This window comes from Mycolicibacterium komossense, from assembly GCF_025822605.1.
Classification (GTDB): Bacteria; Actinomycetota; Actinomycetes; order Mycobacteriales; family Mycobacteriaceae; genus Mycobacterium; species Mycobacterium komossense.
The window spans coordinates 114495-171127 of the sequence record NZ_JACKTY010000030.1; the positions used below are offsets into that span (position 1 = coordinate 114495).

Here is a 56633-nt window from a genome sequence, read left to right on the forward strand (position 1 = left end):
GCCGTCGCGGATCACAGCTGCATCGAGGTGTCGGCGCCGATGACCGCGATCTCCACCCCGCCGGGCGGTCCCCAGCTGAGCATCCCGCAGCCGCAGGGCTGGGAGCGCAGGACCGAGCTGGACTCGAAGATCATCCGCTTCGTGATGGTGAACAAGAGCCTGGTCGCCGACAACTTCGCGCCGAACGCCGTCGTGACGTTCGAGTCTGTCGCCAACAGCTCGCAGACTCCCAGGCAGATCCTCGACGGTCAGCGCATCAATCTGCGCAGGCAACTCATGGCCACCGACGTCAAATCAGAGGACGGCACTCAGTGCGGCTATCCCTCGACGATGATCAGTTACACCCCGCCCGCGATGGGTGCGGCCACCCCGCGTAAGGCGAAAGTGCTTGGTGTGGTGATCGAATCGGGTGATAAGACCTACCTGACTACCCTCACCATCGGTTCCGCGGACGACAAGAACACCACGTTCGCCACCGATTCCGACACGATCCTGAAGGGCTTCGCCATCACGCGTTAGAGCCTGATCGCCGACGCCGCCGACTCCGCGGTGCGCCACTGCCGTAGGTCGCTGCCTGGCGCCCACGTCGAATGCGTCCCGCTGGAGATCCGCTCTGGCAGCGACAGAGTGCACACCGGGCCGTCCGTCATGCGGGCGGCGTCGAAGATCAGACACGATGACGAGTCGTCGGTCATGTCCGTCACCAAAGTGATCAGGTAGCCGTCGTCTTCGGCCGTCGCACCGACCCGGGGCGCCATCGCGGTCTCGCTGCCGTACACCCCATCGGCGAACGAATAGCGTTCCTCAGCACCGGTTTTCACATCGTGTTTGACCAGCCCGTCGAACAGGAACCAGCCCGGTTTGCCGGTCGCGGCATAGGCGTAGCGGTAGTCGCGGCCGGCGTAACCGGCGTTGATCATGCCGAACTCGGTGATGCTGTCGGTGAGCGGCTCTTCGGTGCTGGTGCCGGTGATCAGGTTCAACCGCCAGCGGTGCAACCTGGTCTGCAGCCGGTCCAGCGCCAGATAGCGGAAGGCCCGCTCCCAGGTGTTTCCGGAGCCCGAGTCGACCGGAGTGGGGTCCCCTTCGAAGAACCCGTCCAGCACGATCTCGTCACCATCCTCGTAGGCGTTGGTGAAGTGCAGGACGAACGTTGGGTCGGCCTCGAACCAGCGGATGTCGGCGGTCCCGCCGCGTCGCGGCAGGACCGCGAACCGTGACGGCATATCCCGATGGAAACCCGGCAGGTGGATATCGTTCTTCAGTAACTCGGGATCCCAGAACAGCGGAAAGTCGTTGAGGATGACGTAGTTTCGGGTGAAGGCCATATCGTGCGGTAACCGCGGACCTGGCAGCGGGATGTCGACGCGGTGCACCAGATCGTTGTTGTCGTCCACCACGCCGTAGCTCATATACGGCGCCTGTTTGCTGTAGTTGAAGAACAACAGCTCACCCGTCGCATCGTCGACCTTGGGATGCGCCGAGACGCCCCACTGCGGGTAGCGGCCGTTCCAGCTCTCCTTGCCGAGGGTCTGTGCGGTGAACGGGTCGACGCGGTAGAGATCTCCACACTGATAGAAGCTGGTCAGCGCCACCCCCCGATGCACCGTCACATCGGTGCTGGAGGCGTCCTTCATCAGCGTGCGCGCACCCCAGCCGTGATCTCGTTTGGCCAGTTGTACCGGTTCGGCCAGCCCTGGCCACAGCGGGCCACCAGCCTCACCTTCGGCGCGAAGGCCATCGGTCTGGACGAACCTGTTGCGGTAGAACGCTTTTCCGTCCCGGAAGCCGACGACGTGCACCATTCCGTCGCCGTCGAACGGGTGGTAGAACTTCAGCGCCGGATGCAGCGGGTTCTCGGTGTTGCGGAGGTAGACACCGTCGAGGTCGGTCGGGATCTCACCGGTGGTCGGGGTCAGATCATCGGCATCCCACTCGGTGGTCTGCGGACGCCACGGACCCGTCCGGTACGGGTGATCGTCATCCTCGGGCAGCGTCGACAGGTACTTGCCGACGACATCTACGTCCATCAGTCCACCTCTATCAGTCCACTCGGTCAGTTCGGTTCTGCGGCCGCCACCACGAAGGTGACCGTCGTGGCGGTACTGCCGCCGAAGTTCAACGTGCCGAAGGTCTTTGCGCCCTCGACCTGGTAGTCGCCCGCGGTATCGCTGACCTGCTTGCCGGCGTCCACCAGCATCCGGATTCCCGAGGCGCCGACCGGATGGCCGCCGCCGATCAGCCCGCCGCTGGGGTTGATCGGTAATCGGCCACCGATCTCGATCTCGCCGTTCTCGATGGCCTTCCACGATTCACCGGGACCGGTCAGCCCGATGTGGTCGATCGCCACATATTCACTCGGCGTGAAACAGTCGTGAACTTCGAAACCGTCGAGGTCGTCCAGCGTCACCCGGGCGCGCTGTAGCGCGTCGAGAACGGCCGTGCGGACGTGGGGGAGGACGTAGGGTTCGTCGGCTTCCGCTTTCTGACTGCGGTCGAGTTTCTGCCGCAACCCCAAGCCCACCGTGCGATGGCCCCAGCCGTCGATGCGTGCGATGGGCCGGGCGTGCGGATGGTCGCGCAGGTAGCCGTCGGTGACCAGGACGATGCCGGCACCACCGTCGGTCATCTGGCTGCAGTCGGAACGCCGCAAGCGGCCCTCGACCACAGGGTTCGGCGCGCCGTCCAGGTCCCAGCCGCGGGTCTGCGCATTGGGGTTACGGCGGGCATTGGCGAAATTCAGCGTCGAGATCGCGTCCAGGTGGGTGTAGTCGAGCCCGTAGCGCCGGTCATACTCCTCGGCGACCTGGGCAAACATAGCGGGCCAGAGGAAAGTGGCCTCGGCGCCTTCGTGACCGGTCCAGGCGGCGGCACCAAGGTGTTGGGCGGCGATGTCGCCGGGCACCGTCTTCTCCAGTTCGACACCGACGACCAGGGCGGTCTGATAGTTGCCTGCCCGCAGATCCGCGATCGCGGCCAGGGTGGCGACACCGCCCGAAGCGCAGGCCGCCTCATGGCGGGTGGCCGGGATGTTCCACAGGTCGTCGCGGACGGTGGCCGGCATCGCGCCAAGGTGACCCTGCCGGGCGAACATCTCGCCGAAGGCGTTCGCGACGTGCACCACACCGATATCCGGGCCGGCCATCGTCGTCGCAGCCAAGGTGTGGTCGACAACCTCGCGAGTCAGGTCCGCGAAGTCGAGCCCCTCCCTGGTGAGGTTGCGTGCGAAGTCGCTCTGGTAGCCGCCGAGTATCCAGACACCCGTCATCAACGCGACGCTACTCCCGCAGCGGTCTCGCCGGCACGAGGTCTGAACCGACGAGACCTTACGCGCAGCAATACCCCACAAGAGCGGCAACAAACGTGACCGATTTGCAGCCATGTGCGACAGTGATGCCGTGAGGTCAGAGTCAAACGGGGGCCTGGCAGTTCAGATGGCTGAACTGGCCAGACAGCTTGCGATGCCGTTGAGTCTTCCCGACGTGCTCGCGGGGGTCACGAAGTCGGTTCTCGAGGTCATCCCCGGAGCGGATGTGTCCGGGTTTCTGCTGTTCACCAAGGGTGAGAAGTACGAGACTCATGCGGCGACGTCGGATGTGATGTTCGAGATCGACCGGTTGCAGGTGAAGCACGGCGAGGGGCCGTGTATCGAGGCGGCCATTGATGAGCTGATCGTGCGGACCGACGACTTTCAGCGTGAGCAGCGGTGGCCGAACTATTCCGCCGATGTCCTGAAACTCGGTCTGCGCAGCGCACTGTCTTTCAAGCTCTATACGACCAACCGCAACGCTGGGGCGCTGAACATCTTCGCGTTCGAGCCCAATGCCTTCGACGCGGAGGACGAGGCCGTTGGTTCCGTGCTGGCAGCGCATGCGGCGGCGGCGATCCTGGCCAGCCGTCAAGGTGACCAGCTGCAATCCGCCCTCACGAACCGCGACCTGATCGGTCAGGCAAAAGGCATCATCATGGAGCGCTACAACGTCGACGCGGTCCGGGCGTTCGAAATGCTGCGCGAGCTTTCGCAATCGTCCAACGAGAAACTGGTCGAGGTCGCTGTCCGGGTGATCGATACCCGCGGTAGCTGACGCGCGAACGGCTGGGCGTTGGGTGGTTTTCGAAGGTCCTGCCAGCGCCGTGGATGGCGCGTTCCTGATGAAACCCAGCCAAGTGAGATTTTTTCGAGAGGCGGCTACGAAGTTCGAGGAGGCGGTATGGGGCTCCGCTGCCGCCTGCGCTTGCGCACGGAGGTGGGTGCATCGGTGGCTGGATCTGGTTCTACGGCAGCGCGTGTCCGTGCGACCGCCGGCGACTGAGAGTGGACCTTCAACAGCTTCATTGCTTCATCGCCGTCGCCGAAGAGGGCACGTTCACCGGCGCCGCCAAGCGAATGCACCTAGCCCAGTCTGGGGTCAGCGCCCATGTCAAAGCCCTGGAGCGCGACGTCGGGCAGCAGTTGTTCGAGCGTCGTCCGCGCTCGGTGGCGCTGACCGCGGCCGGCGCGGCGCTTTTGCCTCACGTCCGTACCGTGATGGACGCGCTAGCGCAGGGGCGAGCGTCGGTCAGCGGCCTCACCGGGCTGCTCCACGGGCGGGTAGCTATCGGCACAATCACCTCGATATCGCCGCGCAGCATCGATTTACCCGAAGTACTGTCGTCCTTTCACGGCAGACACCCTGGGGTGGATCTCTCACTCGTTGAAGACACCGCAGCGATGTTGGCGCGCCGGATATCCGACGGTCTACTCGAAGTCGCGTTCACGAGCGTGACCGAAGAGACCGTCATCCCCGGCATGCAGGTCCGAGAGCTGGTCCGCGAGCCGGTGATCGCGGTATTTCTCGCATCAGACTCCCTTGCTGCGTGCCGCGAACTTCCGTTGAGCGCCCTAACGGAACGCCCGTTGATCGCCCTCTCGGAGGGCTCGGGCTTACGTTGGGAACTCAACCGCGCATTGCGTCAGGCGGAAGTCGGCGTCCGCATCGCCTTCGAAGCGAGCGACCCTGACGTCCTCGTCGCCCTCGTCGAAAAGGGTCTGGGCGTCGCTCTGGTGCCGGAATCTGCACTCACGCACAGTGATCGAATAGTCGGCGTCAAGGTGACCGACCTTCCACCGGGCCGACTTGGCATCATCTGGCGAGACGGCGCGGCAATCAGTCCGGCCGCACGAGCCTTCGTCGAACACGCCACTGAGATGACCACGAGTCCGCGCGGCAAACCTCGCAACGCGGGCGAATCAGCCCGCGGTGACTGAGGTTTCCCCGTCTTCGCAGGCGTCCGCTTGGTGGCGCGCGGCCTGCATTCCCTGCCAGCGGCGGGCCTGAGGGGCATCGAGACCGATCTGGTCGAGAATCCGAACTACCACGTGGTCGACGATGTCATCGATCGATTTAGGATGGTTGTAGAAGGCTGGCATCGGTGGGACGATCTTGACGCCCATCCGACTCAACGCGAGCATGTTCTCCAAATGAACCGTGTTCAACGGTGTTTCGCGGGGCGAGAGCACTAGCGGGCGTCCCTCCTTGAGCACGACGTCCGCCGCACGACACACGAGGTTGTCCCCGGTCCCGTGCCGGATGGCCGCGAGGGTGCGCATGCTGCAGGGTACGACGACCATCCCCAAGGTAGTGAAAGACCCCGACGAGATTGCTGCTCCCTGATCACCGAGTTTGTAGGTGACATCCGCCAGGGCGGCGACCTGGCGCACGGTATAGGAGGTTTCCATTTCGATGTTGGATCGGGCCCACGTGCTCAGCACGAGGTGCGTTTCCACCGCGGGCATCTCGCGCAGGGTCTCCAGCATCCGTACTGCGAACGGCGCGCCGCTGGCACCGGTAACTGCCACGATCAAGCGCTTGGGTTCGTTCATCACGTCTCCTGACCGCCTTCGAGCGAGGTCTGAAGCCGGGCAATCATTGCGGCACTGCGCGGCCAGTCTTCGAGCGCAGACAGTTCAGCTGAAGTGCGGAAGGACAATGGAGACAACGGTATTCCGATGTCATCGCGCTTGTGTTCAACGAGCGTAAACACACAACCCAGGATGTCGCCGTCGAGGACCGAAGCGTTCACTCGGAGCTTGATGTGGTGGCAGGCCGTCCCATTCACGACAATCAACCCAGCGGCGCCGCTGCGCCGCACGTTCTGGCGGGTCCGGCGCGAAGCGATCGCCGCCAACAGCGTGTTGCCATCCAGACCCGGCTCAATCTCGGAGCGCGACAGCAGCGCGGCATGCGGATATCCCCGATCGTCGACGGTCAGGAATGGGAATGCCTGCGCATTCACGTCGGACGAAGGGAACCCGCGCAAGACGGCGGCGACCTCATCAGGGATGGCGAGCATCATCGAGCAGTCCTTTCTTGGTATGCCTGGTCGCGGCTTCGATCACGCCTACATCGCCAGCGTCGCCTTCCAGCGCTCGCGGATCTCGGCTCGGTAAGGCTCCTCGAATCGGTTCGCCCGCGGAAAAGAGTCCTTCCACGCAAAGGGCTTGCACGCATCAATGAGCACGATTCCCATTGACATGTCGCCAGCCTCACGCTTCGCCGGAGACAACCGTGGGTCTATGGCGGTAGTCGGAGCGCGCAAGACCTGGATCGACTCGGATGGGTCGACACGGGTGAACATCGCCCACAGCACGTGGTTGATATCGGTTACGTCGATGTCCTCATCGACGACGACGAAGTAGCGGTCCATGCCACCTGTCCGCTTGCGCCCAGCCGCGGCGAGCAATGCGTGCATCGCGTCACCGGCACCGGTCTGCTCAATTGAGATGACCATCATCAGCTGCCGCGCATATGCCCATACACCACGAATATTCTGGACACCCGCAGCCTCAAGGTGGTCCCATGTCACGGACGCCGAGTAAAGCGGAACCGCCTGGTCTCCTGCCGGGACTGTCGGGATCATCGGCGGCGCACCAAGAATGATCGGTGAGTCACGATGCAAGATCCGCTTCACACGGGCCACGGTTTCATCTCCGGCATGTGTGAAGTAGCCCGTCCACTCGCCGAACGGGCCTTCGGGAACCGACTCCTCTTCGACGGGCGGCAACTCACCTTCGAAGACAATCTCAGCGTGAGCCGGGATTGGCAGGCTCGTCAGGGGCCCAGCGATCACCTCGACACCGACGCCGCGAAGCCCGCCAGCCACATCGTATTCGCAGACACCTGCGGGAGCGGCGACGGCGGCGGCGGTGGTCAGGATCGGATCCGACCCCACCACCACTGCGATCGGGCAGGCCTGGCCTCTGTCCCAGTACTTCTTCGCGATCGCGAGGGCGTGCCGGTTGCCCAGCATCCACAGGGAGAGTCGGTCCTTACCCTGCACGCATCCACGGTAGGTACCGACATTGACCCATCCGGTGTCCGGATCGCGGGTGATCACCATGCAGGCAGTCCCGATGTAGCGGCCACCATCTCCGTCATGCCAGCGCGGAGTCGGGAAGATGGTCAGGTCGACATCGTCGCCTTCGATGCTGTTCTCGAGCACCGCTCCTTCGCGAACCTCCACGGGCGCAATCGGTTCGATCCGCTTACTCAGGTCCTTCCAGGCCCGAATAATGTCGATTCCGGGAGTGTCGGCGGGCAATCCCAATGCCACCGCACACCGCGGGACTGTCCCCATGAAATTGGTGAAGACCCGATACCCCTTTGGGTATCCAGGGATACTGTCGAAGAGCAGCGCCGGCCCCTCTCTCTCGGCTGAAAGCTCAGTAATGCAGCCGATTTCGAGATCCCAGTTGGCTCCGTGCACGGTGCGCACCTCGTCTTCGCCCAACTTCTCAGTGAGCGTGTCGATGTAGTGCCGCAAATCGCGAAATACAGTCATATCGCACGTAGAGGTCGCGCCTCACGGGCCCGACCTATCCCCTTCCGTTCATTGACATTTCAGGATTCAGACTCAGCGGTGTGGCGGTCCGATGGCGCCGTCCCGATCGCTGAGTCAACTGTCGCCGAAGTCGAGACATATGTCTAATAGCTGGTTCTGATATCTGCGATCTGAATTGCAGATGTCAAATGGGCGGGGTGCCGGACTGATGCGTGTGGGGCCCGCGTCATGGAAGGTGACCGACCTACCCGGATATGACTGCCATCCCATGCCAACACTGGACCGGCATGTGTCGTCACGGATGGAATTGCAGGTTGACGTGCTACTCGGACTGGAGGCCAGCGCAATCGGCAAGGCGTTGAAGCGGGCTGGTGTCACGCTGCGAACGCCGGTGGCAGATCGCTGCCACGGAGAGCAGTCCGGCTGAGCGTGAGATCTCGGTCCGACTCGGAGCCGGTTCGACTCACAACCGGGTGGCTGTGTGTCTGGGCCAACCGCGAACGACTCGATTCATTGTCAGTGTTAGCCGTGCATGCTCCCGATATCCTTGTTGTCGACGATTGCCTGAGAGCCTTGACCGAAGTCAGGCAAGCGATTACAGAGACATGGTCGATAGCTAAACTCCCTCAAGGAAGGTGTTATGGCGAGACCACGGCGCCTCCTTTACCTCGATACGCGGGGCTTGCCCAACGAGCGGCAAGCGGAAATCCTCGCCGCCACCAATCATGGGGATACCGTAGTGATGGCTACCAGTAACCCACAGCAATATCGCGGTTACGACCTTGAACATGTGATCACTGCCCCCCTCAACGACCACCCCACTGCCGAACGCGTCATTCTCTCAGCGCTGCGCGAAGCTAGACTAAAAATTGATGGAGTCATAGCCTGGAAGGACGGCGAGGTCGAGCTCGCTGCCAGAATCGGTGCCGCACTAGGATTACCAGCAACACCGCTAAAGATGGTGCCCAACGTTCGAAATAAGTTCCGTACCCGGCAAGCCTTGGAGCAACTGGTCGGCGCCAATCCACGCTATCATCCCATACGCAGTAGCAGCGATCTCGTAAAAGCACTATCCGTCACCGGAGTCCCTTGCCTGATCAAGCCGGCAGGAAATTCCGGCGGCCGTGGGATCCGTCGAATAAACAGCGATTCCGACCCGGAGGAGGTCTACCGCGAATTCATTCATTACAACGCGGCACAATCCGAGCCAATGTATCAATACTACAATGACATTGCACTTGTCGAAGAAGTGCTCACTGGCAGCGAGCATTCGATTTCTGGTCTGGTAGCGGACGGTCGAGTGAGCATACTTGCCGTGGTGGACAAGGAATTTGATCGAAGTCTGTCGTTGCAGTATCAGAACGTTGTCCCGACACTGTTGGCGGAAAAAGAGATCGCCAGGCTACTGGTCCTCGCTCGTGCTGCGGTCACGGCAACCGGCATCGACAACTGCGGATTTCACATCGATGTGATGCTCACTGCCTCAGGGCCGAAGATTTTAGAAATCGGCGGCCGGCTCGGTGGAGAGCTCATCAACTCACACCTCATTCCGCTGGCACAGCCATCGCTGAATCCGTACAGAATGTTAATCGATATCGTGACAGGAACCACGATCTCGATTGAGGAAGACTATACCGGCAGCTACCGATCCCAAGCGGGGGCGCGAATGGTGATGCCCCCAAACTTTGGGACTATAGTCGCGATTTCGGGTGTCGAACGGGTACGCTGTGATTCTCGCTGCCGCGACTTTGTCCAGCTTTACGGACCTGGCTCTCAGATGGTCCCACCTCGCATTCAGTACAAGGCATTCGAAATTGGCTACATCGTTGCCCAGTCCACGACCGGCGACATAATGGACGCACTTAACGATCTCGCAGGACGCATCGACGTGACAATGGCCGACACATGCAATGGACGGAGCGATCAATGAGCACCTCCATATATTGGCGATGCCGTGCCGCCCCACCTGCCGCATGTAGGCGAACAACCCCAGCTTTTCCCAATAGCTTCTGCCGGGGACACTTCTGATGTGCACTCGTGGACGTTCGACTCAGATGCAGTAGTCCCCGGGCCATCCCGCGATCGGGTCTCGCCCGAATCCGACGAGAGATGACGTCCGTCCGTCTGCATCGCAATCCATGACGGTGTATCCGGTAGGGAGGATTGGGTATCTGCCTGTCGCAGGGGAAACGACGACCGACGGATGTAAACGGTGAAGTAGCTCGTCGAGGTCACATCGGTATTGATCATGCGTACCATCGGACTTAGTCACGACACCGCCTGGGGTGCTGGCTCCTCCTGTCCGGTCGATCACGACGGTATGTACGGTGCTGGTGCAGCTTGTGTTCAGTGCACGACGGTTGAGGGCTGCCGTGATTTGGGCAGCTTCGCAATCGTCGCCGGACAGCACTACCGCACATCCTCCTGTTGCACCGACGATCGTTGTGTGGGCGCCAAACGATCGCTTGAGACTTCTCCATGTCTGTGGCCTTCCGGTTACGTACACCGGGACGGACCGGTCGACAGCGAACCGCATCAGTTCGGCGGGGTCGTGGTCGTCGACCTGTCCGTAGTCTTCGAGCTGAAGGGCGCGAATCAGCGGTGTGATCACCGAGGTCGCTTGCCGGCGGCACTCGGGTGCGACTCCGACAAGGGTGTTGATGCCCAGCGCCATGAATGGCGCTGCGCGCCTGAGGGTGTGGACTGCGAACCCATAGCGCGGCAAGAGCGCTACGACGGTACTTGGGATTGAGCGTGGCGGCATGGAGGAGTGAAGGGTGGTCGCGATCGTCCGTCGAGCCAGCCAATTGAGGAATGCTGCCATCTCGAACCGCAGGCAGTGCGCCCAGTCGGAGACGGACATTCGATCGTCTTGAGTCTGTGCTGCAAGGCTTTTGAACTCTTGTGACCAGATGAGAGATTCGAGACGCCCGAGGTCAACGTGGGGTACAGCAGTGGTCGGAATGACCATGCCGACTTGGCTTATGCCCGCCATGACATGCGTTGCCGTAGCGCGCCGGTGCCTGAGCTGTAGTGCCGTTCGATACCGTCGAGGAAAGACCACGCGAGGCTGGCTGCTACGGCGGCATGAGTGCGGCTGCATGTGCTGATTGGCGCCGACTTGAGTGTTTCTTCAAGTCTTAGTGTGGGTTTGGCGTCGTGGCCGAGTACTTGGTCGATGGCATCGTGGTCGCGCAGTGCGGTGAGCAGTGCCCCGTTATTTGGATTGGCTGTATCGATTGTCCGGTAAAAGTCCTCGCCTCGGTTGTTCTGACGTGTCTCAGAGAGGCTTCTCTGTAAGAAGGTTGACACGAGGACATACGCTGTCCAGTCTTGGTGAGCGATGTTTTGCAGGAATCCGACGAAGGCGACTGTGGTGGGTAGTGGTCGCATTGATGCCGGTTCTTGGATTCCGGCGTGACGGGCTAACGCGCGCCCGAGCATGTCGCAATGGGTGAGTTCGTCGTCGAGATGCTCGATGAGTTGTGCGCGGATCTTTGGGCATGTGGTGGAGGCAATCGCGGCACCGACGTGGCCAGCTGCGGAGGCTAGATAATGGTAGTTCTCCAGAACATATCCGGCGATGAGTTCCGGTTCGGCCGCCGCATCGGTCATGGCGTCCCATAGATCGTGACCGTCGATGGCTCGCAGCCATCCGGTTACGAAACCGTCGAGTTCGTTGGTAGTGCCCATCATGGTTGTCGGCGGTGGCGCGATGCGGGCAGCGTACTCATCGATGACGGTGGCGAGTTCGCTGTTGCGTAGCGACGTAAGTTCGTTGCCGAAAGCGTAATTCAATCCGCAGACGATATCGGCAGCAGTGGAAAACTCGGAATCGCCCCACGTGGCAGTTTTGAGTAGTGGCGCCGGCCATACCGGCAGGCAGTCATAGATTCTAACCTCCAGATCCGAGTCGTGTAGCGCGTTGTTCGGTAGTAGGTTGTCGGCGACTTCTGCGGTTTCGAGGAGCTGCATTCCGGCGACGATCGATGCGCCCGCCCCGTCGATAAGCGAACTGAGCCAGCGGTATATGGATTCGGCAATAGTCGCGACCGCGTTGAGTGCGCGTGCCGCCGCCGCCGCCGGTAACGTGCCGGCGACGTTGATTGCGTTCTGCCAGTTTTGCGCATGTCCAAAGTGAACATCGATGTCGACATGCCCTCTGATGGCGTCGTTTGCATCCTGGGAGAGCAGCCCGGTGTTTACCAGCATGTCGTGCCAGCTCAGAACGGTGTCAAGCTCGGTGGACGAGAACTCCATGAAGCCAGAACACAGTGCCGCGCTGAGTGGATCGCAATACCCGATGTGGCGGGTGGCATGGATCCATTCCAGAGTGGTTGGCAGTGGTCTCGCCCGGGCGATGAGATCTCGCTGGCATCCAAGCTGCTCAAGGGCGGCGGCGTAGTACTTGGCGTGGTCCCATTCTTCGAGAAGGTGCTTCGATAGCAGCAGCGTCAGTGGACACAGTCCGATGCCCCTCGCCAGGGCAGGTGACATACGCGCAGACGCAGCGGCGAGGTAGTGGCGGGTTTCGAGCAGGTACGCGTGCAGTGGTGCACTCGCACCTGCTCGAATTTCAGCCCAAATTGGATGGCCGTAGACGAATTCGCTTGCGGCGGCGAACTGTTCGGAGGCCAGCACGGTCAACGTATCAGGGTCAATCGTTGCGGCCAGCTCACGGAGGTCGATGGCGCGAGCCATCTTCCCCCACACCGAGGTAGGAATGTTGACTCCCGGCACCTCGTATTGGTCGATCAGGACAATCGGCGTTTTGCTGGATGCCGAATGAGCAATAAACGGCACGGTGCGGTGAAGTTGGCTGCGGGGCTTGACGATCCGTTGACTGTGAGTGGTTGTCACTCGTTCACTCGACGATAGCCGCTCGCAACTGGCTAGTCGCGGCTTCGGTACGTTCGACGAGGTGTTCGAGGACCTTAAGGTCTTTGGCATCCAGCTTGCCGGCCTTCAGATTTTCCCGGACTTTCGACAGGTTTTCAGTCGCCTGCTCTCCCATGATGTTCCCCTCCTGGTTGATGATGGAAGTGCGTCCTTTGGAATGGGCGCGGAATAAACACTAGCTCTGGTCGTCGGCATTCGGAGCACCTTCGCAGCCGCCGAATGCATCCATTGTCAATGCAAGCAGTCCTGGGAAAGAGCGTTAATCATAGCAACCGCAGAAACTTTGGGGCAGCCCGCTTATCCGCGGAAAATGGCTTTCCCGGGTGGATTCAGCTACCGGTGACGCCGCGGCCGCTGACGAGAAAAAACTTGACGTCTTCACGGCTTCGCCATGACGCGGGTAGCGCGCGCAACCTAGCCCGTGGACAACATCCGGGTTGTCGGAATGATCCCACGTGAGCATCACGGCCGTATCGTATGCGCCGCAAACTTAATCCAGCCGAGCAAGCTGAGCTGGTCACACGCTACCAAGCCGGTGCCTCGATGCTTGAACTGGCCAATAATATTGAATGCCAACGCAATAACGTCGTTCGACACCTTCAGAAAGCGGGGAGCGAAGCGCGCCCGCAGAAGAAGATGACGCCCGAGCTTGTCGCCCTGACACCCGCCTTCTAAAGCCAAGATCACTCATTGGCGGAGGTTGGCCGGTTGCTTGGTCTGGAAGCCGGCACGGTCGGGAAGGCGCTGAAGCGGGCTGGTGTCAGGCTGCGTCCACAGGTCGCAGATCGCTGGCACGGAGCGCCATCCGACTGAGTGCTGAAGGCTAGGTACTTGAGTACCGATACCCAGGGGCACAACAAGATTCAAACTCTTCTACGGAGGTCACCGTGGGTGAAGTCGGCTTTCCAACGTTCGCCTGCGTTGTTCAGCGGCGAAGCGGATGTAGGACGATTTGGGGCGTTTGTAGGGCTGGGTTCGATGAGGCCGGCGGCGTGGAGGTGGCGGTGGCTCCCCGACGGCGCCGACGTCGAAATCGTCTGTTGGATCGACGACCACTCCCGCTACGCCCTATCGGCCACCGCGCACCGCCGCGTCACCGGAACCATCGTTCTCGACGACTACCGTAAAACCGTTGAAACACATGGCATCCCATAGTCAGCACTGATCCGACCCGGTGTGTCCGGAGGCTCTGTTACTTGAGTGCCTCCTCGGTTTGAGGGTGCTGGAGGCGATGGTAGTAGAGCGCTTCGACCCGGTCTGGTGTCAGGTCCTGGCAATAGCCATTGGGTCGCTGACGGTTGTAGAAAGCGACCCATTCGGCCGTTGCCAGGGACAGCTCGGTAGCGCCGGGTCGCTGACGGTTGTAGAAAGCGACCCATTCGGCCGTTGCCAGGGACAGCTCGGTAGCGCCGGGATAGAGCGGTTGATGGTCGATGAGTTCAGTCTTGTAGCTGCTGTTCACCGAATCGGCCAGAGCATTATCGAAACTATCCCCGACGGTGCCGATTGACGGCAGTATGCCTTCGAGGGCCAGGTGCCCGGTGAACGCCACCGCGGTCTATTGCGAACCCGCATCAGAATGATGAACAAGATAAGCCAAAGTCATTGCACCGGAACGTTTCCTGGTATCAATCGGGTGATTGATCGCATCGGTGACCAGCTTCTGAGTCATCTCGGTGGCCACCTTCCAGCCCACGATCTTGCGGGCATAAACATCAGTGACGAACGCCGTTTAGGCCCAGCCGGCACGGGTGCGGCAATACGTGAAATCGGCGACCCACAACCGGTCTGGTGCGCCGGCGACGAAACACCGCCGGAACCGATCCGGAGCCCGAGTCGCTGCCGGGTCAGCGACGGTGGTACGCACCCAGCGCCGCTTGCATGCACCACGCCAACCCATTTCCCGCATGACCCGCTGCACCACGCACCGAGAAACATCGAGTCCATTGGTGCGCAACACAATCCATGTCTTCCGGGCACCGAGAACCTTGAACAGTGCCGAAGATCGCCGCAGCCGCCAGATAGCGTCAATAATCTGCGCATCAGCCCGATCGGCTTTCGGCGGGCCACCACGGGCCCGATGCGCGTAATACGTCGACGGGGTGATCGTGACGCCGTACTCATCCAGCGCCGCGCACATCGACTCGACACCCCACTTGAGACCATCAGCGCCCACCCGGTGTCCCTGGTGGGCGCTGATGAACTCCACGACTACTGAGAGGGCCGGTCCAGTTCGGCCGCGAAGAAAGCTGACGCCGCCTTCAAGATCGCGTTGGCCCGTTTGAGTTCGGCGTTCTCCCGACGCGGCTTGCGCAGGACTTCGGATTCCTCACTGGTCTGCCCTGCCCGCACACCACCGTCGATCTCGGCCTGGCGAACCCACTTACGAACCGTCTGAGCAGTACCGACACCCAGCAGATCAGCGACTCGACCCATCGCCTCCCACTCCGACGTCGAATCGCCACGCAGATCCACCACCATCTGCACAGCCCGCTGCTTCAACTCCTCCGGATACCGCCTCGACGACTTCGCTCCCACGTGCCCATCCTTCCCAAAAGAAGAACTCTCTAGACACACCGGGGCGGATCAAGCAGGTCCAGGGCCATCGCCCGGAAATAGCGCTGACCTGCAAAAACTAGTGGTGCCCCCGGCATGATTCGAACATGCGACACCGGCTTTAGGAGAGCCGTGCTCTATCCCCTGAGCTACGGGGGCGGACCGCTGGGAAGTGTACCCGGGGATGTAACAGCGGCTGTAGCGAGATTGTTTGGGCAGGCCAGGAGGGGAAACTCTGTGCAGCATGAGCGCACTGGACAAAGCCAAGCACAAGCTCGACAAGTACAAGGGCCGGGTCAAGGAGAACGTGGGCCGGACGACCGGGAACCGACGCATGACCAACGAGGGCAGGGTCGATCAGGTCAAGGCGAACGTGAAAACCCAGGGCGAGAAGGTCAAGGACGCCTTCAGACGCTAACGACGGTTATCGCTACGAGGCGGGCAGGAAGACAACTGCTGCCGGCGCCCACCCTCTAGCGCAGTTCGGCGATTACTTTCGCGAAGTAGTCGACGTGGTTATCCTGCACCGTGAAATAGGTCAGGCCGTACTTCTCCCGTAGGTGGCGCAATTTGTCAGCGCCATCGCGAGGCGTTCCCGACAGCACGCTGGGCAACGCCAGCATCTGGTCGTCGGATAGCTGCGTCGCATGCCGGCGGGTCAACCTCAGATCGGGGATGCCTGAGCCGTCGTCGGAGGGTGCTGCGGTGATGGCAATGTTGAGTTCGAGTGCGTCGAAGCGTTCGCCGGCGGCGGCGCGGACAAAGTCGATCCGCTCGGCCAGCGGGTCAGCCACCGCCTTCCCCGACCCCGTCAGCCCGATGATCGCCGCGTAGCGCGCCGCGATCGTCAACACCCGGTCGCCGTTACCGGCGATCAGGATGGGCAGCGAGCTGTGCCGCTCGCTGAAGTAGCGAGTGACATGTTCGAGGTGATCGACGCGCTCGCCGGCGCTCGGGAACGGCAGTTCGGCCGCCTCGAACTCCTCCTGGACATAACCCGCCCCCAATCCGAGGTCGAAACGGCCGTCGCTGACCAGGTCGAGGTCGACGGCGTCGCGGGCCAGCAGAGCCGGTTTGTAGAAGCCCGCGTTGAGGACGAAAGTGCCCAGCCGCATCGTCGAGGTCACCTGCGCGGCAGCCGCCAACACCGGAAACGGTGCGGGTGCGCCCAGATGGTCGGGAACGTGGAGCACGTCGAAGCCGAGATCTTCGAAATGCCGTGCAGTGTCCTGAAGCCAGGTGCGGGACTTGACTGATCTGATCCCGACTCCGAAGCGGAGATTGTTGCTCATTGACCCCGATGCTACGACTGCCGATGTTTGGGTGACAGCGGATCGGTCAACACAACTTTCCATGAGCGCATTAGACAAGGCAAAGAACGCAATCGACGACGTCTCAGGCAAGGCCAAGGAGGCTGTTGGCAAGGCCACCGGCGATCACAAGACCGAAAACGAAGGCAAGGGTGATCAGGCGAAGTCTGATCTCAAGAACGCTGGCGAGAAGGTGAAAGACGCCTTCAAGCACTGAACCGGACCAACCTCCCACAGTGGGGGTCGACGAGGAGTATCTCCTCGTCGACCCCCACTCTGGCGCTCCGGTACAGAAGAAACCCCGAGGCCGCCGCGGCGACGATCAGGTGATGGGCAGCTTGGCGAAGACCGCACCGGTCGGCTGCGGTGAGCCATTGCCCGGTTCGACGGTGAACGCCAGCGCGGTGGAATCGCCGAGATCCGGCAGCACCGCCGTGGTCGACGGCGCAACCGCCTTCGCGTCCATCACGCCGGCCGAGGTCACACCCTTGTCGTTGACCAGCCACATCTGGTACACCGTGCCCGCCGTCGGTGGCGCGACATTGTTCATCACCAGCACGCCGGCATTGCGGTCGTGGGAGAACACCAGCGTGGCCTGGCCCCCGGTTGGGATGTCGCCGGTAATGGTGCGCACGTCGGGGGCGGAGAAGATCTCCTGCGCGGTCGACGCGGTCGGTGCCGACGGCCGGACCGCGACACCCACACCGACCGCACCCAAACCGATGACCAGGGCCGCGGCCACCGCGATCAGTCCGCGTTGGCGGCCAGCGCCAGCGGTGCGGCCCGCAGGCAGCACAGTGACGTTGTCGGCCGCGACTGCCGCGAGGACGCGCTCACGCAGCTGTACCGGGGGTTCCAGTGCCGTCACGGCGGCGACGGCGGCCATGGCCTCCCGAATCGCCCTGACCTCGTCGAAGAAGGTGTCGGCGGTGAACGGACGGGCGGCGGCGACGCGAGCCTCGATATCGTCGCGTTCGTCATCGGACACGGCGTGCAGCGCGTAAGGAGTGGCGAGATCGATCAGGTCGTTATCGATGGGGCCGGTGGGGTCCACAGCAGAAGTCATGGCATCCCCAGACAGTTGCGTAGGCCGCGGAGGGCATCACGCATCCGCGATTTGATGGTCGCCAGATTGGCCGTGAGCCGCTCGGATACCTGGACATAGGTCAGACCGTCGTAATAGGCCAGCTGAACGCACTCCCGCTGCAGGTCGGTGAGGCTGTCCAGGCAGTCGACCACCTGTCGGCTTTCGTCGAGTCGGATCACCGAATCGCTGACCTGGTCGGTCGGCGTCTCGACTGTCGAGGCGCCGTAGCGGGATTCCCGGTTGCTGGCCGCCTGCTCACTGCGCACCCGATCGACGGCACGACGGTGAGCCAGTGTCATCAGCCAGGCCAGAGCGGACCCCGACGCTGGGTCGAACGTCCCGGCGGAACGCCAAACCTGCAGGTAGACCTCCTGCGTGGTCTCCTCGCTGTACCCCTGATCGCGCAGCACCCTGGTCACCAGTCCAAAGACCCGAGCCCGGGTGCTGTCGTAGAAAGTGGCGAACGCATCGGCGTCGCGCCGAGCCACCCGGCGCAACAGTGCGTCGAGGTCCGCGCTCAACGTCGTGAGCCAGTCTGTGAGCCTTCCATCGAGCGGTAGCCTAACCGTCGATACGGCGTTCACGGTCACGCTATCCACTATCTGCGTGTGCTTTGGGTGGCCGCGGTATGAAAAATGATGTGCGGGAACAGTATTCGCGGAACCCGGGTCGATCGGTCATGATCTTCTCGGTCGGCCTGGCGCCGGTCGCGTATACCAGGAAGTACGTCATCAGCGCAGGTGAGAGAACCGTCGCCAGCGAGGGCCAGCCGTAGAGCGCAACCAGCCAGATGCCCCACCACACGCACGCGTCGCCGAAGTAGTTGGGGTGTCGTGTCCAGGACCACAATCCGCGGTCCATGATGACGCCTTTGTGCGCCGGATCGGCTTTGAACACCTTCAGTTGGTGGTCCCCGATGGCCTCGAAGGCGACGCCGAGCACCCAGATCGCGACACCGATTCCGAGCACGGGCAGCAGCGCGGCCGGGGTCGGGCCCCCGGCAGCGGACACCTGCAACGGCAGCGAGACGAACCACATGGCGACGGCTTGCGTGCCGAAGATCTTCTTCGCCACGTTCGCGACCGAGAAATCGTCGTGCAGCAAGTTGGCGTACCGAGGGTCCTCGCCCTTGCCCGCCGACTTGCCGTGCATGTGCCAGGCCAGTCGTAGACCCCACACAGCCACCAGGGCGAAGAGCACCAGCCGGCGCAGCACGTCGCCGGTCCCCACGGCGGCAGCCACCGCGGCCACCACGACCAAACCCAGGCCCCACGTCACGTCGACGACGTTGTAACGCCCGATGTGGCGGCCGATCGCGAATGTCACCGCGAAGACCACCACAATGGCGGCCAGCGAGGCGGCGGAAACCACGAGCAGATTCACCAGCGACCTCCCGTCGGGGCGAAGGTCCACTGGTACACGTCGAGATACCCGGAGCGGAAGCCGGCTTCCGAATACGCCAGATAGAGTTCCCACATCCGGTGGAAGACGTCGTCAAAACCCAACGCCGACAAGCTGTTTCGGCGCTCGACGAAGCGTTCGCGCCACAATCTCAAGGTCTCGGCGTAGTGCCCGCCAAGGGCGAACATGTCGACGGTCCGCAACGAGGTGTGCCGTTCGGTGAGGCCGAGAATGGCTTCGGTGGACGGCAACAGACCACCGGGGAAAATGTACTTCTGAATCCAGGTATGGGTGTTGCGACTGGCCAGCATCCGCGAATGCGGCATCGTGATGGCCTGGATCGCCACCCGGCCACCCGGGGTGACCAGGGTGTCGAGGGTCTTGAAATATGTTGGCCAGAAGGCATATCCGACCGCCTCGATCATCTCGATGGAGATGACGGCGTCGTAGCGACCTTCCACGTCGCGGTAGTCGCACAGGTCGATGTCGACGCGGTCGGATAGTCCCGCCGCCACCACCCGTTCGGTCGCGAGCCGCTGCTGCTCGGTCGAGAGGGTCACCGACCGGATGTGCGCACCGCGCTCGGCGGCCCGCAGACACAGCTCACCCCAGCCGGTGCCGATCTCCAGTACCCGGCTGCCCGGGCCGACGTTCGCACAGTCCAGCAGCCGGTCGATCTTGCGGCGCTGGGCATCGCCGAGCTGCTGGGCAGTGGCGGGCAGCTGGTCGAACAGCGCGCTGGAGTAGGTCATCGTCTCGTCGAGGAACTCGGCGAACAGCTCATTGGACAGGTCGTAGTGCTCGGCGATGTTGCGGCGGGCCTGATCGCGGCTGTTGTGCTGGGTCCGGGGCTGGCGCGCCAGCGCGATCGGGCGCATCCGCTGCAGCGTGCGGGGGACCAGATCGGCGACGGAGGTGGCGAATGCCGTTAGGACGCCCGCGAGATCGTCGGACGTCCACTCGCCGGCCATGTAGGACTCGCCGAAACCGATCAGACCGGTGTGGCCGATCCGGCGGGCCAGGCGAGCGGGGTCGTGCAACACCAAGGTGGGCAGGGTCGGGTCGGCAGCGCCGATAACCGACCCGTCCGGGTAGGCCAGCCGCAGCGGCAGCCGCTCGGCGGCGCGATGCAGCAGGCTGGTCGCCACTTTCGCGGACAAGGCCGCAATGGGTCCGGCGGGCACCTTGGCGACACCCGGCCAGCGGGTGGCATCGATGGTGCCGGCCTGGGTTGCGGTGGTGTCGAGGCTCACGTGAGGTTCACTTTCTCGTGCTCGGCCGGCAGCTGCGCTATGGCTGGCTCGGAGGCCAATGGGCATGAAGCTTCGCGCGGCACCAACGGCACGCGACGCAGCCAGAGCGTGATTCCCTGAACGCGGATTCCCAACGCGCCCATCAGGGGAGCGACCGGGGCGACGAATTGCATCCGGGCGACCGAAGCGGAACCGGCTTTGAGTCGTTTACCGCGCAGTGTCGCCACGAACGCGGGCTGATTCTCGCGGTGCAGTGAGATCGTCACGTCGAGGTCCGCCGCCGGTCGCGGGGCCCGCACCAGGTAGTAGCCGTCCACCTCGTTGAACGGTGACACATAGAGCTTTTTCGTGACCATCACCGCGCGGCTCTCGTCCGGCGGTAACAGGTAGGCATGCCGGCCCCCGTAGGTGTTGTGCACCTCGGCGACCACGGCCCGCAACGTGCCCTCGGCATCGTGGCACCAGAAGATGCTCAACGGGTTGAACACGTAGCCAAGCACTCTGGCCTGCATCAGCGCCGTGATCTGGCCACCGGGTAGCTCGATGCCGTGGCCGGCCAGGAAGGCGTCCACCCGGCTGCGCAGCGTGTCCGGGCCGCCGGAGTCGCACGGGTGCAGGTGATCGCGTGCCTCGAATCTGGCGAACGGCCGCAGCCATGCAGGCAGCTCGGGCAGATGGTCGATGTCGACGTACCAGCTGTAGCTCTTGTGCTCGAAGTAGTGATGCACCGGCGCGCGACGAAGATGGGTGATCCGGGTGCGGTAGATCGCGGGTGCGTTCATGCGGTCACCGTCTCCCGGCCGTGTTGCGTGACCGGCCAGTCCGCCCCGAGATGCTGCGCCGCCCGCAGACCCGACGCGGCGCCGTCTTCATGGAATCCCCACCCGTGATAGGCGCCCGCATAGACAATGCGGTCGTCGTTCAGGGTTGGCAGAAGTCGCTGCGCGGCAACAGATTCCGGCGTGTACAGCGGATGGTGGTAGGTCATTTCGGCCAGTACCGCCCCCGGGTCGACCCGGTCGTGTCCACCCAGCGTGACCAGGAATCGGAACGGACCCGTCAGGCGCATGAGGCGGGTGACGTCGTAGGTCACCAGCACGTCGTTGCTGTGGTCGTGACCGGGCGGGATCAGATAGTTCCACGACGCCCGTGCCCGTTGATGCCGGGGCAGGACCGACTCGTCGGTGTGCAACTGGGCGCGGTTGGTCGAGTACGGCAACGCGGAAAGCACGGACCGTTCGGCGTCGGTGGGGTGGGTCAGCATGGTCAGTGCCTGATCGGGGTGGGTGGCGATCACGGCGGCATCGAACTCCTGTGTGCCGCCGTCGAGGGTGGTGATCTGCACACCGTCGGATACCCGCTGCACAGCTCCGACACCCGACCCGGCCCGAACTTCGTGGAGCTGCTCGGCGATGGCGTTGACGTAGGTGGCCGAGCCGCCGACGACGGTGCGCCAGGTCGGTGAGCCGAACACCGAGAGCATGCCGTGGTGCTCGAGGAAGACGAACAGGTAGCGGGCGGGGTAGTTCAGGGCGGCATCGGCGGCGCAGGACCACACCGCGGCGACCAGTGGGGTCAGGAAGTTCTCGACGAAATACGGCGAGAAGCCTTGCCGGGCAACGAATGCGCCGATCGTCTCGAGGTCGTCGTCGGCTTCGTCGGTGGAGTGCAGCAGCCGGGTCGCAGCCCGGTGGAACCTGGTGACTTCGCCCAGCATCCGTAGATACCGGGGGCGGGCGAGGTTGGCCGGTGACGGGAACAGGCCGCCGATGCCGCGGGCCCCGGCGTACTCGAGGTCTCCGTACTTGTGACCCCTGGCCGATACCGACATCGACATGTCGGTATCTCGGGTGGCCACCCCCAGCTCCGCGAACAGTCGGCACAGTGTGGGGTAGGTGCGGTCGTTGTGAACCAGAAATGCGGAGTCGACGCCAACGGTGTTGCCGGTCCCGTCGTCGAGGAAGTGGGTGTGGGCGTGGCCGCCAAGTCGGTGGTCTGCCTCGTAGAGCGTGACCCGGTCGTGGTTGGACAGCAGGTGCGCGGCGGTCAGACCCGCCACCCCGCTGCCGACGACGGCGATCGACCGTCCGCTCATCTGTGTTCCTTGCACACTCTGAATTCGGAGCCGGTGATCCGCCGGATGGGTGACCTCCGGCGCGAGAGTCGATGGCCTTCTCGTTAACGTTGGCCCATGACAACGACGATATTCGACGGCGGCACGATCTGGACCGGAACGGGCACGACCAGCGACGCGCTCCTGGTGGTGGACGGCCTGATCGCTGCGCTCGGAGCAGAGGCACGCCGGGCCGCCGACGATGCGACGCAGCGGGTTGACCTGGCCGGCGGATTCCTGCTCCCGTCCTTCGGTGATGGCCACGCCCATCCGCTGCCGGGCGGGTTGGAGGCGGTGGGCCCCCTGGTGCGGCCGTGCACGTCGGTCGCGGAGATCGTCGAAACGGTGCGCGCCTACGCGGAGAGCCACCCCGACGAGGAGTGGATCACCGGCGCGTCCTACGACGGCAGCCTCGCACCGGGCGGCCTGTTCGATGCGCGGTGGCTGGACGAGGCAGTGCCGGATCGCCCGGTAGTTCTGCGGGCCTGGGATTACCACACCGTGTGGTGCAACTCGGAAGCCTTGCGCCGCTGCGGTATTGACGCCGATACCCCGGATCCCGTGCTGGGCGAGATCGTGCACCGCGAGGATGGCTCTGTGCTGGGCACCCTGCGGGAATGGGGTGCGGTCGATCTCGCGCTGAACGCGGCCGGACCACGACCTCTGGACGTCCGGGTCGGCGCCCTGCGCACGGCGGCGCAGTACTACCTGGCGCGCGGGGTGACCTGGGTGCAGGACGCCTGGGTCAACGCCGAGGACGTCGAGGTCTACCTCGAGGCGGCCCGCCAAGATGCGCTCGATATCCGCTTCAACCTGGCGTTCTACGCTGACCCCCGCTATTTCGACGAGCAGGTCGCGACGTTCGCCGATGCCCGGCAGCGGGTGCTCGACGCCGCATCGCCACTGCTGACCGCGAACACCGTGAAGTTTTTCGCCGACGGGGTGGTGGAGAACGAGACGGGCGCACTGCTGGCGCCGTACTGTTCGGGTCTGCACAGCCACGGCATGCAGGTGTGGGAAGGCGACAGCCTGGCCCAGGCCGCGCGCCGGGTCGACGAACTCGGCTTCCAGATCCACATCCACGCGATCGGTGATGCCGCCGCCCGGCAGGCCCTGGACGCCATCGAGTACGCGATCACGTCGAACGGGCCGCGAGATCGCCGCCCGGTGATCGCCCACGCACAGCTGGTCGACGACGCCGACCTCGACCGGTTCGCCGCGCTCGGTGTCACCGCCAACATGCAGCCGCTGTGGGCGCAACTGGATGCGCTGATGAACGTGCTGACCGTGCCGCGTCTCGGGCCCGAACGCTCGGCCAAGCAGTACCGGATGAACACCATCGATGCTGCCGGCGCACTGTCGTTCGGCTCGGACTGGCCGGTGTCCTCCGGCGCGCCGCTCGACGGTATCGCTGTCGCGGTGTCCCGGCGCACGTCAGAGGGGGAACCCGAGGGCGGCTGGACGCCCGAGGAGATCCTGACGATGGAACGAGCGCTGACGGCCTATACGAACGGAGTGGCCAGACAGGCATTCGCGGGACAGGCGGGCCCGTCGTGGGGCACGATCGTCCCCGGCGCCAGCGCGGATCTGGTCTGGCTCAGTGCTGATCCGCGTGAAACGCCTGCACTTGACGTGCCCAGAATCGAGGTTCGAGGAACCTTCCTTCAGGGGGCACGGGTGCACCCCGCTAGTTGAGAGGAACGAGATGTCTACCGCCCCCGCAGAGCCGTCCTCGGCTGCGACGCAATCGCACGGCAACGAAGGCCATCTGAAACGCGCACTCGGTGTGCCGTCGCTGGTGCTGTTCGGCCTCGTCTACATGGTGCCGCTCACCGTGTTCACCACGTACGGCATCGTCACCCAGACCTCCGGCGGCCGATTGCCGGTCTCTTATGTCGTCACGCTGGCGGCGATGATCTTCACTGCGCGGTCCTATGCGCGGATGGCCGCCGCCTTCCCGGTGGCCGGCTCCGCCTACGCGTACACGCAGAAAACGTTCGGTGCGCCGGTCGGGTTCCTGGCCGGGTGGTCACTGCTGCTCGACTACCTGTTCCTGCCGATGCTCAACTATCTCGTCATCGGGATCTACCTCAACGCCGCAATTCCTGCGATCCCGCAGTGGCTCATCGTCGTGGTCACCATCGGCATCGTGACGGTGCTCAACATCGTCGGCATCGTGTCGGTGGCCCGTGCGAACTTCCTGATCATCGCCATCCAGGCGGTCTTCATCGTGGTGTTCATCGTCATGGCGGTCTCCGCGACGTCGGGCATGGGCAGCGTCGACCTGATGGCGCCGTTCCGCGGCGACGGCACCGCCAACGGGTTCGCTCCGATCCTGGCCGGAGCGGCCATCCTGTGCCTGTCCTTCCTCGGGTTCGACGCGGTGTCAACGCTTTCCGAGGAGGCGAAGAACCCGGTGCGCGACGTCCCGAGGGCGATCATGCTGGCCACGCTGATCTGCGGCGTGTTGTTCATCATCTTGTCCTTCGTCTCGCAGCTGGTGTTCCCGTCGAACAACTTCGCCGATGTCGACTCGGGTTCCCTCGACGTGATGAAAGCCGCAGGCGGTGCGTTCCTGGCCGCGTTCTTCACCGCGGCCTACGTTGCGGGTGCGTTGGGGTCGGCGATCACCTCTCAGGCGTCGGTCGCCCGCATCCTCTACGCGATGGGGCGCGACGGCATCCTGCCGCGCAAGGTGTTCGGACATGTGTCGGTGAAGTTCAGCACCCCGACGTGGGCCATCGCGATCGTCTCGGTGATCTCGCTGCTGGCAGTCGTCATTCCGCTGGACATCCTCGCGTCGGTGGTGAGCTTCGGCGCGCTGGTGGCCTTCTCGGTGGTGAACCTGTCGGTGATCAAGCACTACTTCGTCGACCTGAGCGAGAAGAACGTGCTGAGCAACGTCGTGCTGCCCGTGGTCGGCTTTCTGCTGACCCTGTGGCTGTGGACCAGCCTCTCCGGTACCGCGCTCACCATCGGATTGATCTGGCTGGCAATCGGATTCCTGTGGCTACTGGGTGTCACCCGGGGCTTCCAGCGTCCGACGCCCGTCCTCGCTCTGGAGGAGTAGCCGTCGCTACTTCCGCGTAAGGGTCAGGAACTGCATCGGTGCGCAGGCCACGAACTTATCTGTCACGTTCCCGACGAGGTCCCCTTCGAGTCCGGTGTCACTCGCCAGGTCGAGTTTGCGCGCGGATCCGCCGAAGTCGACCTCGTCGAGATCGACCCAGATGGTGTTGGGATTGGTGGTCGAGGAGTACACGTACCGCTTGTTGGTCAGGTCCGCGACGGTTTGCCAAATCGTCTGTGACACTTCGGGTTTACCGGGATCTGGGATGCGGAACGGCTGGGCTGCATTGCGGATGACGCTGAGCATTCCGGCCACTGCCGCGACCGGACCGTCGGATTTCGGCAGCCGAGCGCTGTAATAGCGGGCGCGCGCGAACCTGTCGGAGGCCAATGTCGTACCGGGCAGAGTGTCGGTACCGCCGAACCCCTCGAACTGTTTGAGTAGTTCGAGCTGTTTGTCGTAAGTCGGCGAGTTGGTCATGACCGTGTAACTCCGGTCATGCCAGACGGTGGGTTCGCCGTCGACGTATTCGATGATCGCCGAGTCGCCCGTCGCGTCGTCCAGGGCCAGATGCACTGCCGGTACGGTCCCCGTCCCCGGATCCGCGAGGGGAACCACCTGTACTTTTGTCTTCTCGACCCAGGCGGCGGCCTCGGCGACGGTCGCGAAGTTGTCGAGAAAGTACTGCAGCCAAATCGCCATGCTCAGCGCGGGTTTCGAGGTGTCATAGGTGCCGTAGTCCGATTCCGTCAGCCACAGGATGTGACCTGCCAGACCAGCTTCGTTGACGCCGTCAACCGAAATGAGGTCGTATGCGCCGGCAATGAGGCTGCCGTACTTGGCTGTCCAGTGCAGCGAACCGCCGACACCGTCAACGCGGTCCAGCCCGCGAGGCAGAACCCAGAGATTCGTCCCCGTATCGCAGTGGTAATCCATGTTGCGACCAACGATCACGGCTTCGCCCGGGCTTGACCTGATCACTCGTGTGCACATAATTGCCCTTTCGGTGTGACGGCGGATCGTAACCGCTCGGCAGCCATCAGTGGAAGAGCCGTGACACCATCTCGAGCGTGAAGTCAGCTGTGGCCATCCGAGGATCGAGGTTGAACTGATGGCGTCGAAACGCGATTATGAACCGCTGCCCGACGGCGGGGGAGACTTGGTGTTCGTCTGCGTCGCCGCCGCCATCGCGGGCGTGTTCATCGGCTTTGTCGGGGGCGCCTTCCGCTGGTGCCTTCAATACGCCGACGTGTTGCGCGTGGACCTGTCCGACTGGGCGCATCGCCTGCCCGGTCCGGGTTGGTTGGTCCCGATGGCTGCCACCGCCCTGGGCGCGACACTTGCCGCGGCGGTGGTGCGGTGGATGCCGTTGGCGGCGGGCAGCGGAATCCAGCACGTCGAGGCGGTCTATCGGGGCGACGCCGCGCCCCCGTTGCTGCGGCTGCTTCCCGCCAAGTTCGTGGGCGGCGTGCTGGGCATCGGATCGGGCCTCGTCCTCGGTCGTGAAGGACCAACGGTGCACATGGGTGCGGCGCTCGGTGCCGCAGTCGCGCACGTTGCCCGGTTCTCCGACAGCACCGTGCGGATGTTGCAGACCGCCGTTGGGGGTGCGGGCCTGGCGGTGGCCTTCAACGCACCCATCGGCGGGGCACTGTTCACCCTCGAGGAGGTGACGAAGTCGTTCCGGCTGAAGACGGTGCTCGCCACCGCCTTCGCGGCTGCCACGGCAGTGGGTTGTTCGCGGATCATCATCGGAGACCATCCAGATTTCCTGGTGCAAGCAGTGGTTTCGCCGAATCTGGGGTGGCTTCCACTCTTCGTGGTATTCGGGCTGGTGACGGGATGTCTTGGCGTCCTGTACAACCGGCTGGTACTGGGATTCGTCGATCACGTGAAGCTGGTGTCGCGGGTTCCCGCGGAGGTCAAGGCGGCCGTCATCGGCGCACTGATCGGGCTGGTGATGTTCATCCATCCCCTCGCGGTGGGCGGGGGCGACTCGTTGACGCAGTCGATCCTGAGTGGGAACACGATGATCCTGCCCGTGGTGATCGGATTCCTGGCGTTGCGGTTTGTGGCGGGGCCGCTGTCGTACGCCGCTGCTGTGCCCGGCGGTTTGTTCGCTCCACTTCTCGCGGTGGGCGCACTGTGGGGACTGCTGTTCGTCGGCGGCTTCGGCGCCGTGTGGCCCGGGGAAACGGCGTCCCTGGCAGTACCGATGGCGATCGTGGGGATGGGGGCGTTCTTCGCGGCGACGGTCCGCGCGCCGGTGACCGGAATTGTCCTCGTCGTCGAGATGACGGCCACGACCTCGGTGATCGTGCCGATGCTCGCGGCCAGCGCCGCTGCGGTGCTGGCGGCCGAACTGCTGAGGTCGCCGCCGATCTACGACAGTCTCCGGGAGCGGATGCCCGCCGAACCCGAACCTGAACCCGAGCCCAGCGGCGGATAGCCCTGCGCTACCAGGTGCGGGCGGCGGCGATCAGCCCATGCACCAAAATCGATGTCGCCCGGGACAGCCCGTCGTCGCCTGCCATCGGGCTGCGCGGGCTGATCCCACGCACCCGCGGTGACAGTTCGAGCTGAGCGCCGCCGCCGCGCACTCGGTTGACGGGGTTGTCGGGGTGCAGGCCGCGCAGTTCGCGCGGGATAGCATCGAGGTCGGTGATGACCTGATAACCCGGCAGCTCGAGGGTCTGGGCGAGGTGCTGCGCCAGTGCCCGGTTGGCGCCGCCGGCCAGCAGTTGCGTACTGCGGCCCAGCCGACCGTAGCCGTGCAGCGACACCGCCACCTCGACGTGTTCGAGAAATGCCGCGAGCCTTGCCGATTCCGCGCCCAGGTACCGCGCCGACGGCAGATGGTGTCCATAGTGGTCCGGGTGCCTGACCACGTACACCGAGGCCCCCGCGGCGTCGGCGGCGCGTTCGGCGATCACATCGGTCATCTGTTCCAGGCCGCCGCCGTGGATCGCCATGAACCCGAACCGGGACCTCAACGTGCTCGACTCGACCACCCCGGGCTCGGCGAGTAGCTCCGAAAGTGATTGCGGCCCAGCCAATGTGGAGGACTCCACCGGTCGCGGCCAGTGGGCGGGATCCCAGCGTCGCAGGAATTCGATCCACCGGGTCGGCAGGTCGTGCTGGTGCGCGCCGTCGATGATGCGCTCGAGGTAGCCGGGCCGCGGCGGGCCGGGGTCGACTCGGTGGTCGATGTACACCCAGGCATCCGAGGGGCCGTCGTCGGTGCGCACGGTCAACCGGTCGCGGCGATACCGCACCGGCACGCCTTCGGCGCTGTCCAGGCTGGCCAGATCGTGGTCGGACAGGTGCCACACCACACCGTGAACTTCAGCCCCGGGCAATGGTTCGATGGTGGCCACGCCGCGCTGGTTGATCAGCCAGTCATGGTCGGCCAGGGTGGCTCGGCGGGGATTGGCGGCCTCGGGGCACCGTGCCGCCATCTGCTGCACGCTCAGGTTGGACCCGTACGCGAAGTAGGTGTGGCGGTCTGTGCGCACTCAGCCCGACACGGTCAGATAGATCAGCACCACGTTCAGCAGCGTAATCACTGCCGCGACCAGCCAGCCCAACACCGAGGTCACGCGGTGGTTGGCGTCCGCGCCCATCAGGGCGGTGTCGCTGGTCAGCCGAATCAATGGGATCAGTGCGAAAGGAATGCCGAATGACAGGACGACCTGGGACAACACCAACGCGCGGCTCGGGTCGAAACCCACGCCGAGCACCACCAGCGCCGGGATGAGGGTGACCACGCGGCGCACCAGGATCGGTACCGACACCCGCAACAGGCCGTGCATGATCATCGCGCCGGCGTAAGCGCCGACGGAAGTCGAGGCCAGCCCCGAGGCCAGGAGGCCGATCGCGAAGAACAGCGCGATCGTCGGCCCGAGGGTGTCGCGGACTGCGCCGAATGCGCCCTCGATCGAGTCGGTGTCGTCTCGGCCCTGCAAGTTGACGGCGGCCACCAGCAGCATCGACAGATTCACTGCGCCCGCAACCACCATCGCCAGCGTGACATCCACCCGGGTGGCCCGCAGGAGGCCGCGCCGGCGCGGGCCGGCATCGGGATGCCCGTGCCGGTCCCTGGCCAGCCCGGAGTGCAGGTACACCGCATGCGGCATCACTGTGGCGCCAAGCATGGCGGTGGCCAGCAGCACGCTTTCCGACCCGTCGAAACGCGGGATGAGACCGGCGGCCACCTGACGCGGATCGGGCGTCTCGACGAACAGGCTGGCGAGGAAGCCGATGGCGACGACGAGCAACAGTCCGGTGATGACCCGCTCGAACATCCCCTGGCCGCGACGATCCTGGATCAGCAGCAGCAGTATCGACACCACGCCGGTGATGATGCCGCCGACCAGCAGCGGCAATCCGAACAGCAGGTGCAGCGCAATCGCTCCACCCACCACTTCGGCGAGATCGGTTGCCATCGCGACCAATTCGGCCTGCAGCCAGTAGGCGATCCTGGTCGGCTTCCTGGTGTTGTCACCCACCGCCTCCGGCAGAGTCCGGCCGGTGACCAGGCCGAGTTTCGCCGAGAGGTACTGGACCAGTCCGGCCATCACGTTGGCCACGACGATCACCCACAGCAGCAGGAAACCGTACTGGGCACCCGCACTGACATTGGCGGCGACGTTGCCGGGGTCCACATAGGCGATCGATGCGACGAACGCCGGGCCCAACAGGTAGACGACGGGGCGCAGCGGCACCTGCGTGTTCTGCGTCAACGAAACCGCTTTCTATCCGGCTGTACGAATCAGAAAGTTAGGTTAACCGAAAACTATGGAGCGCGCGCGGGCAGTCAGCGACCGATGACGATGTTCGGCCCCAACCCGCCGAAGACGGGCCAGCCGTAATTGTTCGACGAGATCAGCGGCGGTGACGTGACGATCTGGTTGCTGCCGCCGGTGGTGCACTGAGTGGTGTTCGGTGCGGTGGTGATGCACTGAGGGAGCGCGACCGCCACGGGTGCGACAAGAAGGGTCCCGAGAAGGGTAAAGCCGAGGACCGCTGACACCATCGCGGATGCGGTAAAACCGAATTTCTTACCCATGACCTGCTCCGATCGCTGGAGCGCAGTCTACCTCCGATAGTGGCCTAACCGATGACCAAAGCCGGTCCGAAGATGTCGTCATTCCAGGGGTACAGGAAGTTCTGGTTCTCGAGCGGCGGGGACGAGTTCAGCTGCACATTGCCCGGTGTCGCGCATTCGGTGGTGCTGGGACCGGCGAACTGGTCGCCGCCGACGTTGGTGCAGGTGGGAAGGCTGGGCGCCGGTGCAGGTGCGGCCGTCTCGTCTGCCGACGCGATGGGCGCCATCAGGATCGCCGCGGCTCCGGTCGCTACGACCAGCGGGGTGAGGTGGCGCAGCGTCTTCGTTGCCTTCATTGCCGGATCCTTCCAACGCATGGCTTGTCAGTTAGCGGGCAGCGTATCCCCCAGCCGGGGCCCTGTCAGAGGTCGGGGATGGGCAGGTCGAGATTCGGAGTGGTGATGCCGCCGTCCACCTCCAGCGTCTTGCCCGTCAGGTAACTGCCCGCGGGTGAGGCCAAATAAACTGCTGCAGCTGCGATATCGAGCGGATCGCCGAGCCGTCGCAGCGGGGTGGCCTGTTCCATCGGGGAGCGCAACGCCTCGTTGGAGGCCACCACGTCGAGCGCGGAGGTGAGAATCGAGCCTGGCGCGATGGCGTTGATCCGGATCCGCGGACTCAGATCGAGTGCGGCGAGTCGCGTGTAGTGCGCCAGCGCTGCCTTGGCGGTGCCGTAGGCGGCGAACCCGCGGCCGGCCAGGCGCCCCATCGTCGAGGTGATGTTGATGATGCTGCCGCCGCCGGAATGCTCGAGCATGAGCGGGACGGCAGCCGAGACCAGAGCGTGGGCCGTCATCACGTTGAACGTGAACGCGTCCCGGAAATCCTTGGTGGAGGTGCTGAGCAGCGCATTCGGCATCGTCCCTCCGACGTTGTTGACGACGATGTCGAGCTTGCCGAACGCCGAGACGGCGGCGGCGGCGAGTTCGGCCGTGGACTCGGGGTGCGCCAGGTCGCCGACGACGATGTGCGCCCGCCGGCCGGTGTCGCGGATCTGGGCGGCCACGGTGTCGAGTTCGGATTGGGTCCGCGAGGCGATGACGACATCGGCGCCTGCTTCGGCGAACGCGAGGGCCATCGCCGCACCGAGTCCACGGCCCGCTCCTGTGACGATGGCTACTTGGTCGTCGAGTCTGAATCTGTCGAGTATCACCGGGCGAACGTTAACAAGCCGCTTCTGCCCAGGTGGGCCATTTGCAAACGTTGGTAGAACATGTTCTAGTTTTGCACTTCGGCGATGGTTGAACCCAGGTGGGGCGAAGACCGTAGTGATCTATATGAGCGTCCAAACACTTAGCCTGAGCCGATGATCGACACGCAGGCTGCGCCTGCCATCGCCGCTGCGGCCGTTGAGTTTCCATCGCACCGGCATTCACAGGATGAAGTCATCGCTGCGCTGGCCAGTTTCGCCGGACCCGAGTTCTTCCGCTTTGCCGCCGCCAGCGGGGTGGATTATCGACATCTGGCGTTGCCGTTGGAGCGGTACACCAAGCTCAGTGGTTTCACCGAGGCCAACGAGGCCTACCTCGAGGTCGCGCTCGACATCGGGGAGCGGGCACTGCGCTCGGCCCTCGATGCCGCCAAGATCAGGCCCGACGAACTCGACGCCATCTTCTCGACCACCGTCACCGGGCTCGCTGTCCCGACGCTGGATGCGCGACTCGTCGGACGGATCGGACTGCGGCCCGACATCAAGCGGGTGCCGATGTTCGGCCTCGGCTGTGTGGCCGGTGCGGCCGGGGTGGCGAGGATGAACGACTACCTGCGCGCATACCCCGACGAGACGGCCGTGCTGCTGGCCGTCGAGCTGTGTTCGCTGACCATCCAGCAGAACGACCATTCGGTGGCAAACCTGGTGGCCAGCAGCCTCTTTGGCGACGGCGGCGCGGCCGTCATCGCCCGGGGCGCGCATCGCATGGTGCAGGGCCCGCGCATACTGGCCAGCCGCAGTCGGCTTTATCCCGATACCGAGAACGTGATGGGCTGGGATATCGGCACCGACGGCTTCCGGATCGTGCTGTCCGCCGACGTGCCGACCGTTGCCGAGAAGTACCTCGGCGAGGATGTCCGGCTGTTCCTCGCCGAGTTCGGCCTGACCGCCGACGATATCGGCACCTGGGTGTGTCACCCCGGCGGCCCGAAGGTGATCGAGGCCGTCGAGAATGTGCTGGAGCTGCCTGACTCTGCGCTTGATCGCACGCGGGAATCACTGCGGGACAACGGGAACCTCTCCTCGGCGTCGGTGCTCGACGTACTGCGGGCCAACCTGGCCGAGCCGCCTGACCCGGGGTCGCTCGGCATGATGATGGCGATGGGGCCGGGCTTCTGCTCCGAACTTGTCCTGCTGCGCTGGTAGTGGCGTGTACTACCTGTTGATCCTGGCCGTCGGCGTCGAGCGGCTGGTCGAACTGGCGCTCTCCAAACGCAACGCGCGACTGGCATTTGCCGACGGCGGCAAGGAGTTCGGTCGTCGCCACTATCCGGTGATGGTCGTCATTCACACCGCCCTTCTGGTGGGCTGCGTCGTCGAGGTGTGGGCGCTGCACCGGCCGTTCGTCCCGTGGCTGGGCTGGCCGATGCTGGTGATCGCCGTGCTGGCGCAGGTATTGCGCTGGTGGTGTATCGCCACGCTCGGCAAGCGGTGGAACACGTTGGTGATCGTGGTGCCGGACGCTCCGCTGGTGCAGCGGGGACCGTACCGGTGGCTGCACCACCCGAACTATGTCGCCGTCGTGGCCGAGGGTATCGCCCTGCCGTTGGTGCACACCGCATGGCTGACCGCACTGTGTTTCACAGTGGCGAATGCGCTGCTGCTGACCGTACGCATCCGGGTCGAGAACGTCGCATTGGGTTACGCCGTATCGACGCGCCGATGACCGGTTACGACGCGGATCTGGTGGTGGTCGGGGGAGGCCCCGGCGGCCTGGCCGCCGCCTTGCACGCACGCGCGCACGGGCTTTCGGTGATCGTTGTCGATCCGAGAGACTCACCGATCGACAAGGCGTGCGGGGAAGGGCTGATGCCCGGCGGGCTGGCCGAACTGAGTGATCTGGGCGTGGACCCTACCGGGATGCCGTTGCGTGGCATTGCCTACGTGGCGGAGCGACGTCGGGTCGAGGCGCGGTTTCGGCAGGGGCCGGGACGTGGGGTTCGGCGAACGACACTGCACGCGGCGCTGGCGGCCCGGGCCAAAGAGGCGGATACCGAATGGATCTCGGCGAAGGTGATTTCGGTCGTCCAGGATGCCGGCGGGGTCACCGCGGCCGGGGTGCGCGCCCGCTACCTGATCGGGGCTGACGGTCTGCACTCGGCAGTGCGTCGCGCCGTTGGGATCGGTGTGACCGCCGGTGTGCCGCGTCGCTTCGGTGTGCGCAGGCATTACGCGGTACCGGCATGGTCGGAACTGGTGGAGGTGCACTGGTCGCCATATGGGGAGGCGTACGTGACACCCGTGGAGCCGGATCTGGTCGGCATCGCGATTCTCAGTACGCAGCGGCCGGACGTGAACTGGTTTCCCTGGCTGGCAACGCATCTCAGAGGTACCGATCCCGGTGCCGAGCGCGGCTGCGGACCGTTGCGGCAGGTGGTCGCTCGCCGGACGGCCGGCCGGGTTCTGTTGGTCGGTGACGCTGCCGGGTACGAGGATGCCCTGACCGGAGAGGGGGTGAGCCTGGCCGTCAAGCAGGCGCGGGCCGCCGTGGCGGCCATCGTCGACGACCGACCGGAGACCTACGAGCGGCAGTGGCGCCGGATCACCCGGCCGTACCGTCTGCTGACCCGCGGCCTGGTGTTGGGCACGGCCTCACGGATGGGACGACGCGTCATCGTTCCCGCCGCGGCGGCGGTGCCTGCGGTGTTCGGTCGCGCGGTGAACGTCTTGGCCGGCTGAGCTATTTCTTCGCCGGGGTCTTCTTGGCTGGCGCTTTCTTCGCCGGGGTCTTCTTGGCCGCCGCTTTCTTGACCGGCTTGTCGCCGTCGGAGGAGGCGGACGATTGCCGCTTCTTCACGCTCGCCTCAAGCTTGGCGAGCAGATCCGAGACGTCCTCGGTCTCGTCGAGCTCGGTGGGCGTGTCCTCGACGGTGAATGCCTCGCCGCCTTCGAGTTTTGCCTCAACCAGCTCCTTGAGCTGTGCTTGGTAATCGTCGTGAAACTGGTCGGGGTCGAAATCGTCGGCCATCGAATCAACCACCTGCCCAGCCATTTTCAGCTCGGCAGGTTTGATCTCCACCTTGGTGTCGAGCACCGGGAAATCGGGATCACGGATCTCGTCGGGCCACAGCAGCGTGTGGATGACCATCACCTCGCGCTTGCTGAAGTCCTTGACCCGCAGCGCCGCCAGCCGGGTCTTGTTCCGCAGCGCGAAATGCACGATCGCCACCCGATCGGTTTCCAACAGTGTTTTCGCCAGCAGCACATAGGATTTCGACGATTTGGAATCCGGCTCGAGGAAGTAGCTGCGGTCATACAGGATTGGGTCCAGTTGGCTGGCCGGGACGAACTCCAGTACCTCGATCTCGCGACTGCGTTCCTCGGGCAGGGTGGCGATGTCCTCGTCGGTGATGATGACGGTCTGGCCGTCATCGGATTCGTAGGCCTTGGCGATATCGCGGTACTCCACAACCTCGTCGCACACCTCGCACACGCGTTTGTACCGGATGCGGCCGTTGTCCTTGGCGTGCACCTGGTGGAACTTGATGTCGTGGTCCTCAGTGGCGCTGTAGACCTTCACCGGGACGTTAACCAGCCCGAAGGCGATCGAACCCTTCCAGATGGAACGCATAAGGCCAGTATGGACTAGTTCGCGCCGATGGCCGGGCGGATCAAGGGCGGTTTGCCAGCGCGGCGCGGTCGCGAGTAGCCCGGTCGGGCAGTTGCGCCCCCGCCTTCGCGACGGTCAGTGCGGAGTTGAGGGCGGCAGCCTCGAGCACACCGCGCAGCCGGTCGGTATCGACGGCATGCAGTGCGGCTCGCCGGTCGGCCCCCAACAGTTCCAGCGACCACAGCGCGTCGATCAGACCCGTCATGAAGGAGTCGCCCGCACCGACGGTGTCCACCACCTGCACGGGACGCGCGGCCACCTGGATGCTGCCCGCGGCGCAGGTGGCGAACGCGCCGTCGCCGCCCATGGTCACCGCCACGATTGCCGGCCCCATCTGGAGCCAACGGCCGGCCTGTTCCTCCGGCGCGACGTCCGGATACAGCCAGCGCAGATCTTCGTCGCTGGCTTTGACCACGTCGCTGCGCTCGATCAGTCTTTCGATGCGCAAGCGGGCCTGATCGGGGTCCTCGATCAGCGCCGGCCTGACATTCGGGTCGAACGTGATGGTCGCCGACAGGTGGTAGGTGTCCAGCAGCGCGGCTACCGCCAGACACCCGGGATCGAGCACGGCGGCGATGGATCCGGTGTGCGCCACCAGTGGCGGTGCCACCTCGGGGGTCCCCGACAACTGCCAGTCGATGTCGAACCGGTAGGTTGCCGCGCCGGCGGCATCCAGCGCGGCCATCGCCACCGGAGTCTGTTTCGCACTGACGCTGCCGCGGACGAGCTGAGCGCCGGAAGCGGCGACATAGTCGGCGATCCGGCGCCCTCGGGCGTCGTCACCGATGTGAGTGAGGAAGTCGACGCCGCGGTCGAGCCTGGCCAGGCCGACTGCGACGTTGAGCGGGCTACCACCGACGTGCTCGCCGGTGACGGCGCCGTCACGTTCGACGATGTCGATGAGTGCTTCGCCGATCACCAGTGCCCGGGCCATCAGAACTCCTTTCGCAGCGCTTCAAGAGTGGACCGCGCGCCGTCGGCGTGCAGAGAGTCCAACGCCCAGCGGTAGGCCTCGACGAAGCGCGGCTCATCGGCGAGATCACCGAACAGTGAACGATTCTCGATGAAAGCCAGTGGATTGTCCTTCTGCGACTGCGCGATCGGGACGAGTGAATCGGCCAGCTGATCCACCACCTTGATCGGGTCCCCGTTCTCATCGACGCCTTCGGCGTAGCGGGCCCAGCTGGCCACGATCGCCGCCGACAGCCGAATCGGGTCACCCGAGGCCAGGTTCGCACGGATGACCGGCAGCAGCCATTTCGGGATACGGTCGGATGAATCGGCACACAGCCGCGCAATCGTGTCGCGCACACCGGGATTGGCGAACCTCTCGATGAGCGTGCGTTTGTAGTCGGGCAGGTCGATGCCGGGGACCGGTTTGAGGGTGCCGGTGGCTTCGGAATCCATGTATGCCAAGAGGAAGTCGGCGAACAGGGGGTCGGCCGCGGCGTCGTGTACCAGCCGGTAGCCGGCCAGATAGGCGAAATAACAAAGACCCTGGTGGCTGGCGTTGAGCAGACGCAGCTTCATCAGCTCATAGGGGGTGACGTCGGAGACCATCAGCACGCCGGCGTCTTCCAGCGGTGGCCGGCCGTCGGCGAAATGATCCTCGAGGGCCCACGATGTGAACGGCTCGGCGACGACGGGCCAGCGGTCCTCAATGCCGAATTGCTCGCTGAGGCCGGCGATGACGTCGGGCGTGGTGACCGGCGTGATCCGGTCCACCATCGAGTTCGGGAACGTGGTGTGTTCTTTCATCCAGTCGGACAGGCCGGGGTGGGCCCGGTCGGCGTAGCCGGTGAAGGCCTCGCGTGCGATATCGCCATTTCCTTCGATGTTGTCGCAGGACGCGATCGTCGGGGACGCGATGCCACGGTCGCGACGGCGCGACAGTGCTTCGGTGACCAGTCCGAAAACGGATATCTCGCCCGCGTTCTCGATCTGATAACCCCCTTCGGTGATCGTCATCGACACGATGCGCGTGCTCGGCGCGGCCAGCAGCTCGATTACGCCCTCCGGATCGTCAGGGGCATAACGGTATTCGATGATCGAGCCGATCACCCGCACATGACGGGTGCCGTCGGGATTCTCCAGGATCAGCGTGTAGAGACCGTCTTGGGCGTCGAGCGCGTCCTTCATCCGCTGGTCGGCGGGCATCACGCCGACTCCGCAGATGCCCCAGTCCTGCGCTTTACCGTCCTCCAGCAGCGCGTCGATGTACATGGCCTGGTGCGCGCGATGGAAGCCGCCGACCCCGAAATGCACTATGCCGACGCTGATCTGATCGCGGTCGTAGGTCGGCCCGGTCACACCCTTCTCGGTGGGCAAGAGGGCGAGCGTCGAGTTGTCGAGTTTCATGACCGCGGTTCACCGTTCCCATCAGTGGGTATCAAGACTGTTGCGTACGTCACATTTACCATGTTAGCCTGATGAGCATATACACGCACCCATGAGCAAATGCTCACGGGTGGACGAAGGGCGACGCGGGTGTCGGTATCCGGAGCGGCTGGTTTGACCGCCGAAGGTGAGTTGGTAGCAACCCCCGTGCCCGCCGCCGTTCCGGCCGGCACCAAGGCCGAGGATCTGCGATTGGCGCTGCGTGCGGCCACTATGTACTACCTCGACGGCCTCACTCAGGCTGAGATCGCCGGGCGCCTCGGGGTGTCCCGGCCGACCGCAGGCCGCCTGGTGGCCAGGGCCAAGGCCAACGGTCTGGTCCGGATCGAGATCGTCGTGCCTGCGGATTTGCGTGACGACCTGCACGCCGAGGAGGAGCGGGCGCTCGAAGAGCGCTTCGGTCTGACCGAGGCCGTGGTGGCTGGGCATGGGATCGATATCGGCGCACCCGGCCGGCCGGAGGCCTACGCCAGCGTCGGCCGCGCCGCCGCGACGCTGTTGATGCGTCGGCTCCAGCCGGGGGACACCCTCGGATTCACCTGGGGCCCGGAAACCATCGCCGTCGCGCGAGCGCTGAGCTCGGGCGTCGCTACCTGCCGGGCCGTCGTGCAACTCGACGGGTCCATGTCCACGGCCGCCTACCAGACCGGGTCCGAGTACATCCTGGCCCGCTGCGGTGAGATCCTGCACGCCGATACCTACCGGCTCCCTGCGCCGCTGTATGCCGACCCGGCCACCGTCGCCTCCATTCGCAACGACTCCGGGATGTCGCGGACACTGGCGGCCGGCGCCCGCGCCGAGGTGATGATCTTCGGTATCGGTGCGGTCTCGACGTCGACGACGTTGTTCGAAGGCAGTTTCCTGGATACCGGCATGCTCGACGAGCTGGTCGCCCTTGGCGCCGTCGGAGAGATCGGTGGCCGGTTCTTCGACGCTGCAGGCGTTGCGATCGCCAGCGAGCTGCAGCGGCGGGCGGTGTCGGTGGCGCTCGAAGACATCCGGTCCTGCCCGACCTCGATTCTCGTCGCCAGTGGCGTGACCAAGCACCACGCCACGCTCGGCGCGCTCCGTGGTGGGTTACCCCGATTTTTGGTTTGCGATATTGACTGTGCCCGTTGGCTTTTGAGCCACTGAGAAGTGAGGTGAAGGTGAAGGCACTACGAAGAGGTGTGCACCGACTGACCGCCTGTCTTACGGCCTCCGGGCTGCTGCTGGCCTCCGGCTGCGCGGGTGCGGGCAGCATGGGGGCATCGGGTAACGAGGTGACGATCGCGCTGGTGTCCAACTCCCAGATGACGGATGCGCAAAAGCTGTCGTCGGAATTCGAGAAGGCCAATCCGGGCACCAAGCTGAAGTTCGTCTCCCTGTCGGAGAACCAGGCGCGCGCGAAGATCACGATGTCGACCGCCATGGGCGGCAGTCAATTCGACGTCGTGATGATCAGTAACTTCGAAACCCCGCAGTGGGCGAAAGACGGCTGGCTGCGCAATCTCTCGGACTTCGCGAAGAATACCCCTGGCTACGACGAGAACGACTTCATCCCGTCGCTGCGGAAATCGCTGTCCTATGAGGGCAACATGTACGCCGTCCCGTTCTACGGCGAGTCATCCTTCCTGATGTACCGCAAGGACCTCTTCGAAAAGGCCGGTATCCAGGTCCCCCAGGACCCGAACTATCAACCCACGTGGACCGAGGTCGCGCAGTGGGCGGAGACCATCAAGGAGAAGAACAACACGGCGGGTATCTGCCTGCGCGGTAAGCCGGGCTGGGGTGAGGTACTCGCGCCGCTGGACACCGTGATCAACACCTTCGGTGGGCGGTGGTTCGACGAGAACTGGAATGCCCAGCTCAACAGCCCGGAAGTGCGCAAGGCCGTCAACTTCTACGTCGATCTGGTCAACAAGGCGGGTGAACTCGGCGCTTCCTCAACGGGATTCCAGGAGTGCGCCAACCTGTTCGGTCAGGGGCAGACGGCGATGTGGTACGACGCCACCTCTGCGGTCTCGGTCCTGGAGGATCCGAAGACCTACCCCGATCTCGTCGGCAAGATCGGCTACCTGCCTGCCCCGATCATGGAGAAGCCGGATTCGGGATGGCTCTACACCTGGGCGCTGGGAATCCCCAAGGGTGCCAAGAACCCCGATGGTGCGTGGAAGTTCATCTCCTGGATGACCAGCAAGGACTACATGAAGCTCGTCGGTGAGAAACTGGGCTGGGCCCGCGTTCCACCGGGTAGCCGGACCTCTACCTACACGGACCTTCCTGAGTATCAGGCGATCTCGAAGTCGTACGGACCGTTGACACTGCAGTCGATCACCAACGCGACGCCGGATAGGCCGACCGTCCAACCGGTTCCGTACACCGGGGTGCAGTTCGTCGGGATCCCGGAATTCCAGGATCTCGGGACCCGGGTCAGCCAGCAGATCAGTGCGGCGATGGCTGGCCAGAAGTCGGTGGATGCCGCACTGGACCAAGCGCAGGAATATGCCGAAGTCGTCGGCAAGAGCTACCAGGAGAAGTGATGACACTTACTGCTGATACCCAGGCCGACGCCGCCGACTCCGCGGTGGCGGAGCGGGTTCGCAAGATTCGCGAGGCGCAGGACACCGGCGTGAGCCGGGCCGAAGGGTGGCGCAGGCGCGGACCGCTGCTCCCGGCGTTGATCTTCATGATCGTCGTCACGCAGATCCCCTTTCTGTTCACGCTCTACTACTCGACGTTGTCCTGGAACCTGGTCCGTCCCGGGTCGCGGCAGTTCGTCGGGTTGAACAACTACATCGCGGTGGTCAATGACAGTCAGTTCTGGTCGGTGGCCCTCAACACCGTCATCCTCATCGTGGGGGTGGTGTTGATCTCCGCCTTCCTCGGCCTGCTCATCGCGTTGCTGCTCGATCGGGCGTTCCTGGGCCGCGGTGTGGTCCGGACGTTGCTGATCACGCCTTTCCTGGTGACACCCGTTGCCGGAGCGCTGATCTGGAAGACCACCATTTTGGATCCAACCAACGGAATCCTGAACTGGGTGCTGTCACTGGTCGGCATCGGCCCGGTCGACTGGATCGGACAGTTCCCGTTGTCGATGGTGATGGTCGAGCTCATCTGGCAGTGGACACCCTTCATGATGCTGCTGATCCTCGCCGGCCTGCAGTCGATGCCACGGGACCAGCTGGAGGCAGGCCGGGTCGACGGCGCGGGTGCGTTCCAGCTCTTCCGGGAGTTGACGCTGCCGCACCTGCGGCGGTTCATCGAACTCGGGGTGGTGCTCGGGGCGATCTATCTGGTCAACACCTTCGACGCCATCTTCATGATGACCCAAGGCGGACCGGGTGTGGCCAGTTCCAACCTGCCGTTCTACATCTACCAACGCGCCTTCCTCGGCTTCGACATGGGCCAGGCGGCGGCCATGGGGGTGGTCGTCGTGATCTTCACGATGATCGTCGCCAGCTTCGCGCTTCGGTTGATCTTCACATCATTCTCCGGCAAGGAAGAGGCGGCATAGGATGACCACTCCGAGCGTAGTGAAGAAGACTGAAAAATCTTCGGCGACAACCGATACGGCGCCGGTGCGGAAGAAGAAATCCAAGAAGTTCAGCCCGTGGGCAGTGGTGGCGTGGATCGCCGCGCTCGGGTTCTTCTTCCCGGTGTTCTGGATGGTGCTGACATCGTTCAAATCGGAGAGTGACGCGGCCACCAGCCCGCCGAAGCTGTTCTTCACTCCGACGCTGGATCAGTACAAGGCCGTGTTCGCCCAAGGCATCGGGCCCGCGATGCTGAATTCGGTCTGGGCCACCGGTGCCTCGACGATCCTGGTGCTGCTCCTCGGCGTGCCGGCCGCGTTCGCGCTGTCGTTGCGGCCCGTCCGCAAGACCTCGGACGCGTTGTTCTTCTTCATGAGCACCAAGATGCTGCCGGTCGTGGCAGCCATCCTGCCCCTGTATGTGATCGTGTCCAATATCGGTCTCCTGGACAACATCTGGGCACTGGTCATCCTCTACACCTCGATGAACTTGCCGATCGCGGTGTGGATGATGCGGTCGTTCTTCCTCGAAGTGCCCGGCGAGCTCCTCGAAGCCGCCAGCCTCGACGGCGCCAGCCTGGGGCGGTCGGTGCGAGAGGTGATCCTGCCGTTGGTGTCGCCCGGTATCGCCGCGACAGCGCTGATCTGCGTGATCTTCGCCTGGAACGAGTTCTTCCTGGCAGTCAACCTGACCGCGGTTAACGCCCAGACCATGCCTGTCTACCTTGTCGGCTTCATCGCCGGTGAAGGGCAGTACTGGGCGGTGCTGTCGGCTGCCGCAACCATGGCAGCTCTGCCGGTGATGCTCTGCGGCTGGTTCGCCCAGAACAAGCTCGTTCGTGGTCTTTCCTTCGGCGCTATCAAATAACTCGGAAGCAACAACAGGAGATTTTCATGGCATCAATCACGTACAAGAACGCGTCGTGCATCTACGAGGGTTCGGACAAGCTCGCCGTCGACAATCTCAACCTCGACATCCAGGACGGCGAATTCATCGTCCTGGTCGGCCCTTCCGGCTCCGGTAAGAGCACCGCGCTGCGCATGCTGGCCGGCTTGGAGGACATCGACGAGGGTGCTATCGAAATCGGTGGCAAGGACATGACGGGAGTGCCGTCCAAGGATCGCGATATCGCGATGGTGTTCCAGAACTATGCGCTGTACCCGAACAAGACCGTCGCCGAGAACATGGGCTTCGCGCTCAAACTCCGGGGTGTGTCCGCCGAGGAGCGACGTAGGAAGGTGGAAGAGGCCGCCAAGGTTCTCGACCTGACCGAGTTCCTGGATCGCAAGCCCGCCAAGTTGTCCGGCGGTCAGCGCCAGCGTGTCGCGATGGGCCGCGCCATCGTCCGTGAGCCACAGGTGTTCTGTATGGACGAGCCATTGAGCAACCTCGACGCCAAGTTGCGAGTGCAGACCCGTACCCAGATCGCCGCCCTGCAGCGAAGGCTGGGCACCACCACCGTCTACGTCACCCACGACCAGGTGGAGGCCATGACGATGGGTGATCGAGTCGCGGTGTTGCGTTTCGGGAAGCTGCAGCAATTCGCCTCGCCCAATGAGCTTTACGACCGTCCGGCCAATGCCTTCGTCGCGGGTTTCATCGGCTCACCGGCGATGAATCTGTTTACGGCGCCGGTCACCTCCGATGGCGTGAAACTCGGCGACTCGTCGTTCGAGCTCGAGCGCGACAACCTCGCGAAGATCAGCGAGGCGGGCCTTTCGGAAGTCACCGTCGGAGTCCGGCCCGAGCAACTGGAGATCACCGACACCGGCGGGGTCGAGGTCGTCGTCGACCTTGTCGAGGACCTCGGCAGCGAGGCCTACGTGTACACGCATGCGGGTACGGGCAGCTCCGGCACCGAGTTGGTGGCCCGCTGCAACCCGCGTACCGCACCACGGCTGGCCGATACAGTGCGGCTGCGCAGGCATCCGGAGGGCGCGGTGCATCTGTTCGACCCGACTTCGGGCGAACGTCTCAACTGATCATGCGCGCGCCGTCCGGCGGGCAGGAGCGAAGCGACTCGGGGAGATGACCGAGCTGAGGTTGCGTGCACCGACCCCCGGACTTCTCGGGTTGCCTTGGGAACGACCGCTTTCCGAGTGGGCCGTGCCCGATGTCCCGCTGCGCGATATCGCCGTGGGCATGAGTCGGCACCTGGTGAAGTTCGTCGATGCCGACGGTCATCTCTGGGCGGTCAAGGATATGCCGCCGCGGATCGCGGTCAAGGAGTACGACGTGCTGCGCCGGCTCGAGGACATGGGGCTGCCCGCGGTGCGTCCGGCCGGTCTGGTGCTGCAACCCGAGTTCGAGACGGCGATCCTGGTGACGCGATATCTGGAGGGGTCCTGGCAATACCGCCGGTTGTTCATGCGGTTGCCGGCCGATCAGCCCAGGCATCGGGCGCGGCTGCTGGATGCGATGGCGGGCCTGCTGGTCGAGTTGCATCGCCACGGCGTGTTCTGGGGTGACTGCTCACTGGCCAATACCCTGTTCTCGCGGGACGGGCAGCTGCTGCAGGCCTGGCTCGTCGATGCCGAGACCTCCGAGGTACACCCGTCGCTGAGTCGTGGGCAACGCAGGCACGACCTGGAGATTCTGGTGGAGAACGTCGCCGAGGGGCTGGTCGATCTGGCGGAGCGGCTCGATACTCCGGAATCGTTGCACGGCAAGCTGATCGAAGAGGCGGAGCAGGTGGCCGCCCGCTATGACACGCTATGGGAGCTGTTGCATGCAGAGCCGGCTTTCGGTTTCACCGACCGGTATCGGGTAGAAGGCATGATCCGCCGCCTCAACGATCTCGGGTTCGCCGTCGACGAACTCTCGTTCGCCCCCGACAGCGCCGACCCGAGCCGGCTGCGGGTCCACGTCGCCGTCGGTGACCGTCGGTATCACGCCCAGCACCTTCAGGAACTGACCGGTCTCGATGTGGGGGAGGGGCAGGCCGCCATCCTGCTCGGGGATGTCGCCGCATATCAGATGCAGTTGCGCCGCGAGACGGGCGACGATGTCGACGAGTCGACGGCCGCGCGGCTGTGGGTGATCGAGGTCCTGGCGCCGTACGAGCAGCTGGCCCACGAGGCAGTGGGCTATACGGGCACTGCCATTCAGGCGTATTGCGACCTCTTGGAGGTGCGCTGGCTGCTGAGCGAGAAGGCCGGGCGCGACGTCGGCACCAACAAGGCGCTGGCCGCGCTGGCCGGGAACGTCATCCCGACCGACTCGGCGGCGAAGATGGCGATCGCCGAGGTGCCGACTGCCCCGTTCGCGGTGCTGACCCTCGATGCGGAAGACGGGGCCGACTAGTTCGGCAGTGCGTCGCCGGAGCCGGTGCCCACGGGTACTTCCGGGTTGGCGCCGGGGTTAGCGTCGGTGAACACCTGTGCGGGTGCGACGCGGCAGTTGTTGTTCATCGGTGTCTGATCGCCGGAACAGTAGGGCACGTGGTCGGCCGGTTCTGCGGTGGCCGGCGTGGCGCACGCCAACGCGGCGCCCGCGAGTAGCGCTGCTGCGGCTGTCACCAACCGGGTCATCTGTACAAGCTAACGCCCTGGAACGGGTATATGTGGGGCATGGAGCGCTTCGGACGAGTTCGGCTGACCAACGCCGACAAGGTGCTCTATCCCGCCACCGGCACCACCAAGGCCGAGGTGTTCGACTACTACGTCGCGATCGCCGACGCCATGCTGCCGCACATCGCCGGCCGGCCGGTCACGCGGAAGCGCTGGCCGAACGGGGTCGGGCAGCCGGCCTTCTTCGAAAAACAGTTGGCCTCGTCCGCGCCGGACTGGTTGGAGCGCGGCTCCGTGACGCACAAATCAGGCACCACGACGTACCCGATCATCGACACACCCGAAGGGTTGGCGTGGATCGCGCAACAGGCCTCACTGGAAGTGCATGTGCCGCAGTGGCGGTTCGCGGGCCAGGAGGTGGGCGGAAAAAACACCGACAGCCCCGGTCCGGCCACTCGCATCGTGTTCGACCTGGATCCGGGCGAGGACGTCACGTTCCGTCAACTCTGCGAGGTCGCCCATGAGGTGCGCGATGTCATCGCAGATATCGGGTTGACCACGTACCCACTGACCAGCGGCAGCAAAGGCCTGCACCTCTACGTGCCGCTGGTCGATCCCGTCAGCTCCCAGGGCGCGTCGGTGTTGGCCAAGCGGATCGCCCAGCAGCTGGAGAAGGCGATGCCGACACAGGTGACCGCCACGATGACGAAAAGTCTGCGTGCCGGAAAGGTTTTCGTCGACTGGAGCCAGAACAGCGCGGCCAAGACGACAATCGCCCCGTATTCCCTGCGCGGGCGCGACCAGCCGACGGTTGCCGCACCGCGCACCTGGGCGGAGATCGAGGACCCCGACCTGCGGCACCTGCGCTTCGACGAGGTGCTCGAGCGGGTGGCGCGCGACGGCGACCTGCTGGCCGGGTTGGACGAGGTGATCCCGGCCTCCGAAGATACGGCAGACAAGTTGACCACCTACCGCAGCATGCGGGATTCGGCTAAGACACCCGAACCGGTTCCGCCCGCGAAACCCACTGTGGGGAAGAACAACACGTTCGTCATCCAGGAGCATCACGCCACGGCACTGCATTATGACTTCCGGTTGGAACGCGACGGCGTCTTGGTGTCCTGGGCGGTACCGAAGAATCTGCCGGACTCCCCTTCGGTCAACCGGCTGGCCGTGCACACCGAGGACCATCCGCTGGAGTACGCCACCTTCGAGGGTTCGATCCCCAAAGGGGAGTACGGCGGTGGCAAGGTGATCGTCTGGGACTCCGGAACCTACGAGACCGAGAAATTCCGGGATCACGCTCCCGATGGGCCGGCCAGGGGCGGGGAAGTGATCGTCACCCTGCACGGGGCGAAAGTGTCGGGTCGCTACGCACTGATTCAAACCGACGGCAAGAACTGGTTGGCGCACCGGACCAAGGAGCAGCCGACTCCCACTCCGACAGATCTGGCGCCGATGCTCGCCACCCACGGCTCGGTCGCCAAATTCACTGCCGCCCAATGGGCTTTCGAAGGAAAATGGGACGGATACCGGCTACTTGTGGACGCCGACCGCGGCACCGTCGCCATGCGCTCGCGCAGTGGACGCGACGTCACCGATGAATACCCGCAGTTGAAATCGGTGGCCGCCGGCCTGGCCGAGCACCACGTGCTGCTCGACGGCGAGGTGGTGGCCATCGATGCCTCCGGGGTGCCCAGCTTCGGCGAGATGCAGAACCGGGTACGCGCGACCCGCGTCGAATTCTGGGCCTTCGATCTGTTGTCGCTGGACGGGCGCTCCCTACTCAAGGCGAAATACCGTGACCGGCGGAAACTCCTCGAAACCCTCTCCGAAGGAACGAATCTCATCGTTCCGCCGCTGCTCGCCGGTGACGGCGCCGACGCGCTGGAGCAATCGCAGTCCCAGCGGTGGGAAGGGGTGGTGGCCAAGAAATGGGACTCCACCTATCAACCCGGCCGACGGTCCGCGTCGTGGATCAAGGACAAGAACTGGAACACCCAGGAGGTCGTGATCGGTGGCTGGCGACAAAGTGAAGGTGGCCGCTCCAGCGGAATCGGTGCGCTGATGATGGGAATACCCGGCACATCACAAGAAGTGAGCCTCGACTTTGTCGGCCGGGTGGGAACCGGGTTCACCGAGAAGGAACTCGGGAAGCTCAAAGGGTTGCTCTCACCGTTGGAGACGGCCGAATCGCCGTTTACTCAGCGGCTTTCGCCGTTGGATGCCCGCGGGGTGACCTTTGTGCGGCCCGAGTTGGTCGGCGAGGTTCGCTTCAGTGAATGGACTTCCGACGGTCGGCTGCGTCAGCCGAGTTGGCGCGGGCTGCGCCCGGACAAGTCGCCCGCTGAGGTGGTCCGAGAGTAGGAAGTGACACCGGGAATCAGACGACGAACTCGTTCCGTCGCGGCGTAACCCGCCGGCGTGTACCCGCTCGGCTGGGCGTGCCGGAGTTCATCTACTCCGGAGCCGGGTTCGGTCCGTCGATCAGGGCTTGGATCGCGTCGGCGTAGTAGTCGAGTGCCTTCGCGGTGAGCAATTGCGTTGGGGTGTCGTCGAATAGGCAGATGCTCATCAGCAGTCCACCGATTTGGGCGGCGATCAGTCGCGCGCGCACCTCGGCGTCGGGGCCGAGCAGGCGTGCAGCCAGCGGATCGGTGATGTGTTGCGCGGTGGACTGTTCCAGGTAGCGGCGGACTTCGGTCCGATCCAGCGCCCCGAGCAGGGTGGCGTGTAGGCGCAGCGTGGAGCCGTCCGCTTCCAGTAGCCTCTGGAGGATCTGCCGGCCCAGCGTCGGCAGCGGGCCTTTGACCAGTCCGCGAAACTGTGGGTCGACGGTGACCACTTCGAGGAAGAGCTTCTCCTTCGAGCCGAAGTGGCGGATCACCACCGCGGGGTCACTGCAGGCCAGGGTCGCGATGTCACGGACGGAGGTGTGGCTGAAACCGCGCTCGGCGAAGAGGGATTCCGCCGCGCGGCGGATCGCGTCGGGAGTGGCCGCCGAACGTGGCCGGCCCGGTTTGCGTGACGTCGCGACGGGGTTGGTCGTAGGCCGGTCCATCTCTTCAGTGTCGGGTGTGCCACAGGTTTAGTCAACGTCGTTGACAAAACCGACGATGCGGGCGCAGGGTTGAGTCAACGTTGTTGGCAAAACTAGCTTCAGGAGGATCCGTGACCGAATCGGCACACAGTGGGCCGCACGCCGAGGCGCTGCGGGCCGGCGTCGTCGGCCTGGGCATGATCGGGGGCGGCGTGGCGGTCAGTCTGGCCCGGCGCGGACGCATCCCGACCGTGTTCGACATCCGCGCAGACGCCTCAGACGACCTCGACGGCGTGCCTTCCCAGGTCCCGACGATCGCCGACGTGGCGCGCGACAGCGACGTCGTTCTGCTCGCGGTCGTGACGGCCGACCAAGCACGTGAGGTGATTGCCGGCGAGGACGGAATCTTGTCGGCCGCGCACCCCGGGCTCGTCGTCGTGCTGTTGTCCACGATCACCGTCGAGGCCGTGCACGAGTTGGCCGACCTGTGCGAACGGGGCGGAGTCGCGTTCCTGGATGCCCGGGTGTCAGGCGGAAACGGCGCTGCCGACAACGGACTCACGGTCATGGTGGGTGGTCCCGACGAAATCGTCGAGCGCGCCCGCCCCATCCTGGAGGACTTCGCCAAAGTCGTCGTGCACTGCGGAGACCTGGGCACGGGGATGATCACCAAACTCGCCCGCAACACCTTGACGTACTCGGTCTGGGCGGCCGTACGGGAAGCGGCGTCCATCGCCAAGGCCGGTGGTGTGGCAATCGACCGCCTCCTTGAGGTCCTGCAGAACTCCGATGAGGGCACCTCGGCGCTGATGATGCTTCAGATCCAGGCCAGTGGATTTCAGATTCCCGAGGACCGGGTGGACTCGGCAAACATGTTGGCGCAGAAAGACCTTGCCGCCGTCCAGGATTTCGCGGGAAGCGTCGGCATCGAAGTCCCGATCACCGATATCGTCCGACCCCGCATGCGTGCCGTCTACCGCGGCGACCTTCCCGAGCCCCTCCCGGTCGAATCTTGGCGGCGAGGTCTGGAGATGATGGACCGGGTCTACGGTCCCGGTTACCACCAGCAGGTTCCGACAGGGATCACGATCCCAAGCATCGTGCACACCGTCGACCAGCTGTTCGGAAATGTCTGGGCCCGGCCGTATCTGACGTTGCGCGACCGACGTCTGCTCACCTTCGGCGCCACCGCGATGCTCGGCCGACCCGAACTGCTGCGGACACAGCTGCGAGGAGCGCTGGCCAACGAGGAGTTCACCGTCGAACAGCTCCGAGAGATCGTGGTGCACATGCACTATTACGGCGGCTGGCCCAACGGCACGTCGGTCCAGGCGGTGGTCGAGGAACTCATCGCCGAGCACAGCTCGCAGCACGCATAGGCATGACTGCTTGAGCGGCGTCGTGTGGTCGTCGCGGAAGCATCCCCGTTATCAGCCATAACGATTCACCGATCGCCGCGCTACGCCGTCGTACTGGATGAACTCCCCAAGAACCCGAGCGGCAAGGTGCTCAAGAGGACGCTTCGGGAGCGGTTCACCTCGCTCGGGGATACCGACGTGCCCAGTGCCACGCCCCGGTTGCGCTGATCGCCAGAAGAGGCTGTAGAGGTTCTGTCAGCACTCAGCGCGAGGTGGCGATCGCTTCTTCCATACCCCGCGTGGCCAGTACGTCGGCCAGTTCGTTGTCGGCGACACCCGAGTGCCCCTTCACCCAGAACCACTCGACCTGGTGTTGCGCGCAGGCGGCCTGCAGCCGTTTCCAGAGGTCCACGTTCTTCACCGGTTGCTTCGCGGAGGTCATCCAGCCGTTGCGCTCCCAGCCGAGGACCCACTTCGTGATGCCGTTGCGGACGTAGGTGCTGTCGGTGTGTAGGTGCACTATCACCGGTCTGGTCAGCGCCTCCAGTGCCATGATCGGCGCGGTCAACTCCATGCGGTTGTTACTGGTCTCACCGGGCTCGCCGCCGCACATCTCGCGGACGTGCTCGCGCATGCGCAATACCGCGCCCCAGCCGCCGGGGCCGGGATTGGGGCGGCACCCGCCGTCGGTGTGGATGATCACGACGTCGGTCATGCGGAGAGGATAGGTGCCGAGATCATCGCGGACCGAACCGACATTCCGAATTCTTCGTGCCGGACCGTCGTGATCCGCCGTCCGGGCTGCACGGCTGCCTTGACCGGCGTCGTGCGGTCACCGAAGAAGGAGGCGGTCGCGTCGATATCTGCGACGACAAACGTGAGCCCCCAGAGCGTCGACGGTCCCTCTCCTGTCGACTCCGGCGAGCCGACGACCTCGACGATCACCTCACCCAAGCGGAAGAAGATCTGGCGGATTGCTCGCCCGCCGAGTTCGGCGTCCCGTTCGCGACGGGGCGCTATCCCGATCGCTGCCAGTGACGCCACCGTCCGGCCCAGGTCCGGGGACATCAGCACGACGTGGTCGATAGCGACGACGCCGTTGCGATGGCCGGCCGGGTCGCCAGTGAGACGGTCGGAGCTCGTGGTCGGAATGCCATCCAGGAGTTGGTGATCCGAGGGCAGACCGCCCAACGACCAGCTGACGATGCCGGTGCCATGTGTGCGTCCGGCCAGCCGGAGGCCGACACCGCCGATCCGACAAACACAATCGGTACCGACGGTGAACCCGGCTCGGGTCCACGCTTGCGCCGGGTCGGCGACCTCGAACGCATCGACGGTTATCGGCATAGGCGCGAGGGTACTTCGCTCACCTCAGTGCGCGAAGTCGGCAGGCCGGAACTTCCCGTCGCTGAGCTTGCCCTCGATCTCCTCCAGGCTCTTGCCGGTAAGATCGGGCATGCGGAAGTAGACGAATAGCCACGCCGCAATGTTGAAGAGCCCATAGAGCCACATCGCCGGCCCGACACCGATCCCACTGATCAGAGTCAGCAGGGTGAGCGTGATCAACAGATTGGTGCCCCACAGCGCTGCGGACTGAGCGGCCGTGCCCGCCGGCCGCACTGCGAGTGGGTAGGTCTCCGAACCGGTCAGCCAACCCATGAGTTGCAGGCCGCCGGCGTTGAACAGCATGAACACCACCAGGCAGGCAATGATGAACGGCACCGAATCCCGGCCGCTGTTGCCTGTCACGAACAGGGTGCCCAGCACGAAAAGGCTTGCGGCTGCACCCGGAATCATGATCAGCGTCAGTCGTCGTCGTCCGACTTTGTCGATGATCGCCAGCCCGACGAGCTGCGCGACAAGGTAGCTGATGCCCAGCGCGACCGACACTTCCAGCGCGACGGACTCGGAGAATCCATTGTCGGTGAGGATCGTCGGCGAGTAGTAGATGATCATCTCGATGCCACTGAGCTGGGTGAAAATGGCTATGCCACAACCGAGTATGAGTGCCGGACGTACCCACGGCGCACGTAGCCCGGACCAGCCGCGGGTCTTCGCCGTCTCCTCCTTTCGGGATAGTTCGGCCATCTCGTCTAGTTCGTCGTCGACGTCATAGCCCGAAGGGCGGACCCGTTCCAGGACTTCGTGGGCCTTGTCGCGGTCGTCGTTCTTGACCAGCCAACGCGGGCTCTCCGGCAGTCGCAGGAGCAGTCCGAGCATGATCGCGGCGGGCACGGCGGCGGCGCCGATCGACCACCGCCACGGAATCGCCTCGGACGCACCGACGATGGTCGCGACCACGATGCCGACACCGATGGCGATCTGGAAGCACAGCACGAGACGGCCCCGATACTTCGGTGGAGCTAGTTCGGCCACGTACATGGGCGCCGTCTGCGTCGCCCCGCCGACAGCGAAGCCGAGGACCAACCGCCCCAGGGACAGCAGAACCGGGTTGGGGGCCACCGAGCACCACAGTGCGCCGACCACGAATACGCCGGAGAGCATCAGAAGTGTGCCCTTGCGGCCGCGCCTCTCCGACAGGTAGCTACAGGCCAGCGCACCGACGACAGCGCCGAGGAGGATCGCGCCCGCGATAACTTGCTTCCAGGCCTCGGCGATGCCGAAGTCCTTGGTGATCTGCAATAGCGCGCCCGAGATGATGCCGGTGTCGTAGCCGTAGAGCATGCCCGACACCGCTGACACCAGGGCGACGATGACGACCGCGCCAGTCAATTGGCCTGGCGCATTTGCCCTGGCATCATCCGAATGTCTGGGATCGGTATCGATGGAACTCATCCGGGGACGCTCCTGAGAGGGCATATGTGGGGCGTCACATTCGTACCCGTCCTGCGGGACGTCAAACGTTCTCTCAGTGCTGCCAGCTCTTGTGGGTGAATTCGAGACTGTAGCCGTCCGGGTCGAAGACGCTGGCCGCGTAGTAGCGCGGCTGTCCACCACCCCGAACAGCTTCTGAGAGAAGACGACCGATGACGCTCCGGCTATCGGCGCAGGATAGGCCGCAGGGCGTCGAGCACGCTCGGGTCCTCGATGGTCGACGGGATCGGCTCGTCCTTACCAGCGGCGATCCCGCGCATCGTCTTGCGCAGGATCTTGCCCGACCGCGTTTTGGGCAGTGCGGGAACGACATCGACGAGCTTGAACGACGCCACTGCGCCGATCTCGTCGCGCACCGAAGCCACGAGCATGGCAGGCAGACCGTCACCGGAGGCGCCCGCCTTCAGCACCACCAGGCCGCGCGGAACCTGACCTTTGATCTCGTCGGCGACCCCGATCACCGCGCACTCGGCGACCGCAGGATGCGTGGCCAGCACTGCCTCGATCGACCCCGTCGACAGTCGATGGCCGGCCACGTTGATGACGTCGTCGATGCGGCCCATCACGAACAGGTAGCCGTCCTCGTCGATATAGCCGCCGTCGCCGGTGAGGTAGTACCCGGGGTGTTCAGAAAGGTAGGACCGCAGATAACGTTCGTCGTCGCCCCAGAGCGTGGGCAAGGTTCCCGGCGGCAGGGGCAAACGGATGCAGATCGCTCCTTCCTCACCCGGCTTGCAGTCCTCACCGTCGGCATGCAGGATTCGTACGTCGTAGCCGGGCATCGGCACGGTCGGCGAGCCTGCCTTCAGTGGAAGCTGTTGCACCCCCATCGGATTGGCTGCGATGGCCCACCCGGTCTCGGTCTGCCACCAGTGGTCGACCACCGGGATGCCCAGCTTCTCCGTCGCCCAGTGATAGGTGTCGGGGTCGAGGCGTTCGCCGGCCACGAAAAGGTACTTCAGCGTCGAGATGTCGTACTTGCCGACATAGGCGCCGTCGGGATCCTCTTTGCGGATCGCCCGGATCGCGGTTGGGGCGGTGAACAACACCTTCACCCCGTGCTCGCTGACGACCCGCCAAAACGCCCCCGGATCGGGCGTGCCGACGGGTTTGCCCTCGTAGAGCACGGTCGTCGCGCCGAGAAGCAGTGGCGCGTAGACGATATATGAGTGGCCGACCACCCAACCGACATCGGAGGCTGCCCAGAACACCTCACCGGGCTCCATGTCGTACAGGTGGCGCATGGTCCACAACAGGGCGACAGCGTGTCCGCCGTTGTCGCGGACGATGCCCTTCGGCTTACCGGTGGTGCCCGAGGTGTAGAGGACATACAACGGGTCGGTCGCCGCCACTGGCACCGGATCGGCGGCCTCCGCGGTCGCCATCAGCTCATGCCAGTCCAGGTCGCGGCCTTCGATCAGCTCGCAGCGCAAATGATCCCGCTGCACGACGACGCAGTGCTCAGGCGGAAACTCGGCTCGCTCGATCGCGGCGTCCAGCATGGGCTTGTACTCGACAGTCCGGGACGGCTCGATTCCGCATGACGCCGTCACCACGACCTTCGGGCGCGCGTCGTCGATGCGGATCGCCAGCTCGTGCGGGGCGAAGCCGCCGAACACCACCGAATGCACCGCGCCCAGGCGGGCGCAGGCGAGCATCGTGATCAGCGCCTCGGGGATCATCGGCAGGTACACCACCACCCGATCACCCTTGCCCACTCCGAGCCCGCGCAGGACACCGGCGAAACGTGCTGTCTGGTCCAGCAATTCGGAGTAGCTGTAGGTGCGCTTGGTGCCGGTGACCGGGGAGTCGTAGATCAGTGCGGCTTGCTCGCCGCGACCGGCGGCGACATGTCGATCGAGGGCATTCACACAGGTGTTGAGCTCCCCGTCCGGGAACCAGCGGTAGAACGGCGGGTTGGTGTCGTCGAGGATCTGCTGCGGTTCGCGAGACCACGTGACCGCCTGCGCGGCCTGCGCCCAGAATTCGGCCGGGTCGGAGATGCTGGCATCATGGAGTTCGCGATATCCGCTCATGCGGGCACGGTAGCGCCTGGCACGGGCTGTTGTCGCCAGAGTGGGCGGAAACCCGACTAATGGAGAGTAAACCCCGAGGCTCTGATTCGTATCGAGAATCCAGCGATGTCCGGTCACATGTCACGCCGAACGGGTTAGCGTGAGCAGATGGCTGCGGTGGACCTGGCGACGCTCGAAGACGGTATTGCACTCGTCACCCTGAATCGGCCCGAGAAGCTCAATGCCATCGACGGCACCTTGCTCGCCGGGCTGGACTCGGCGCTCGACGAGATCAGCTCGAGTGGTTACCGGGTGGCGATTCTGACCGGAGCGGGCCGCGGTTTCTGTGCGGGCGCCGACCTGTCCGGCGGCGAGAAGTGGGCCCCACAGGCGAAAACACAGCTGAAGAACACCTACGATTCGCAGGTTCGGCTGGCCGATCAGATGACCAGGCTTTACGAACTGCCGATCCCGGTGATCGCTGCCGTCAACGGTGTCGCGGTCGGCGGCGGGCTGGCGTACACGTTGCACTGCGATATCCGGATTGCCTCGGAGACAGCACGGTTCGGCTCGGTCTTCATCAAGGCAGGCTTCTCGTCGATGGATATGGGCACCAGCTACCTGTTGCCCAGAATCGTCGGTGCCGGGATCGCGCGAGAGCTGATGCTCACCGGGCGGATCATCGACGCCGCCGAGGCTTACCGCATCGGTCTGGCCAATGAGGTCGTCCCGCAGGCCGAGTTGATGGCCGCGGCCTTGACCAAGGCGCGTGAGATCGCCGGCAACAACGAGTACGGCGTATGGCAGACCAAGACGGGTTTGAACGCCGCGCTGGATGCGCCCAGCCTTCGCCATGCCAAAGAGATCGAGAATCGGACTCAGGTGCTGAGCTCATTCACCAACAACCCCCGAGAGGCCGCCACGGCGCATATGGCCAAACGCTCACCCGTCTGGGACGAGCTCTGAATCTAAGCCTTGGCGATGACGTGCTCGGCGAACATCTCCAGGTTGCGGATCTTGGTATCGAGCGGCTCGGTATCGGGCCCCATGGTGTAAGGAATCCGGAAGCCGACGATCACGTCGGTGACGCCCTTGTCTTCCAGCCGTTTGATGCCGTCAAGGGTGAAGCCGTCGATCGAGATCACATGGATCTGGAACTCTCCGGAACCGATCCGCTCCTCTTTCTCGCGAAACTCGTTGAGCCTGGCCAAAAGCCGGTCCAATTCTGCTGGCTCGCCACCGCCGTGCATCCAGCCGTCGTTGCGGGCGGCCCGGCGCAGCGCGGCGTCGGCGTGCCCGCCGACCAGGATCGGGATCGGCTCGGTGGGCGCAGGCGTCATCTTCGTTTTCGGGATGTCGTAGAACTCGCCGTGGTATTCGAAGTAGTCGCCGCTGGTCAGGCCGCGGATGACGTCGATGCACTCGTCCATCCGCTTGCCCCGCCTGCCGAACGGAACGCCCATGATCTCGTAGTCCTCCGGCCACGGGCTGGTTCCCACTCCGAGCCCGAGGCGATTGCCGATCAGCGAGGTCAGCGAGCCGGCCTGTTTGGCGACCAGTGCGGGCGGCCGGATCGGCAGCTTGAGCACGAACAAGTTGAAATGCAGCGTCGACGTGACGGCGCCCAAAGCGCCCATCAGAACGAATGATTCGATGAATGACTTGCCGTCGAGGAATTCGCGGTTACCGTCCGGTGTGTACGGATAGGTCGAGTCCGATTCGAACGGGTAGGCGATGCTGTCGGGGATCGTCATCGCGTGGTACCCGGCGGCTTCGGCCGCTTTCGCCAACGGGATGTAGAACGTGGGGTCGGTCATGGCTTCCGCAAAAGTGAACCGCATGGTTCGATACTAGAACACGTTCTAGTTCACGGCGGCGGGAACGTTCGAGCTTCCCGTGCCACGCTCACGAACCACCGGCGGATACCAGATCGCCCCACGCTGCCCTCGCTCCCGATTCGCCAATGCGATAAATCTGCACCGTTGTGGCCACGCTGGCGAGCACGACGACGGCGGCGATCACGACGGCGACAACAGTGTTCGTTGTGGCGCCGCGGGATTCGCGCACATACAGAAACGCCAAGAGGGCGGCGGCGGCCAGTAGCGCGATCGAGAAGTACAACATGGTGTCGCCCAGGTCGGCGTGGGTTTCCACCGCGGGCGACTCGCCGACCCGGCCCACGAGCCACTCACCCGCTTCGGTGGTCAGCGGCGTCGCGACCATGGTGATCAGTGCCAGCGCCAGTACCAACCAGACCAGCCGGCGTCTGGCCGCAGGCCAGACCGCGCTGATGATCGCCAGCACCGCCGTCAGTGGCGCCAGTACGACGATGAGGTGTACGAGCAGAACATGCGCAGGCAGGCCGTTGATGGTTGACATCCGGGACTCCTCTGATCGGCGGACACCTGATGTGAACGCTACAGAGCGACGAACGGTTCAGATAACCTCTCGGATGGCGTCCAGTCGATACGGTGGGGCGCCGACATCCGCGATCGAGTGAGTGTCCCAGGGGGTCCGTTCGACGATG

Annotated in this window: 54 protein-coding genes, 1 tRNA gene and 2 pseudogenes (2 of these 57 cut by a window edge); 22 read left to right on the forward strand and 35 right to left on the reverse strand. The window is 64.4% G+C overall.

The features are described 5' to 3' along the window. Window positions 1-519: the 3' portion of an LpqN/LpqT family lipoprotein gene (locus H7J73_RS16940; protein ID WP_264068671.1), read on the forward strand. It extends 78 nt beyond the left edge of the window; the window shows 519 of its 597 coding nt (coding positions 79-597); the start codon falls outside the window, past its left edge; it ends in the stop codon at window positions 517-519. Here the strand turns inward: H7J73_RS16940 and H7J73_RS16945 are convergent. Further along, entirely contained in the window at window positions 516-2030 is a 1515-nt protein-coding gene (locus H7J73_RS16945; RefSeq protein ID WP_264068672.1) for a carotenoid oxygenase family protein, read from the reverse strand. The genes H7J73_RS16940 and H7J73_RS16945 overlap by 4 nt on opposite strands. 26 nt (window positions 2031-2056) lie before the next feature. Continuing rightward, window positions 2057-3268 carry an acetyl-CoA acetyltransferase gene (locus H7J73_RS16950; RefSeq protein WP_435405516.1) on the reverse strand — a complete coding sequence of 404 codons (1212 nt, stop codon included), beginning with the start codon at window positions 3266-3268 and terminating at the stop codon, window positions 2057-2059. A 112-nt stretch (window positions 3269-3380) separates the two neighbouring features. Here H7J73_RS16950 and H7J73_RS16955 point away from each other — a divergent pair, with 112 nt between their 5' ends. Together H7J73_RS16955 and H7J73_RS16960 are read left to right on the forward strand one after the other, a co-directional pair. Further along, window positions 3381-4085, forward strand: coding sequence for a GAF and ANTAR domain-containing protein (locus tag H7J73_RS16955; protein WP_264068674.1), 705 nt, complete (start codon window positions 3381-3383; stop codon window positions 4083-4085). A 230-nt stretch (window positions 4086-4315) separates the two neighbouring features. Next, entirely contained in the window at window positions 4316-5248 is a 933-nt protein-coding gene (locus H7J73_RS16960; protein ID WP_264068675.1) for a LysR family transcriptional regulator, read from the forward strand. Here the strand turns inward: H7J73_RS16960 and H7J73_RS16965 are convergent. From H7J73_RS16965 to H7J73_RS16975, 3 genes are read right to left on the reverse strand one after another with little or no spacing between them, the layout of a single operon-like run. Continuing rightward, the gene (locus H7J73_RS16965; protein ID WP_264068676.1) at window positions 5231-5863 is read right to left on the reverse strand and encodes a UbiX family flavin prenyltransferase; all 633 of its coding nucleotides are present in this window, start codon (window positions 5861-5863) and stop codon (window positions 5231-5233) included. The two genes, H7J73_RS16960 and H7J73_RS16965, sit on opposite strands and share 18 nt — an antisense overlap. Next, window positions 5863-6333 (reverse strand): hypothetical protein, encoded by a 471-nt coding sequence (locus tag H7J73_RS16970; protein WP_308207427.1) that lies wholly within the window; start codon window positions 6331-6333, stop codon window positions 5863-5865. Before H7J73_RS16970 ends, H7J73_RS16965 begins: the two co-directional genes overlap by 1 nt. Before the next feature lie 48 nt (window positions 6334-6381). Then, window positions 6382-7803: a UbiD family decarboxylase gene (locus tag H7J73_RS16975; RefSeq protein WP_308207428.1), complete on the reverse strand. Its 1422-nt coding sequence runs from the start codon at window positions 7801-7803 to the stop codon at window positions 6382-6384. 226 nt (window positions 7804-8029) lie between these two features. Here H7J73_RS16975 and H7J73_RS16980 point away from each other — a divergent pair, with 226 nt between their 5' ends. Both H7J73_RS16980 and H7J73_RS16985 read left to right on the forward strand, forming a co-directional pair. Then, window positions 8030-8248, forward strand: a complete 219-nt coding sequence (locus H7J73_RS16980) for a hypothetical protein (protein ID WP_264068679.1) — start codon at window positions 8030-8032, stop codon at window positions 8246-8248. Window positions 8249-8461: 213 nt separating this feature from the next. Next, complete coding sequence (locus tag H7J73_RS16985) at window positions 8462-9751, forward strand: ATP-grasp domain-containing protein (RefSeq protein ID WP_264068680.1); 1290 nt, start codon at window positions 8462-8464, stop codon at window positions 9749-9751. A gap of 1052 nt (window positions 9752-10803) precedes the next feature. Here the strand turns inward: H7J73_RS16985 and H7J73_RS16990 are convergent. From H7J73_RS16990 to H7J73_RS17010, 5 genes and pseudogenes are all read right to left on the reverse strand, one after another. After that, window positions 10804-12681 carry a hypothetical protein gene (locus H7J73_RS16990; protein ID WP_264068681.1) on the reverse strand — a complete coding sequence of 626 codons (1878 nt, stop codon included), beginning with the start codon at window positions 12679-12681 and terminating at the stop codon, window positions 10804-10806. Window positions 12682-12685: 4 nt separating this feature from the next. Beyond that, complete coding sequence (locus tag H7J73_RS16995) at window positions 12686-12835, reverse strand: hypothetical protein (protein ID WP_264068682.1); 150 nt, start codon at window positions 12833-12835, stop codon at window positions 12686-12688. 347 nt (window positions 12836-13182) lie between these two features. Further along, on the reverse strand, window positions 13183-13401 hold the full coding sequence (locus tag H7J73_RS17000; protein ID WP_264068684.1) for a hypothetical protein: 219 nt from the start codon (window positions 13399-13401) through the stop codon (window positions 13183-13185). A gap of 511 nt (window positions 13402-13912) precedes the next feature. Continuing rightward, window positions 13913-15156, reverse strand: a pseudogene (locus H7J73_RS17005) (IS3 family transposase). A 203-nt stretch (window positions 15157-15359) separates the two neighbouring features. Beyond that, window positions 15360-15435: transfer RNA gene (locus tag H7J73_RS17010), tRNA-Arg, on the reverse strand. An 85-nt stretch (window positions 15436-15520) separates the two neighbouring features. On the opposite strand from H7J73_RS17010, the gene H7J73_RS17015 reads away from it, so the two are divergent. After that, window positions 15521-15694 carry a CsbD family protein gene (locus tag H7J73_RS17015; RefSeq protein WP_264068685.1) on the forward strand — a complete coding sequence of 58 codons (174 nt, stop codon included), beginning with the start codon at window positions 15521-15523 and terminating at the stop codon, window positions 15692-15694. A 55-nt stretch (window positions 15695-15749) separates the two neighbouring features. On the opposite strand, the gene H7J73_RS17020 is transcribed toward H7J73_RS17015, so the two are convergent. Next, window positions 15750-16568 (reverse strand): LLM class F420-dependent oxidoreductase, encoded by an 819-nt coding sequence (locus H7J73_RS17020; protein ID WP_264068686.1) that lies wholly within the window; start codon window positions 16566-16568, stop codon window positions 15750-15752. Between the two features lie 61 nt (window positions 16569-16629). On the opposite strand from H7J73_RS17020, the gene H7J73_RS17025 reads away from it, so the two are divergent. Further along, a complete protein-coding gene (locus tag H7J73_RS17025; protein WP_264068687.1) occupies window positions 16630-16803 on the forward strand; it encodes a CsbD family protein in 174 nt (57 codons plus the stop codon). 105 nt (window positions 16804-16908) lie between these two features. Here H7J73_RS17025 and H7J73_RS17030 read toward each other — a convergent pair whose 3' ends face one another. From H7J73_RS17030 to H7J73_RS17055, 6 genes are all read right to left on the reverse strand, one after another. Then, a complete protein-coding gene (locus tag H7J73_RS17030) occupies window positions 16909-17652 on the reverse strand; it encodes an anti-sigma factor (RefSeq protein ID WP_264068688.1) in 744 nt (247 codons plus the stop codon). After that, window positions 17649-18194, reverse strand: a complete 546-nt coding sequence (locus H7J73_RS17035; protein WP_264068880.1) for a sigma-70 family RNA polymerase sigma factor — start codon at window positions 18192-18194, stop codon at window positions 17649-17651. Before H7J73_RS17035 ends, H7J73_RS17030 begins: the two co-directional genes overlap by 4 nt. Before the next feature lie 70 nt (window positions 18195-18264). Continuing rightward, window positions 18265-19056 carry a DUF1295 domain-containing protein gene (locus tag H7J73_RS17040; RefSeq protein WP_264068689.1) on the reverse strand — a complete coding sequence of 264 codons (792 nt, stop codon included), beginning with the start codon at window positions 19054-19056 and terminating at the stop codon, window positions 18265-18267. After that, window positions 19053-20327, reverse strand: coding sequence for a class I SAM-dependent methyltransferase (locus tag H7J73_RS17045; protein WP_264068690.1), 1275 nt, complete (start codon window positions 20325-20327; stop codon window positions 19053-19055). Before H7J73_RS17045 ends, H7J73_RS17040 begins: the two co-directional genes overlap by 4 nt. Then, window positions 20324-21109, reverse strand: a complete 786-nt coding sequence (locus H7J73_RS17050) for a DUF1365 domain-containing protein (protein ID WP_264068691.1) — start codon at window positions 21107-21109, stop codon at window positions 20324-20326. The genes H7J73_RS17045 and H7J73_RS17050 overlap by 4 nt, the downstream gene beginning before the upstream one ends. Next, entirely contained in the window at window positions 21106-22422 is a 1317-nt protein-coding gene (locus tag H7J73_RS17055) for an NAD(P)/FAD-dependent oxidoreductase (RefSeq protein WP_264068692.1), read from the reverse strand. The genes H7J73_RS17050 and H7J73_RS17055 overlap by 4 nt, the downstream gene beginning before the upstream one ends. Before the next feature lie 96 nt (window positions 22423-22518). Between H7J73_RS17055 and H7J73_RS17060 the strand changes: the two genes are divergently transcribed. Both H7J73_RS17060 and H7J73_RS17065 read left to right on the forward strand, forming a co-directional pair. Further along, window positions 22519-24135 (forward strand): amidohydrolase, encoded by a 1617-nt coding sequence (locus H7J73_RS17060; protein ID WP_264068693.1) that lies wholly within the window; start codon window positions 22519-22521, stop codon window positions 24133-24135. A 10-nt stretch (window positions 24136-24145) separates the two neighbouring features. Then, entirely contained in the window at window positions 24146-25510 is a 1365-nt protein-coding gene (locus H7J73_RS17065) for an APC family permease (protein WP_264068694.1), read from the forward strand. Window positions 25511-25516: 6 nt separating this feature from the next. Here H7J73_RS17065 and H7J73_RS17070 read toward each other — a convergent pair whose 3' ends face one another. Beyond that, window positions 25517-26503 carry a bile salt hydrolase gene (locus tag H7J73_RS17070; protein ID WP_264068695.1) on the reverse strand — a complete coding sequence of 329 codons (987 nt, stop codon included), beginning with the start codon at window positions 26501-26503 and terminating at the stop codon, window positions 25517-25519. Between the two features lie 118 nt (window positions 26504-26621). Between H7J73_RS17070 and H7J73_RS17075 the strand changes: the two genes are divergently transcribed. Continuing rightward, entirely contained in the window at window positions 26622-27959 is a 1338-nt protein-coding gene (locus tag H7J73_RS17075; RefSeq protein WP_264068697.1) for a H(+)/Cl(-) exchange transporter ClcA, read from the forward strand. A gap of 7 nt (window positions 27960-27966) precedes the next feature. Here H7J73_RS17075 and H7J73_RS17080 read toward each other — a convergent pair whose 3' ends face one another. The 5 genes from H7J73_RS17080 to H7J73_RS17100 all read right to left on the reverse strand — a co-directional run bounded on the left by H7J73_RS17080 (window position 27967) and on the right by H7J73_RS17100 (window position 31770). Beyond that, window positions 27967-29025 (reverse strand): poly-gamma-glutamate hydrolase family protein, encoded by a 1059-nt coding sequence (locus H7J73_RS17080; protein WP_264068698.1) that lies wholly within the window; start codon window positions 29023-29025, stop codon window positions 27967-27969. After that, complete coding sequence (locus H7J73_RS17085; RefSeq protein ID WP_264068699.1) at window positions 29026-30252, reverse strand: Nramp family divalent metal transporter; 1227 nt, start codon at window positions 30250-30252, stop codon at window positions 29026-29028. Between the two features lie 74 nt (window positions 30253-30326). Next, window positions 30327-30578 carry a hypothetical protein gene (locus H7J73_RS17090; protein WP_264068700.1) on the reverse strand — a complete coding sequence of 84 codons (252 nt, stop codon included), beginning with the start codon at window positions 30576-30578 and terminating at the stop codon, window positions 30327-30329. A gap of 44 nt (window positions 30579-30622) precedes the next feature. Next, entirely contained in the window at window positions 30623-30913 is a 291-nt protein-coding gene (locus H7J73_RS17095; RefSeq protein WP_264068701.1) for a hypothetical protein, read from the reverse strand. Between the two features lie 65 nt (window positions 30914-30978). Then, on the reverse strand, window positions 30979-31770 hold the full coding sequence (locus H7J73_RS17100) for an SDR family oxidoreductase (protein ID WP_264068702.1): 792 nt from the start codon (window positions 31768-31770) through the stop codon (window positions 30979-30981). A gap of 153 nt (window positions 31771-31923) precedes the next feature. On the opposite strand from H7J73_RS17100, the gene H7J73_RS17105 reads away from it, so the two are divergent. The 3 genes from H7J73_RS17105 to H7J73_RS17115 are packed head-to-tail and all read left to right on the forward strand — an operon-like array spanning window position 31924 to window position 34506. Beyond that, the gene (locus H7J73_RS17105; protein ID WP_264068703.1) at window positions 31924-32973 is read left to right on the forward strand and encodes a type III polyketide synthase; all 1050 of its coding nucleotides are present in this window, start codon (window positions 31924-31926) and stop codon (window positions 32971-32973) included. Between the two features lie 4 nt (window positions 32974-32977). Then, the gene (locus H7J73_RS17110; RefSeq protein ID WP_264068704.1) at window positions 32978-33493 is read left to right on the forward strand and encodes an isoprenylcysteine carboxyl methyltransferase family protein; all 516 of its coding nucleotides are present in this window, start codon (window positions 32978-32980) and stop codon (window positions 33491-33493) included. Further along, the gene (locus H7J73_RS17115; RefSeq protein WP_264068705.1) at window positions 33490-34506 is read left to right on the forward strand and encodes an NAD(P)/FAD-dependent oxidoreductase; all 1017 of its coding nucleotides are present in this window, start codon (window positions 33490-33492) and stop codon (window positions 34504-34506) included. Before H7J73_RS17110 ends, H7J73_RS17115 begins: the two co-directional genes overlap by 4 nt. A 1-nt stretch (window position 34507) precedes the next feature. Here the strand turns inward: H7J73_RS17115 and ku are convergent, their stop codons facing one another. From ku to H7J73_RS17130, 3 genes are read right to left on the reverse strand one after another with little or no spacing between them, the layout of a single operon-like run. After that, window positions 34508-35398 carry a non-homologous end joining protein Ku gene (ku, locus tag H7J73_RS17120; protein WP_264068706.1) on the reverse strand — a complete coding sequence of 297 codons (891 nt, stop codon included), beginning with the start codon at window positions 35396-35398 and terminating at the stop codon, window positions 34508-34510. 40 nt (window positions 35399-35438) lie between these two features. After that, window positions 35439-36371, reverse strand: coding sequence for a carbohydrate kinase family protein (locus tag H7J73_RS17125; RefSeq protein ID WP_264068707.1), 933 nt, complete (start codon window positions 36369-36371; stop codon window positions 35439-35441). Next, window positions 36371-37795: a mannitol dehydrogenase family protein gene (locus H7J73_RS17130; RefSeq protein WP_264068708.1), complete on the reverse strand. Its 1425-nt coding sequence runs from the start codon at window positions 37793-37795 to the stop codon at window positions 36371-36373. The genes H7J73_RS17125 and H7J73_RS17130 overlap by 1 nt, the downstream gene beginning before the upstream one ends. A gap of 153 nt (window positions 37796-37948) precedes the next feature. On the opposite strand from H7J73_RS17130, the gene H7J73_RS17135 reads away from it, so the two are divergent. The 6 genes from H7J73_RS17135 to H7J73_RS17160 are packed head-to-tail and all read left to right on the forward strand — an operon-like array spanning window position 37949 to window position 44652. Further along, on the forward strand, window positions 37949-38968 hold the full coding sequence (locus H7J73_RS17135; RefSeq protein ID WP_435405522.1) for a sugar-binding transcriptional regulator: 1020 nt from the start codon (window positions 37949-37951) through the stop codon (window positions 38966-38968). A gap of 14 nt (window positions 38969-38982) precedes the next feature. Further along, entirely contained in the window at window positions 38983-40356 is a 1374-nt protein-coding gene (locus H7J73_RS17140; RefSeq protein WP_494337797.1) for an ABC transporter substrate-binding protein, read from the forward strand. After that, entirely contained in the window at window positions 40356-41330 is a 975-nt protein-coding gene (locus H7J73_RS17145) for a carbohydrate ABC transporter permease (protein ID WP_264068712.1), read from the forward strand. Before H7J73_RS17140 ends, H7J73_RS17145 begins: the two co-directional genes overlap by 1 nt. 1 nt (window position 41331) lies before the next feature. After that, entirely contained in the window at window positions 41332-42216 is an 885-nt protein-coding gene (locus tag H7J73_RS17150) for a carbohydrate ABC transporter permease (protein ID WP_264068713.1), read from the forward strand. Between the two features lie 26 nt (window positions 42217-42242). Then, complete coding sequence (locus H7J73_RS17155) at window positions 42243-43331, forward strand: ABC transporter ATP-binding protein (RefSeq protein WP_264068714.1); 1089 nt, start codon at window positions 42243-42245, stop codon at window positions 43329-43331. 46 nt (window positions 43332-43377) lie between these two features. Next, the gene (locus H7J73_RS17160) at window positions 43378-44652 is read left to right on the forward strand and encodes a DUF4032 domain-containing protein (protein ID WP_264068715.1); all 1275 of its coding nucleotides are present in this window, start codon (window positions 43378-43380) and stop codon (window positions 44650-44652) included. Here H7J73_RS17160 and H7J73_RS17165 read toward each other — a convergent pair. Beyond that, window positions 44649-44879: a hypothetical protein gene (locus H7J73_RS17165; RefSeq protein WP_264068716.1), complete on the reverse strand. Its 231-nt coding sequence runs from the start codon at window positions 44877-44879 to the stop codon at window positions 44649-44651. The two genes, H7J73_RS17160 and H7J73_RS17165, sit on opposite strands and share 4 nt — an antisense overlap. A 39-nt stretch (window positions 44880-44918) precedes the next feature. Here H7J73_RS17165 and H7J73_RS17170 point away from each other — a divergent pair, with 39 nt between their 5' ends. Continuing rightward, on the forward strand, window positions 44919-47225 hold the full coding sequence (locus tag H7J73_RS17170) for an ATP-dependent DNA ligase (RefSeq protein WP_264068718.1): 2307 nt from the start codon (window positions 44919-44921) through the stop codon (window positions 47223-47225). 91 nt (window positions 47226-47316) lie between these two features. Here H7J73_RS17170 and H7J73_RS17175 read toward each other — a convergent pair whose 3' ends face one another. Next, the gene (locus H7J73_RS17175) at window positions 47317-47919 is read right to left on the reverse strand and encodes a TetR/AcrR family transcriptional regulator (RefSeq protein ID WP_264068719.1); all 603 of its coding nucleotides are present in this window, start codon (window positions 47917-47919) and stop codon (window positions 47317-47319) included. A gap of 110 nt (window positions 47920-48029) precedes the next feature. On the opposite strand from H7J73_RS17175, the gene H7J73_RS17180 reads away from it, so the two are divergent. Next, on the forward strand, window positions 48030-49277 hold the full coding sequence (locus H7J73_RS17180; RefSeq protein WP_264068720.1) for an NAD(P)-binding domain-containing protein: 1248 nt from the start codon (window positions 48030-48032) through the stop codon (window positions 49275-49277). Between the two features lie 241 nt (window positions 49278-49518). Here the strand turns inward: H7J73_RS17180 and rnhA are convergent, their stop codons facing one another. From rnhA to H7J73_RS17200, 4 genes are all read right to left on the reverse strand, one after another. Next, on the reverse strand, window positions 49519-49971 hold the full coding sequence (gene rnhA, locus H7J73_RS17185; RefSeq protein ID WP_264068721.1) for a ribonuclease HI: 453 nt from the start codon (window positions 49969-49971) through the stop codon (window positions 49519-49521). Then, window positions 49968-50603 (reverse strand): VOC family protein, encoded by a 636-nt coding sequence (locus H7J73_RS17190; protein ID WP_264068722.1) that lies wholly within the window; start codon window positions 50601-50603, stop codon window positions 49968-49970. The genes rnhA and H7J73_RS17190 overlap by 4 nt, the downstream gene beginning before the upstream one ends. 24 nt (window positions 50604-50627) lie before the next feature. Further along, a complete protein-coding gene (locus H7J73_RS17195) occupies window positions 50628-52052 on the reverse strand; it encodes a sugar porter family MFS transporter (protein ID WP_264068723.1) in 1425 nt (474 codons plus the stop codon). Window positions 52053-52255: 203 nt separating this feature from the next. Continuing rightward, window positions 52256-54166 (reverse strand): propionyl-CoA synthetase, encoded by a 1911-nt coding sequence (locus tag H7J73_RS17200; RefSeq protein ID WP_264068881.1) that lies wholly within the window; start codon window positions 54164-54166, stop codon window positions 52256-52258. 117 nt (window positions 54167-54283) lie between these two features. Here H7J73_RS17200 and H7J73_RS17205 point away from each other — a divergent pair, with 117 nt between their 5' ends. Further along, window positions 54284-55072, forward strand: coding sequence for an enoyl-CoA hydratase/isomerase family protein (locus H7J73_RS17205; RefSeq protein ID WP_435405524.1), 789 nt, complete (start codon window positions 54284-54286; stop codon window positions 55070-55072). A gap of 2 nt (window positions 55073-55074) precedes the next feature. Here the strand turns inward: H7J73_RS17205 and H7J73_RS17210 are convergent, their stop codons facing one another. From H7J73_RS17210 to H7J73_RS17220, 3 genes and pseudogenes are all read right to left on the reverse strand, one after another. Continuing rightward, window positions 55075-55947, reverse strand: a complete 873-nt coding sequence (locus tag H7J73_RS17210; RefSeq protein WP_264068725.1) for an LLM class flavin-dependent oxidoreductase — start codon at window positions 55945-55947, stop codon at window positions 55075-55077. A gap of 64 nt (window positions 55948-56011) precedes the next feature. Further along, window positions 56012-56485 carry a DUF2231 domain-containing protein gene (locus H7J73_RS17215; RefSeq protein ID WP_264068726.1) on the reverse strand — a complete coding sequence of 158 codons (474 nt, stop codon included), beginning with the start codon at window positions 56483-56485 and terminating at the stop codon, window positions 56012-56014. A 57-nt stretch (window positions 56486-56542) separates the two neighbouring features. Next, window positions 56543-56633 (reverse strand): annotated as a pseudogene (locus tag H7J73_RS17220) (DUF4873 domain-containing protein); its annotated part runs 191 nt beyond the window's last position; the annotation flags it as partial.

Excerpts from the sequence above, each read along its gene's own strand:
- H7J73_RS17105 (WP_264068703.1), top strand. The coding sequence starts at position 31,924 with ATGATCGACACGCAGGCTGCGCCTGCCATCGCCGCTGCGGCCGTTGAG.
- H7J73_RS17145 (WP_264068712.1), top strand. The coding sequence starts at position 40,356 with ATGACACTTACTGCTGATACCCAGGCCGACGCCGCCGACTCCGCGGTG.
- H7J73_RS17160 (WP_264068715.1), top strand. The coding sequence starts at position 43,378 with ATGACCGAGCTGAGGTTGCGTGCACCGACCCCCGGACTTCTCGGGTTG.
- H7J73_RS17060 (WP_264068693.1), top strand. The coding sequence starts at position 22,519 with ATGACAACGACGATATTCGACGGCGGCACGATCTGGACCGGAACGGGC.
- H7J73_RS16995 (WP_264068682.1), bottom strand. The coding sequence starts at position 12,835 with ATGGGAGAGCAGGCGACTGAAAACCTGTCGAAAGTCCGGGAAAATCTG.
- H7J73_RS17070 (WP_264068695.1), bottom strand. The coding sequence starts at position 26,503 with ATGTGCACACGAGTGATCAGGTCAAGCCCGGGCGAAGCCGTGATCGTT.
- ku (WP_264068706.1), bottom strand. The coding sequence starts at position 35,398 with ATGCGTTCCATCTGGAAGGGTTCGATCGCCTTCGGGCTGGTTAACGTC.
- H7J73_RS17125 (WP_264068707.1), bottom strand. The coding sequence starts at position 36,371 with ATGGCCCGGGCACTGGTGATCGGCGAAGCACTCATCGACATCGTCGAA.
- H7J73_RS17150 (WP_264068713.1), top strand. The coding sequence starts at position 41,332 with ATGACCACTCCGAGCGTAGTGAAGAAGACTGAAAAATCTTCGGCGACA.
- H7J73_RS16980 (WP_264068679.1), top strand. The coding sequence starts at position 8,030 with ATGCGTGTGGGGCCCGCGTCATGGAAGGTGACCGACCTACCCGGATAT.
- H7J73_RS17130 (WP_264068708.1), bottom strand. The coding sequence starts at position 37,795 with ATGAAACTCGACAACTCGACGCTCGCCCTCTTGCCCACCGAGAAGGGT.
- rnhA (WP_264068721.1), bottom strand. The coding sequence starts at position 49,971 with ATGACCGACGTCGTGATCATCCACACCGACGGCGGGTGCCGCCCCAAT.
- H7J73_RS16955 (WP_264068674.1), top strand. The coding sequence starts at position 3,381 with ATGTGCGACAGTGATGCCGTGAGGTCAGAGTCAAACGGGGGCCTGGCA.
- H7J73_RS17170 (WP_264068718.1), top strand. The coding sequence starts at position 44,919 with ATGGAGCGCTTCGGACGAGTTCGGCTGACCAACGCCGACAAGGTGCTC.
- H7J73_RS17190 (WP_264068722.1), bottom strand. The coding sequence starts at position 50,603 with ATGCCGATAACCGTCGATGCGTTCGAGGTCGCCGACCCGGCGCAAGCG.
- H7J73_RS17030 (WP_264068688.1), bottom strand. The coding sequence starts at position 17,652 with ATGACTTCTGCTGTGGACCCCACCGGCCCCATCGATAACGACCTGATC.
- H7J73_RS17175 (WP_264068719.1), bottom strand. The coding sequence starts at position 47,919 with ATGGACCGGCCTACGACCAACCCCGTCGCGACGTCACGCAAACCGGGC.
- H7J73_RS17165 (WP_264068716.1), bottom strand. The coding sequence starts at position 44,879 with ATGACCCGGTTGGTGACAGCCGCAGCAGCGCTACTCGCGGGCGCCGCG.
- H7J73_RS17115 (WP_264068705.1), top strand. The coding sequence starts at position 33,490 with ATGACCGGTTACGACGCGGATCTGGTGGTGGTCGGGGGAGGCCCCGGC.
- H7J73_RS16945 (WP_264068672.1), bottom strand. The coding sequence starts at position 2,030 with ATGGACGTAGATGTCGTCGGCAAGTACCTGTCGACGCTGCCCGAGGAT.
- H7J73_RS17050 (WP_264068691.1), bottom strand. The coding sequence starts at position 21,109 with ATGAACGCACCCGCGATCTACCGCACCCGGATCACCCATCTTCGTCGC.
- H7J73_RS16950 (WP_435405516.1), bottom strand. The coding sequence starts at position 3,268 with ATGACGGGTGTCTGGATACTCGGCGGCTACCAGAGCGACTTCGCACGC.
- H7J73_RS17215 (WP_264068726.1), bottom strand. The coding sequence starts at position 56,485 with ATGTCAACCATCAACGGCCTGCCTGCGCATGTTCTGCTCGTACACCTC.
- H7J73_RS16965 (WP_264068676.1), bottom strand. The coding sequence starts at position 5,863 with ATGAACGAACCCAAGCGCTTGATCGTGGCAGTTACCGGTGCCAGCGGC.
- H7J73_RS16970 (WP_308207427.1), bottom strand. The coding sequence starts at position 6,333 with ATGCTCGCCATCCCTGATGAGGTCGCCGCCGTCTTGCGCGGGTTCCCT.
- H7J73_RS17195 (WP_264068723.1), bottom strand. The coding sequence starts at position 52,052 with ATGAGTTCCATCGATACCGATCCCAGACATTCGGATGATGCCAGGGCA.
- H7J73_RS17055 (WP_264068692.1), bottom strand. The coding sequence starts at position 22,422 with ATGAGCGGACGGTCGATCGCCGTCGTCGGCAGCGGGGTGGCGGGTCTG.
- H7J73_RS17095 (WP_264068701.1), bottom strand. The coding sequence starts at position 30,913 with ATGAAGGCAACGAAGACGCTGCGCCACCTCACCCCGCTGGTCGTAGCG.
- H7J73_RS17155 (WP_264068714.1), top strand. The coding sequence starts at position 42,243 with ATGGCATCAATCACGTACAAGAACGCGTCGTGCATCTACGAGGGTTCG.
- H7J73_RS17075 (WP_264068697.1), top strand. The coding sequence starts at position 26,622 with ATGGCGTCGAAACGCGATTATGAACCGCTGCCCGACGGCGGGGGAGAC.
- H7J73_RS17020 (WP_264068686.1), bottom strand. The coding sequence starts at position 16,568 with ATGAGCAACAATCTCCGCTTCGGAGTCGGGATCAGATCAGTCAAGTCC.
- H7J73_RS17210 (WP_264068725.1), bottom strand. The coding sequence starts at position 55,947 with ATGCGGTTCACTTTTGCGGAAGCCATGACCGACCCCACGTTCTACATC.
- H7J73_RS16985 (WP_264068680.1), top strand. The coding sequence starts at position 8,462 with ATGGCGAGACCACGGCGCCTCCTTTACCTCGATACGCGGGGCTTGCCC.
- H7J73_RS17015 (WP_264068685.1), top strand. The coding sequence starts at position 15,521 with ATGAGCGCACTGGACAAAGCCAAGCACAAGCTCGACAAGTACAAGGGC.
- H7J73_RS17025 (WP_264068687.1), top strand. The coding sequence starts at position 16,630 with ATGAGCGCATTAGACAAGGCAAAGAACGCAATCGACGACGTCTCAGGC.
- H7J73_RS17065 (WP_264068694.1), top strand. The coding sequence starts at position 24,146 with ATGTCTACCGCCCCCGCAGAGCCGTCCTCGGCTGCGACGCAATCGCAC.
- H7J73_RS17090 (WP_264068700.1), bottom strand. The coding sequence starts at position 30,578 with ATGGGTAAGAAATTCGGTTTTACCGCATCCGCGATGGTGTCAGCGGTC.